Annotated in this window: 69 protein-coding genes (2 of these 69 only partly in view); 39 read left to right on the top strand and 30 right to left on the bottom strand. The window is 34.6% G+C overall.

All coding sequences use genetic code 11. The annotated features are described in order from the left end of the window. Positions 1–503, top strand: partial view of a TIGR00269 family protein gene (locus D1866_RS00670; RefSeq protein WP_152940681.1) — the 3' portion only. 457 nt of this gene lie to the left of the window's left edge; 503 of the gene's 960 nt are visible here — the last part of the coding sequence; its start codon lies beyond the left edge, outside the window; it ends in the stop codon at positions 501–503. On the opposite strand, the gene D1866_RS00665 is transcribed toward D1866_RS00670, so the two are convergent. After that, on the bottom strand, positions 479–1003 hold the full coding sequence (locus D1866_RS00665) for a cob(I)yrinic acid a,c-diamide adenosyltransferase (protein ID WP_013775954.1): 525 nt from the start codon (positions 1001–1003) through the stop codon (positions 479–481). The two genes, D1866_RS00670 and D1866_RS00665, sit on opposite strands and share 25 nt — an antisense overlap. Positions 1004–1075: 72 nt before the next feature. Between D1866_RS00665 and leuS the strand changes: the two genes are divergently transcribed. Beyond that, positions 1076–3901, top strand: coding sequence for a leucine--tRNA ligase (gene leuS / locus D1866_RS00660; RefSeq protein ID WP_152940678.1), 2826 nt, complete (start codon positions 1076–1078; stop codon positions 3899–3901). On the opposite strand, the gene D1866_RS00655 is transcribed toward leuS, so the two are convergent. After that, positions 3891–4478 (bottom strand): hypothetical protein, encoded by a 588-nt coding sequence (locus D1866_RS00655; protein ID WP_152940676.1) that lies wholly within the window; start codon positions 4476–4478, stop codon positions 3891–3893. The two genes, leuS and D1866_RS00655, sit on opposite strands and share 11 nt — an antisense overlap. A gap of 8 nt (positions 4479–4486) precedes the next feature. On the opposite strand from D1866_RS00655, the gene hisC reads away from it, so the two are divergent. The 11 genes from hisC to serS are packed head-to-tail and all read left to right on the top strand — an operon-like array spanning position 4487 to position 12672. Further along, positions 4487–5602 carry a histidinol-phosphate transaminase gene (gene hisC, locus D1866_RS00650; RefSeq protein WP_152940674.1) on the top strand — a complete coding sequence of 372 codons (1116 nt, stop codon included), beginning with the start codon at positions 4487–4489 and terminating at the stop codon, positions 5600–5602. After that, positions 5574–6440 carry an ATP phosphoribosyltransferase gene (gene hisG, locus D1866_RS00645; RefSeq protein ID WP_152940672.1) on the top strand — a complete coding sequence of 289 codons (867 nt, stop codon included), beginning with the start codon at positions 5574–5576 and terminating at the stop codon, positions 6438–6440. The genes hisC and hisG overlap by 29 nt, the downstream gene beginning before the upstream one ends. Continuing rightward, on the top strand, positions 6437–7129 hold the full coding sequence (gene hisA, locus D1866_RS00640; protein WP_196773451.1) for a 1-(5-phosphoribosyl)-5-((5-phosphoribosylamino)methylideneamino)imidazole-4-carboxamide isomerase: 693 nt from the start codon (positions 6437–6439) through the stop codon (positions 7127–7129). The genes hisG and hisA overlap by 4 nt, the downstream gene beginning before the upstream one ends. Beyond that, the gene (gene hisBd, locus D1866_RS00635; protein ID WP_152940670.1) at positions 7122–7703 is read left to right on the top strand and encodes an imidazoleglycerol-phosphate dehydratase; all 582 of its coding nucleotides are present in this window, start codon (positions 7122–7124) and stop codon (positions 7701–7703) included. The genes hisA and hisBd overlap by 8 nt, the downstream gene beginning before the upstream one ends. Beyond that, complete coding sequence (gene hisF / locus D1866_RS00630; protein ID WP_152940668.1) at positions 7700–8455, top strand: imidazole glycerol phosphate synthase subunit HisF; 756 nt, start codon at positions 7700–7702, stop codon at positions 8453–8455. Before hisBd ends, hisF begins: the two co-directional genes overlap by 4 nt. Further along, complete coding sequence (hisD, locus tag D1866_RS00625) at positions 8452–9642, top strand: histidinol dehydrogenase (protein ID WP_152940666.1); 1191 nt, start codon at positions 8452–8454, stop codon at positions 9640–9642. The genes hisF and hisD overlap by 4 nt, the downstream gene beginning before the upstream one ends. After that, the gene (gene hisE, locus D1866_RS00620) at positions 9635–9916 is read left to right on the top strand and encodes a phosphoribosyl-ATP diphosphatase (protein WP_013775945.1); all 282 of its coding nucleotides are present in this window, start codon (positions 9635–9637) and stop codon (positions 9914–9916) included. The genes hisD and hisE overlap by 8 nt, the downstream gene beginning before the upstream one ends. Continuing rightward, entirely contained in the window at positions 9913–10500 is a 588-nt protein-coding gene (gene hisH, locus D1866_RS00615) for an imidazole glycerol phosphate synthase subunit HisH (RefSeq protein ID WP_152940664.1), read from the top strand. Before hisE ends, hisH begins: the two co-directional genes overlap by 4 nt. After that, the gene (gene hisI / locus D1866_RS00610) at positions 10485–10862 is read left to right on the top strand and encodes a phosphoribosyl-AMP cyclohydrolase (protein ID WP_155860970.1); all 378 of its coding nucleotides are present in this window, start codon (positions 10485–10487) and stop codon (positions 10860–10862) included. Before hisH ends, hisI begins: the two co-directional genes overlap by 16 nt. Positions 10863–10893: 31 nt before the next feature. Then, positions 10894–11280: a metal-sulfur cluster assembly factor gene (locus D1866_RS00605; RefSeq protein ID WP_152940662.1), complete on the top strand. Its 387-nt coding sequence runs from the start codon at positions 10894–10896 to the stop codon at positions 11278–11280. Positions 11281–11304: 24 nt separating this feature from the next. Continuing rightward, positions 11305–12672, top strand: coding sequence for a serine--tRNA ligase (serS, locus tag D1866_RS00600; protein WP_152940660.1), 1368 nt, complete (start codon positions 11305–11307; stop codon positions 12670–12672). Between the two features lie 10 nt (positions 12673–12682). Here serS and D1866_RS00595 read toward each other — a convergent pair whose 3' ends face one another. The 12 genes from D1866_RS00595 to pyrB form a co-directional block, all read right to left on the bottom strand. Beyond that, the gene (locus D1866_RS00595) at positions 12683–14194 is read right to left on the bottom strand and encodes a B12-binding domain-containing radical SAM protein (protein ID WP_196773448.1); all 1512 of its coding nucleotides are present in this window, start codon (positions 14192–14194) and stop codon (positions 12683–12685) included. Positions 14195–14202: 8 nt separating this feature from the next. Then, positions 14203–14553: a hypothetical protein gene (locus D1866_RS00590; protein ID WP_152940658.1), complete on the bottom strand. Its 351-nt coding sequence runs from the start codon at positions 14551–14553 to the stop codon at positions 14203–14205. Positions 14554–14645: 92 nt separating this feature from the next. After that, complete coding sequence (locus tag D1866_RS00585) at positions 14646–15005, bottom strand: RPA12/RPB9/RPC11 RNA polymerase family protein (protein ID WP_152940656.1); 360 nt, start codon at positions 15003–15005, stop codon at positions 14646–14648. Between the two features lie 10 nt (positions 15006–15015). Continuing rightward, positions 15016–15486 carry an Lrp/AsnC family transcriptional regulator gene (locus D1866_RS00580; protein ID WP_013775937.1) on the bottom strand — a complete coding sequence of 157 codons (471 nt, stop codon included), beginning with the start codon at positions 15484–15486 and terminating at the stop codon, positions 15016–15018. A 58-nt stretch (positions 15487–15544) separates the two neighbouring features. Further along, on the bottom strand, positions 15545–16153 hold the full coding sequence (locus D1866_RS00575; protein ID WP_420809240.1) for a MarC family protein: 609 nt from the start codon (positions 16151–16153) through the stop codon (positions 15545–15547). Beyond that, entirely contained in the window at positions 16153–16467 is a 315-nt protein-coding gene (locus D1866_RS00570; protein ID WP_152940651.1) for a hypothetical protein, read from the bottom strand. The genes D1866_RS00575 and D1866_RS00570 overlap by 1 nt, the downstream gene beginning before the upstream one ends. Next, a complete protein-coding gene (locus D1866_RS00565) occupies positions 16439–16738 on the bottom strand; it encodes a hypothetical protein (RefSeq protein WP_152940649.1) in 300 nt (99 codons plus the stop codon). The genes D1866_RS00570 and D1866_RS00565 overlap by 29 nt, the downstream gene beginning before the upstream one ends. Continuing rightward, positions 16735–17607: a dihydroorotate dehydrogenase PyrD gene (pyrD, locus tag D1866_RS00560; RefSeq protein WP_152940647.1), complete on the bottom strand. Its 873-nt coding sequence runs from the start codon at positions 17605–17607 to the stop codon at positions 16735–16737. The genes D1866_RS00565 and pyrD overlap by 4 nt, the downstream gene beginning before the upstream one ends. Then, the gene (gene pyrC, locus D1866_RS00555; protein ID WP_152940645.1) at positions 17594–18748 is read right to left on the bottom strand and encodes a dihydroorotase; all 1155 of its coding nucleotides are present in this window, start codon (positions 18746–18748) and stop codon (positions 17594–17596) included. The genes pyrD and pyrC overlap by 14 nt, the downstream gene beginning before the upstream one ends. Next, positions 18738–19322 carry a ferredoxin reductase domain-containing protein gene (locus tag D1866_RS00550; RefSeq protein WP_152940643.1) on the bottom strand — a complete coding sequence of 195 codons (585 nt, stop codon included), beginning with the start codon at positions 19320–19322 and terminating at the stop codon, positions 18738–18740. Before D1866_RS00550 ends, pyrC begins: the two co-directional genes overlap by 11 nt. Then, a complete protein-coding gene (gene pyrI / locus D1866_RS00545; RefSeq protein WP_152940641.1) occupies positions 19319–19786 on the bottom strand; it encodes an aspartate carbamoyltransferase regulatory subunit in 468 nt (155 codons plus the stop codon). Before pyrI ends, D1866_RS00550 begins: the two co-directional genes overlap by 4 nt. Then, on the bottom strand, positions 19786–20685 hold the full coding sequence (pyrB, locus tag D1866_RS00540) for an aspartate carbamoyltransferase (protein ID WP_152940639.1): 900 nt from the start codon (positions 20683–20685) through the stop codon (positions 19786–19788). The genes pyrI and pyrB overlap by 1 nt, the downstream gene beginning before the upstream one ends. A 62-nt stretch (positions 20686–20747) precedes the next feature. Between pyrB and pyrE the strand changes: the two genes are divergently transcribed. Genes pyrE through D1866_RS13170 form a run of 3 tightly spaced genes read left to right on the top strand, consistent with a single transcriptional unit; the run spans position 20748 to position 22618 of the window. After that, entirely contained in the window at positions 20748–21329 is a 582-nt protein-coding gene (gene pyrE, locus D1866_RS00535; protein WP_152940637.1) for an orotate phosphoribosyltransferase, read from the top strand. Beyond that, on the top strand, positions 21316–21975 hold the full coding sequence (locus D1866_RS00530; protein WP_152940635.1) for an orotidine 5'-phosphate decarboxylase / HUMPS family protein: 660 nt from the start codon (positions 21316–21318) through the stop codon (positions 21973–21975). The genes pyrE and D1866_RS00530 overlap by 14 nt, the downstream gene beginning before the upstream one ends. After that, positions 21950–22618 (top strand): hypothetical protein, encoded by a 669-nt coding sequence (locus tag D1866_RS13170; RefSeq protein WP_152940633.1) that lies wholly within the window; start codon positions 21950–21952, stop codon positions 22616–22618. The genes D1866_RS00530 and D1866_RS13170 overlap by 26 nt, the downstream gene beginning before the upstream one ends. Here the strand turns inward: D1866_RS13170 and D1866_RS00520 are convergent. Genes D1866_RS00520 through D1866_RS00500 form a run of 5 tightly spaced genes read right to left on the bottom strand, consistent with a single transcriptional unit; the run spans position 22596 to position 26168 of the window. Further along, positions 22596–23603 carry a phosphate uptake regulator PhoU gene (locus tag D1866_RS00520; protein WP_152940631.1) on the bottom strand — a complete coding sequence of 336 codons (1008 nt, stop codon included), beginning with the start codon at positions 23601–23603 and terminating at the stop codon, positions 22596–22598. The two genes, D1866_RS13170 and D1866_RS00520, sit on opposite strands and share 23 nt — an antisense overlap. 16 nt (positions 23604–23619) lie before the next feature. Continuing rightward, positions 23620–24111 (bottom strand): cell division protein CdvB3, encoded by a 492-nt coding sequence (gene cdvB3 / locus D1866_RS00515; protein ID WP_152940629.1) that lies wholly within the window; start codon positions 24109–24111, stop codon positions 23620–23622. 24 nt (positions 24112–24135) lie between these two features. After that, on the bottom strand, positions 24136–24441 hold the full coding sequence (locus D1866_RS00510) for a winged helix-turn-helix domain-containing protein (protein WP_152940627.1): 306 nt from the start codon (positions 24439–24441) through the stop codon (positions 24136–24138). A 10-nt stretch (positions 24442–24451) separates the two neighbouring features. Then, the gene (locus D1866_RS00505; protein ID WP_152940625.1) at positions 24452–25801 is read right to left on the bottom strand and encodes a dihydrolipoyl dehydrogenase family protein; all 1350 of its coding nucleotides are present in this window, start codon (positions 25799–25801) and stop codon (positions 24452–24454) included. Beyond that, positions 25791–26168 (bottom strand): hypothetical protein, encoded by a 378-nt coding sequence (locus D1866_RS00500; RefSeq protein WP_152940623.1) that lies wholly within the window; start codon positions 26166–26168, stop codon positions 25791–25793. Before D1866_RS00500 ends, D1866_RS00505 begins: the two co-directional genes overlap by 11 nt. A 37-nt stretch (positions 26169–26205) precedes the next feature. Between D1866_RS00500 and D1866_RS00495 the strand changes: the two genes are divergently transcribed. Further along, a complete protein-coding gene (locus tag D1866_RS00495) occupies positions 26206–26802 on the top strand; it encodes a tRNA(Phe) 7-((3-amino-3-carboxypropyl)-4-demethylwyosine(37)-N(4))-methyltransferase (RefSeq protein ID WP_231136346.1) in 597 nt (198 codons plus the stop codon). Here the strand turns inward: D1866_RS00495 and D1866_RS00490 are convergent. Beyond that, positions 26792–27781: an NOG1 family protein gene (locus D1866_RS00490; protein ID WP_152940619.1), complete on the bottom strand. Its 990-nt coding sequence runs from the start codon at positions 27779–27781 to the stop codon at positions 26792–26794. The two genes, D1866_RS00495 and D1866_RS00490, sit on opposite strands and share 11 nt — an antisense overlap. Then, positions 27775–28113, bottom strand: a complete 339-nt coding sequence (gene metG, locus D1866_RS00485) for a methionine--tRNA ligase subunit beta (RefSeq protein ID WP_152940617.1) — start codon at positions 28111–28113, stop codon at positions 27775–27777. Before metG ends, D1866_RS00490 begins: the two co-directional genes overlap by 7 nt. Positions 28114–28230: 117 nt before the next feature. On the opposite strand from metG, the gene D1866_RS00480 reads away from it, so the two are divergent. The 15 genes from D1866_RS00480 (at position 28231) to lysX (ending at position 45365) form a co-directional block, all read left to right on the top strand. Next, complete coding sequence (locus D1866_RS00480; RefSeq protein ID WP_152940615.1) at positions 28231–28938, top strand: phosphoribosylaminoimidazolesuccinocarboxamide synthase; 708 nt, start codon at positions 28231–28233, stop codon at positions 28936–28938. An 18-nt stretch (positions 28939–28956) separates the two neighbouring features. Then, the gene (locus D1866_RS00475) at positions 28957–29205 is read left to right on the top strand and encodes a phosphoribosylformylglycinamidine synthase subunit PurS (RefSeq protein WP_155861205.1); all 249 of its coding nucleotides are present in this window, start codon (positions 28957–28959) and stop codon (positions 29203–29205) included. After that, positions 29186–29857 (top strand): phosphoribosylformylglycinamidine synthase I, encoded by a 672-nt coding sequence (purQ, locus tag D1866_RS00470; RefSeq protein WP_152940613.1) that lies wholly within the window; start codon positions 29186–29188, stop codon positions 29855–29857. Before D1866_RS00475 ends, purQ begins: the two co-directional genes overlap by 20 nt. Then, positions 29854–31965: a phosphoribosylformylglycinamidine synthase subunit PurL gene (gene purL / locus D1866_RS00465; RefSeq protein WP_152940611.1), complete on the top strand. Its 2112-nt coding sequence runs from the start codon at positions 29854–29856 to the stop codon at positions 31963–31965. Before purQ ends, purL begins: the two co-directional genes overlap by 4 nt. Beyond that, positions 31959–33308: an amidophosphoribosyltransferase gene (gene purF / locus D1866_RS00460; RefSeq protein WP_155860968.1), complete on the top strand. Its 1350-nt coding sequence runs from the start codon at positions 31959–31961 to the stop codon at positions 33306–33308. Before purL ends, purF begins: the two co-directional genes overlap by 7 nt. Before the next feature lie 5 nt (positions 33309–33313). Then, complete coding sequence (locus D1866_RS00455; protein ID WP_155860966.1) at positions 33314–34519, top strand: amidophosphoribosyltransferase; 1206 nt, start codon at positions 33314–33316, stop codon at positions 34517–34519. Continuing rightward, complete coding sequence (purD, locus tag D1866_RS00450; protein WP_152940606.1) at positions 34520–35950, top strand: phosphoribosylamine--glycine ligase; 1431 nt, start codon at positions 34520–34522, stop codon at positions 35948–35950. It begins immediately after the preceding gene. After that, positions 35944–36912 carry a phosphoribosylformylglycinamidine cyclo-ligase gene (gene purM, locus D1866_RS00445; RefSeq protein ID WP_152940604.1) on the top strand — a complete coding sequence of 323 codons (969 nt, stop codon included), beginning with the start codon at positions 35944–35946 and terminating at the stop codon, positions 36910–36912. Before purD ends, purM begins: the two co-directional genes overlap by 7 nt. Before the next feature lie 58 nt (positions 36913–36970). Beyond that, positions 36971–37420: a hypothetical protein gene (locus D1866_RS00440; protein ID WP_048054614.1), complete on the top strand. Its 450-nt coding sequence runs from the start codon at positions 36971–36973 to the stop codon at positions 37418–37420. A gap of 91 nt (positions 37421–37511) precedes the next feature. Beyond that, the gene (locus D1866_RS00435; protein ID WP_231136345.1) at positions 37512–37670 is read left to right on the top strand and encodes a ribbon-helix-helix domain-containing protein; all 159 of its coding nucleotides are present in this window, start codon (positions 37512–37514) and stop codon (positions 37668–37670) included. Positions 37671–37793: 123 nt separating this feature from the next. Next, positions 37794–38972 carry an argininosuccinate synthase gene (locus D1866_RS00430; protein ID WP_152940602.1) on the top strand — a complete coding sequence of 393 codons (1179 nt, stop codon included), beginning with the start codon at positions 37794–37796 and terminating at the stop codon, positions 38970–38972. Then, positions 38972–40309: an argininosuccinate lyase gene (argH, locus tag D1866_RS00425; RefSeq protein WP_152940600.1), complete on the top strand. Its 1338-nt coding sequence runs from the start codon at positions 38972–38974 to the stop codon at positions 40307–40309. Before D1866_RS00430 ends, argH begins: the two co-directional genes overlap by 1 nt. Continuing rightward, positions 40287–41399, top strand: coding sequence for a glutamine-hydrolyzing carbamoyl-phosphate synthase small subunit (gene carA, locus D1866_RS00420; protein ID WP_152940598.1), 1113 nt, complete (start codon positions 40287–40289; stop codon positions 41397–41399). Before argH ends, carA begins: the two co-directional genes overlap by 23 nt. Beyond that, positions 41386–44523 carry a carbamoyl-phosphate synthase (glutamine-hydrolyzing) large subunit gene (gene carB / locus D1866_RS00415; protein ID WP_155860965.1) on the top strand — a complete coding sequence of 1046 codons (3138 nt, stop codon included), beginning with the start codon at positions 41386–41388 and terminating at the stop codon, positions 44521–44523. The genes carA and carB overlap by 14 nt, the downstream gene beginning before the upstream one ends. Next, on the top strand, positions 44520–45365 hold the full coding sequence (gene lysX / locus D1866_RS00410; protein WP_152940594.1) for a lysine biosynthesis protein LysX: 846 nt from the start codon (positions 44520–44522) through the stop codon (positions 45363–45365). The genes carB and lysX overlap by 4 nt, the downstream gene beginning before the upstream one ends. Here the strand turns inward: lysX and D1866_RS00405 are convergent. Continuing rightward, the gene (locus D1866_RS00405) at positions 45351–45941 is read right to left on the bottom strand and encodes a translin family protein (RefSeq protein ID WP_152940592.1); all 591 of its coding nucleotides are present in this window, start codon (positions 45939–45941) and stop codon (positions 45351–45353) included. The genes lysX and D1866_RS00405 overlap by 15 nt on opposite strands. 101 nt (positions 45942–46042) lie before the next feature. On the opposite strand from D1866_RS00405, the gene D1866_RS00400 reads away from it, so the two are divergent. After that, positions 46043–47020 (top strand): 3-hydroxyacyl-CoA dehydrogenase family protein, encoded by a 978-nt coding sequence (locus D1866_RS00400; RefSeq protein ID WP_152940590.1) that lies wholly within the window; start codon positions 46043–46045, stop codon positions 47018–47020. An 18-nt stretch (positions 47021–47038) separates the two neighbouring features. Here D1866_RS00400 and D1866_RS00395 read toward each other — a convergent pair whose 3' ends face one another. Beyond that, positions 47039–47584, bottom strand: coding sequence for a cupin domain-containing protein (locus D1866_RS00395; protein ID WP_152940588.1), 546 nt, complete (start codon positions 47582–47584; stop codon positions 47039–47041). 39 nt (positions 47585–47623) lie between these two features. Here D1866_RS00395 and D1866_RS00390 point away from each other — a divergent pair, with 39 nt between their 5' ends. Then, on the top strand, positions 47624–47812 hold the full coding sequence (locus tag D1866_RS00390) for a hypothetical protein (protein WP_152940586.1): 189 nt from the start codon (positions 47624–47626) through the stop codon (positions 47810–47812). Here the strand turns inward: D1866_RS00390 and D1866_RS00385 are convergent. After that, positions 47809–48357 (bottom strand): VIT1/CCC1 transporter family protein, encoded by a 549-nt coding sequence (locus D1866_RS00385; protein WP_152940584.1) that lies wholly within the window; start codon positions 48355–48357, stop codon positions 47809–47811. The genes D1866_RS00390 and D1866_RS00385 overlap by 4 nt on opposite strands. 44 nt (positions 48358–48401) lie before the next feature. On the opposite strand from D1866_RS00385, the gene D1866_RS00380 reads away from it, so the two are divergent. Then, positions 48402–48794: a hypothetical protein gene (locus D1866_RS00380; protein WP_152940582.1), complete on the top strand. Its 393-nt coding sequence runs from the start codon at positions 48402–48404 to the stop codon at positions 48792–48794. Between the two features lie 35 nt (positions 48795–48829). Beyond that, complete coding sequence (locus D1866_RS00375) at positions 48830–49315, top strand: adenosine-specific kinase (protein WP_152940580.1); 486 nt, start codon at positions 48830–48832, stop codon at positions 49313–49315. Here D1866_RS00375 and D1866_RS00370 read toward each other — a convergent pair. Beyond that, the gene (locus tag D1866_RS00370; RefSeq protein WP_152940578.1) at positions 49244–49684 is read right to left on the bottom strand and encodes a DUF309 domain-containing protein; all 441 of its coding nucleotides are present in this window, start codon (positions 49682–49684) and stop codon (positions 49244–49246) included. The genes D1866_RS00375 and D1866_RS00370 overlap by 72 nt on opposite strands. 77 nt (positions 49685–49761) lie before the next feature. On the opposite strand from D1866_RS00370, the gene amrS reads away from it, so the two are divergent. After that, complete coding sequence (amrS, locus tag D1866_RS00365; RefSeq protein ID WP_152940576.1) at positions 49762–50820, top strand: AmmeMemoRadiSam system radical SAM enzyme; 1059 nt, start codon at positions 49762–49764, stop codon at positions 50818–50820. A 6-nt stretch (positions 50821–50826) separates the two neighbouring features. On the opposite strand, the gene D1866_RS00360 is transcribed toward amrS, so the two are convergent. Continuing rightward, entirely contained in the window at positions 50827–51600 is a 774-nt protein-coding gene (locus D1866_RS00360) for an enoyl-CoA hydratase/isomerase family protein (protein WP_152940574.1), read from the bottom strand. A 61-nt stretch (positions 51601–51661) separates the two neighbouring features. On the opposite strand from D1866_RS00360, the gene D1866_RS00355 reads away from it, so the two are divergent. Beyond that, a complete protein-coding gene (locus D1866_RS00355) occupies positions 51662–52225 on the top strand; it encodes a nucleoside/nucleotide kinase family protein (RefSeq protein ID WP_152940572.1) in 564 nt (187 codons plus the stop codon). A gap of 2 nt (positions 52226–52227) precedes the next feature. On the opposite strand, the gene cyoE is transcribed toward D1866_RS00355, so the two are convergent. From cyoE to D1866_RS00335, 4 genes are all read right to left on the bottom strand, one after another. Then, positions 52228–53085: a heme o synthase gene (cyoE, locus tag D1866_RS00350; protein WP_152941409.1), complete on the bottom strand. Its 858-nt coding sequence runs from the start codon at positions 53083–53085 to the stop codon at positions 52228–52230. A gap of 61 nt (positions 53086–53146) precedes the next feature. Next, complete coding sequence (locus D1866_RS00345) at positions 53147–54088, bottom strand: homoserine dehydrogenase (RefSeq protein ID WP_152940570.1); 942 nt, start codon at positions 54086–54088, stop codon at positions 53147–53149. Next, complete coding sequence (locus D1866_RS00340; protein ID WP_152940568.1) at positions 54085–54747, bottom strand: B3/B4 domain-containing protein; 663 nt, start codon at positions 54745–54747, stop codon at positions 54085–54087. Before D1866_RS00340 ends, D1866_RS00345 begins: the two co-directional genes overlap by 4 nt. Then, positions 54744–55139: a CopG family ribbon-helix-helix protein gene (locus D1866_RS00335; protein WP_013775890.1), complete on the bottom strand. Its 396-nt coding sequence runs from the start codon at positions 55137–55139 to the stop codon at positions 54744–54746. The genes D1866_RS00340 and D1866_RS00335 overlap by 4 nt, the downstream gene beginning before the upstream one ends. A 30-nt stretch (positions 55140–55169) precedes the next feature. Between D1866_RS00335 and tldD the strand changes: the two genes are divergently transcribed. Beyond that, a protein-coding gene (gene tldD, locus D1866_RS00330; protein WP_152940566.1) for a zinc metalloprotease TldD crosses the window boundary here: on the top strand, positions 55170–55624 show its start. It continues 883 nt past the right edge of the window; the window shows 455 of its 1338 coding nt (coding positions 1–455); the start codon lies at positions 55170–55172; its stop codon lies beyond the right edge, outside the window.

Genomic DNA, 55624 nt, shown 5'->3' with positions numbered 1-55624 from the left:
GAAGACAAGTTAAGGCAGATTTAGTAGCAACTGGACATAATTTAGATGACGAGGCACAAACTGTTATAGTAAATATACTTAGAGGTGACGTTAAGAGATTAGTAAGATTAGGGGATGTACCTCTAAAGTTAAGTGACAAGTTTGTTTTGAGAGTCAAACCTCTAAGGAAGATTTATGAGTGGGAAACCACAATGTATGCTTTTCTAAAAGGATTTGAATTTCAAGAAGTTGAATGTCCTTACATTTCAGCTAGACCTACATTGAGAGCTAAGGTTAGAGAGCTACTTTATTTAATAGAACAGCAAAAACCTGGTAGTCTACTTAGGATTGTTGAAGAGTTCGATAAAATATCAGAACTAGTAAGACAACATTCTCCTAAAGAAGAATTACCTACTTGTAAGATTTGCGGAGAACCTACAAGTTATGGAAGAGAAATATGTAAAAATTGTGAATTAATGATACAATCTGGGCTTTTACCTCAGAAGTATTTGCGTATATCATAAATTCTTTCTTCAATTCCTTTTCTCTTATTTGCTACAATTGCCATGGAAAATAAAAGTGAAGATAGTCTATTTAGATAAACTATTATCCATTTGTCAAATTCAATCTCTTTAGAATATTTAACTGCGTTCCTTTCTACTCTCCTTACTACGCTTCTGGCTACATGAAGGTAAGAAGCTTCTTCTGAGCCTCCGGGGATTACAAAAAGCTTTACTGGCCCGCTTTCTTTTCTATAGGCTACTGTCCTTTCTTCCAGCCATTTCACGTTCTCTTGAGTTATTTTAATATTTCCAGTACTTAATTCTTCTCCTATTGCAAACAATTCATATTGAATTTTTTCAATGTCTTTCTTCATATCGTCCCAAGGTAATTTAGCTAAGGCTAAGCCCAAGAAAGAATTTACTTCATCTAAGTCACCTAACATATTTACTAAAGGCGAATCTTTACCTACTCTCTTATTTATTACATTTGTGTTTCCGTCGTCTCCAGTTCTTGTGAACATTTAATAAGCTTAAAAAATATCTCAGTAATATAGGTTTTGGTGGGCTGAATTTCTCAGACTTTCAGTGCGTTTCTGGTCAATATATCCCAAAAATGGCAAAAGAAATGGGAAGAAAGCAAAATATTTGAGAGTAATCCAGATAGTAGAAAGAAGTTCTTTACTACAGTAGCTTTTCCTTATCCAAATAGTCCTTTTCATCTAGGTCACGGAAGAACGTATACCACTGCTGATATTTATGCAAGATACATGAGAATGAAAGGCTATAATGTACTATTCCCAATGGGATTTCATTATACAGGAACACCGATAATAACTATGGCAGATGACGTAGCTAAAGGAGAAAAGGAAGTTATAGATATTTTCAAAAATATTTATGAAATACCTCCAGAAGATATTCCGAAATTATCAGATCCGCTGTTCATGGCTAACTACTTTAAGGAAGATATAAAGAAAGCTATGAAAGAACTAGGGTTAAGCATAGACTGGAGAAGAGAATTTACAACAATAGACCCAGAATTTTCTTCATTTATTGTATGGCAATTTAATAAATTACAACAACAAGGCTATATAGTGAAGGACACTCATCCAGTAGGCTGGTGTCCTGTTCATCATTTACCGGTCGGAATGCATGACACTAAAGGCGATGTAGAACCAGATATAGGAGAATACGTGCTAATTTACTTTGAATCAGAGAAGGGTATCTTGCCTGTTGCAACTTTAAGGCCAGAGACTATCTTTGGAGTAGTTGCAGTATGGGTAAACCCCAAAGTAACTTATGCAATAACTGAAATAGATGGAAAAAGAATGATAGTTACAGAAAGGGCAGCTTTTAAGTTAAGTTTCCAGATAGATAATGTTAAGGTTTTAGATAAGATTTCTGGATCGGATTTAATTAAATTAACTGCGATTAATCCAATAACCGGTCAGAGCGTTCCAGTATTGCCTGGTGAATTCGTTGACCCAGATATGGCAACAGGAGTAGTAATGAGCGTTCCGGCTCATGCGCCTTTTGATTATTATTATTTAAAGAAAGTTAGTCCAAACACCCAAATAATTCCAGTAATAAAGGTTGAAGGTTACGGTGAGTCTCCTGCTGCGGAAGTTGTTGAAAAAGAAAAACCTAAGAATGACGCTGATCTTAAGAAATTAACTGAGTTAGTATATAGAACTGAATACAACAAAGGAAAAATGAGGGATGACGTGTTATTAAGAGCTAAGCCAGAGTATAGGGAAGAGTTAAAAGGTATTGTAGGCTTATCGGTACCAGAGGCAAGAAAAATAATTACTGATTTTATAATTAATCACGGTCTAGGTAGGAAAATCTTGGAAATAATGAATAAGCCAGTTTATTGCAGATGCGGAAATGAAGTAGTAGTCAAGATACTAAAGGATCAATGGTTCTTAGATTATGGTAATCCAGAGTGGAAAGCTAAAGCAAAGAGATTACTATCAATGATGAGAATAGTGCCAGAAGAAGTCAGAAAAGATTTTGAATACGCATTAGACTGGCTGCAAAAGAGGGCTTGTGCTAGAACTAGAGGATTAGGTACACCTCTACCTTGGGATAAGAAATGGATAATTGAAAGCTTATCAGACTCTACAATTTATATGGCTTATTACACGATAGCTCACAAGATAAAGAAATACAACTTACATGCTTCTCAGTTAACGATTGAATTTTGGGACTACGTAATGCTAGGTAAAGGTAATGTCGAGGAAGTATCTAAGGCAACTAATATCCCAGTTGAAGTTTTACAAGATTTAAGAAATGAATTCACTTACTGGTATCCATTAGATATGAGACATAGCGGTTCTGATTTAATACCTAATCACTTATCGTTCTTTATATTTAATCATGCAGCAATCTTCCCAGAGAACTTATGGCCTAAAGGTATAGCAGTTAATGGTCTAGTACTTTACGAAGGAAAGAAGATGAGCAAGTCCTTGAGGAATATAATTCCTCTGAGAAAAGCAATTAGAATCTATAGCCCAGACGTTATTAGAATAACCTTAGCCGCAACAGCAGATATGGGATCTGAAACTAACTTTACAGAGACTGTAGCCAAGTCTGTAACTGATAATTTGAAGAAGTTTTATGACATGATAACTACAATTAAAGGGCTTGATAGTAAAGAGTTTGGTATTCCAGAAAAATGGATGTTATCAAGGTTATATTCTACTATAAAAGAAGTTACGCCAATGATGGATGAAATGAGGTTTAGAGAAGCCTTGAACGAGATCTTATTTGGTTTATCATCCGATATTAATGATTACGTGGAGATGACTAAAGCTGAAGGGAGAAACCCTAATGCTGAAGTGCTAAAAGAAGTTCTAGAAACTTGGAGTAAATTAATATCTCCATTTGCGCCCCATATAGCAGAAGAAGTTTGGAATTCATTAGGTCATAACACTTTTGTATCATTAGAAGAATGGCCTAAATTTGATGAAAGTAAGGTTGATATCAAAACAGAAGTTGCTCACGAATATCATAAGCTAATAATCGATGATGTTAAGGCTATATTAAACGTTTATAAGGGTACTCCAAAGTTAGTTAAAATATACGTTGCAGATAAGTCTAAAATGCAGCTATTAATTGATGCATTAAATGTTATTAGTTCTGGAGGAAATATGAAGACTTTCATTAGCTCTCATAAGCCTAAGAATAGTGAGGAAGCAAAAGAATTACAAAAAATATTCCAATATGCTCAAGGCTTAGGAGACGAAATGAAGAAGATAGCATCTTATGGTTTTGATGAAGGAGAGCTAGTTAAAGAAGGCCTAAGCTATATTAAGTACAAGTTAGGATTGGAAGTTAAAGTGGAAAGATTTACAGATGAAATTAAGAAGAAGTATAACAAGGATGCACTACCTTTAAGGCCTGCAATTATTATAGAATGAGTTTTATTTTCTTTCCTTCTATGTCTATTTTATCAATTTCTTTTAAGAATAATATTTTTTCCTTTACTTCATCTCTAGGGATATTTAATCTTTTTGAAGCGATGTTAACTAAATCTTTCATTTCGCATTCTCCTCCCAGCTCTTTTATAATATTAAGTAATTCGGTGTAGTCATTTGCTAATTTTATTTCATTTATCTCGCCTTTCACAATCTTAAATGGAATTATTTCGTCTTCAATTATTGCCTTATAAGTATTATACTCAAATTTTTCTACTCTAACCTTTATTGCATTAACCTTTAGATTCTTATAAGAAGTTGCAAAAATAAACTTTTCCGGTAACTCATTTTCATTTTCAGCTTCAAAAACTAAGAAAGCAGAATTTTCGTCACATTTTATTGGGAAATCTACGTCTTTAGGATAAAATTCCCACTTTATTTTACCGAAGTTTCCGATGCAAATGTTCTTCCCAGTTTTTCTATAATAAAGTGATGCAAAATTCATTAGCAATGTTAAATTTGCTGAGTAATAATAGGAGATTACTAAGCTTTTCTTGTCTAGTAATCTTTCTAAAAACACGTAATAATTTGTACAAAAAATTTTTAAATTTATTTCCACCTTTTTACCAAGGGTTTCGTATTGCACCAACCGAAATACCTAAATGGTTAAAGGAAGCTAAGGAATATGATTATAGTGATATAAAGGAAGGAATAAGACTTCATTTAAATGAATCTCCATATTCTCCACCTAATTTTATAATCCAAGAAGTGGAAAAGTACCTATCTCAAGGTAATAGATATCAACACCCTGATCTAACTTCTAGGTTTAAGGAATTAGCTGCAGAATATAACAAGGTAGAGCCATCCAATATTTTCCCTACGCCTGGAGGAGACGGAGCTTTAAGAGCTATTTTCTATAATTTCCTAAATCCTGGAGACACTGTAACTTACAATTTCCCATCATATAGTATGTATTCTGTTTATTCTACAGTTCGTGGACTAAAGGTAAATAAAGTAAACTTGGTGGAAAACGGAGATTGGTGGAAGGAAGATATAGATAAACTTCTAGATTTCGCTAAAAAGTCAAAATTAGTAGTAATAGATGATCCAAATAATCCTACTGGTTCGCCTATGTTAAAGGCTAATAAAGATTTGATATCCACTCTTGTAGAGAGCATAAATGGGTTCCTAGTTTTAGACGAAGCGTATTACGAGTTCTCAGGCTATACTGCAGCTTCGTTAGTAAATGAATATCCAAACGTTATGATAGTGAGAACCTTAAGTAAAGCGTTCTCTTTAGCTTCTTACAGAGTTGGCTATCTTATTGCAAATAAAGAAGTAGTAGATGCTTTAACAAAAACTTCTACACCTTTTGACGTAGCTTTACCTTCATTAATAGCTGGAATAACTGCATTAGAAAATCCATCTTATGCGAGAAAAATAGTAAATGAGATTACTGAAAATAGAGAATATCTATATTCGTCTCTTAAAAAACTGGGTTTAAAGGTATATAAGTCCGTTACAAATTTCCTCTTTGTTAAGGATAATAGAGATTTATTAAATCCTTTAATGGAAAGAAAAATAGCTATTAGGAAGCCAATTGATGGATTTTATAGAATAACTGTTGGAACTAGAGAACAATGTGAAATTTTGGTTAAAGCTTTGGGTGAGATTCTTGAAAGTGGCGATTCCAAACAAAGGTAGGCTTCAACAACCTACTTTACAATTCTTAACTCAAGTAGGAATTAAGCCGTTAGCTAGCGACGAAAGGGCGTTAATGATACCCACTAGTTGGGATGGAGTACAATTAGTTATGATGAGAACAGAGGATATACCTAATCTAGTCGAAGCAGGAGCTGCAGAAATAGGAATAACTGGTCACGATTACGTTACTGAATCTAAAGCTGACGTTGAGGAATTAATAAAATTGGACTTTGGAAAAGCTAAGATAGTTTTAGCCGTGCCTCAAAACTGGGACGTTGAGAATGTTGAAGATTTAAGGAGAAAGAAGAATGGTATAAGAATTGCCACCAAATATTATAATATAGCTAAAGAATATCTAGATAAAGTTGACATAGATGCAAAAATAGTAAAAATAAGTGGTGCAGCTGAAGTTATGCCGTCGCTGGGTGCAGCAGACGCAATAATTGATGTAGTTAGCACTGGGACTACGTTAAAATTACATGGGCTAAAGTCTATCGACGAGATTCTCCAAACTTACGCTGTAGTTATTGGTAATAAATATTGGATGAAATCCGAGGAAGCAGAGAGAGTAAATCTAGTATTAACTATGATGAAAGGTGTAATTTCCGCTAGAGGAAGGAAGATGATATTCATGAACGTAGACGACAGTAAATTAGAAGATGTTATTTCCTCTTTACCTGCAATGTTATCTCCTGCTATATCTAGGTTAAGCAAAACTAACGCTTGGGAAGTGATAACAGTTGCAGAGGAGAGTCAGTTACCAGAAGTTATAGCTAAAGCTAAGGCTGCAGGAGCTAGGGATATTGTAGTTGTAAACATAGAGAAGGTTGTTAAATGATGCATGTAGTACCTAGTATAGATATAAGTCAAGGAAAAGCTGTAAAAAGAGTGAGAGGAGTTAAGGGGACTGGAATCATAATAGGAGACCCAATAAAAGTTGCTGAGAATATTTACTCTTTAGGCTATGATACAGTTCATATTGTTGATCTTGATGCCGCAGAAAACTTAGGAAACAACGAAGAAATAATAGCTGGTATTGCGAGAATAGGTTTTAAAAGAATTGAAGTAGGTGGAGGTATAAGGAGTATTGAAAAGGCAAACAGAATGTTATCACTAGGTATTACTGAAATTGTTGTTTCATCAATACTTTTCACGAATAAGGAAGAATTTGATAAAATGACTGAATTACTAGGAGATAGACTATTTTTCTCGATAGACTATTGTGAAGGAAAAACCCTAATTAAAGGTTGGAAAGAAGAGGCAAAAAGTGTAGACGAAACAATTTCCTTACTGAAAAATTATGATATTAAAGGAGTAATTTTTACTTATGTATGCAATGAAGGAACTAAGAAAGGAATTGACGAGAATATTTCAATATACTCTAGTAGAGTGAATAAACTTAAGGGATACGCAGGAGGTATAAATAACATTAATGATCTTCTAAAGTTAAAGGAGAGCAAGATAGACTTTGCAATAGTAGGAATGTCTTTTTACTCAGGAAGTTTAAAGGGTGTGAAATATGTCTAGATACGCCGCAGTAAAGAGAGATACTAAAGAGACGGAAATAGAAGTTTACCTAGATATCGATACCCCAGGGAACGTAGAAGTTTCTACTCCCATACCTTTCTTTAATCATATGTTAAATTCAATGCTATTCCACATGAATTCTTCTGCAAAGATTATTGCTAAAGATAAAGAAAATTACGATGACCATCACGTAGTTGAGGATACTGCAATAGTTTTAGGGGAGGCATTTAAGGAAGCTTTAGGTAATAAGAGCGGCATAAGGAGGTTCTTTAGCATATTTACTCCGATGGATGAAGCTCTAGTTTTAGTTGCTGTTGATATTTCTGGCAGGGGCATGGGAATAATAGATCTAGACCTTAAGAGAGAAGAAATAGGTGGCTTATCTATGGAGAACGTTCCCCACTTTTTTAGGACTTTTGCATATAACGCTGGAATAACATTACACATAAGGAAATTTAGTGGAGAGAATGAGCATCATATAGTAGAGGCTGCATTTAAAGGTTTAGGAATTTCGTTGTATGAAGCTTCTAGGATAGTTAATAATAGATTACCTACAACTAAGGGATTATTATGACTACAAAGAGAATTATTTCATGCTTAGATGTAAAAAACGGAAGAGTAGTAAAAGGAGTTAACTTCCTTAATCTTAAGGACAAAGGAGATCCAGTGGAATTAGCAGCTAAGTATGAAGAAGAAGGGGCAGATGAAATAGTTTTCTTAGATATTTCTGCAACAATTGAAGGAAGGAGAACTTTACTTGATGTTGTAAGAAATACTGCGAGCGTTTTGTCAATACCTTTGACAGTAGGAGGAGGAATAAGAAGCTTAGAAGATGTTTCAAGAATATTATCTTCTGGTGCAGACAAGGTTAGTATAAATACCGCTGCTGTAGAAAATAAGCAAATAATTACTCAAGCTTCTGAAGAATTCGGTGCACAAGCAGTAGTTGTAGCGATAGACGCTAAAATTGAGGGAAATTCTTGGATTGTTTACACAAAATCTGGTACTTTCAGGACTGGGTTAGAAGCAATTAGTTGGGCTAAAGAAGTAGAAAGTTTAGGTGCAGGAGAAATACTCTTGACTAGCATTGATAAAGATGGGACAAGGTCAGGATATGATATTAAACTAACTAGAGCTGTAGCAGAGGCAGTAAATATTCCAGTAATAGCCAGCGGTGGAGCAGGAAGACCAGAGCATTTTTTTGAAGTCTTAACAGAAGGAAAAGCAGATGCTGCTTTAGCAGCAGGTGTTTTTCATGACGGAGTTATTAGAATCAAGGATTTAAAGTATTATTTAAAAACAAAGGGAGTTGATGTGAGGATATGATAATAAAAGATCTTCCTAAAAGTAGGCCTATAAGTTTTGATCAAGTCCTGGACAAGGTAAGCGAGATTGTAGAGAAAGTAAAAAGAGAAGGAGACAAAGCCTTAATTGAATTTACTGAAAAATTCGACGGCATAAAGCTTGATAATATAAAAGTTACAAGGGAAGAGATTCACGCTGCGGCTTCATTACTTTCTGAAGACATTAAGAAGGCAATAGATGTAGTCTCAGAGCAAATAAAGGAATTTCACACTTCAATAAAGCCTCCTCAAATAGGCGGTGGAAAAAGTGGAGTTGACTTTGGGATAATTTGGACTCCGTTAGAAAAGGTAGGAATTTATGTGCCAGGTGGTAAAAAGCTTTATCCATCAACACTACTAATGGCAGGAATACCGGCAATAGTTGCTGGAGTTGAGGAAATTTATGCTGCAACACCTACTAAAGGTAAAATTGATCCTGCAATTGCATACATTGCAGAAAAACTTAATGTAAAGGAAATATACAAAATTGGTGGAGCACAAGCTATTGCTGCATTGGCTTACGGAACGGAGAGCGTTAAGAAAGTAGATAAGATAGTGGGACCAGGAAATGTTTACGTTCAAGCAGCAAAATACATTGTAAGTAAAGATGTAGGAATAGATGGAATAGAAGGTCCTACAGAACTAGTTATTGTCGCTGATGATTCAGCTGATTCTGAGCAAATTTACCTTGATTTACTTGCTCAGGGAGAACATGGAAATTCCACGTTATTAGTTTTAATTTCTACTTCTGATAGAATATTAAGAGAAGTAGAGGAAAAAGCTTCTAGTTCCGACCTTACTTTTTATTTAGTTAAAGCAAGAGATCTTGAAGAAGCAATAACTTATGCAAACTCTATAGCTCCAGAACACCTTTCTTTGCAAGTTTCTTCTCCACGAGAAGCCCTAAAAATGGTAAGAAATGCCGGTGCAGTAACTTTGGGTAGAACTCCCCCTGCAATTATTGATTATAGTGCTGGGCCAGATCATATTTTGCCGACTAATAGTTGGGCTAAATTCAAAGGAGGACTGACAGTATACGATTTCCTTAAGCCTATCTCTTTCGCTCAAGCTACTAACCCAGATAAGGAGCTAATTAATGCTGCAATTACTTTAGCAAGGTATGAAGGATTCGAAATTCACTCTAAAAGCATAGGCGAGAGATATGTCTGAAGTTTTGGATAAATTATACGAAATAATACTTCAGAGGTTAGAGAAAATGCCGGAAAATAGTTATACCGCTGAACTTGTTAAAAAAGGAAAAGGATATATAGCAAGAAAGGTTGGAGAAGAGGCCGTAGAAACAATTGTTGCTTCACTATATGAGGGAAGAGATAGGTTCATCTCTGAAGCAGCGGATTTAATGTATCATCTCTGGGTTCTTATGGCAGTTGAAGGAGTTAAACCAGAAGAATTATATGCTGAATTAAAGAGGAGGATGAAATGAAGGCTCTAGTTGTTAATTACGGCGTAGGTAATCTATTTAGTATCTCTTCAGGATTAAAGAGAGCTGGATTCGAAGTTGAAATAAGTAAGGAAATTAAGAATGCAGACCTAATAGTATTCCCTGGAGTTGGAGCATTTTCTGCGGTATCAAAGTTCATTCAGATTAACTCGGATAAAATAAATGATCTTAGGAAATCTGGAGTTCATTTTCTTGGAGTTTGCTTGGGTCTTCAAATAATGTTTGAAAAAGGAACTGAAGGCGGTGAAAGTAAAGGTTTAGGATGGTTTAAAGGTACTGTAGATAAGATCCATGCAAATGTAAAACTTCCGCACATAGGCTGGGATAAAATTTACGTCTCTGGGGATTGTGAGCTAACTGAAGGACTTGACGGAAAGTATGCATATTATGTTCATAGTTATGTTGCTTATACTAACGATCATGTGGTAATGAAGTCCAACTATGGAATAGAATATCCTGCAATGGTTTGTAAGGAAAACGTTGTAGGCACACAATTTCATCCTGAAAAGAGCAGTGAAACTGGGAGAATATTTTTTGAGAACTTAAAGAGGTGGGTGTCACGCTAAAACTTTCAGAAGATGAGGCTAAAAAGATAATTGAGAAACTTAATTTTAGACATGAATATGACACAATAATTGCAATTCTTCAACATTATAAGACTAAAGACGTCCTTATGGTAGGTAATATGAATAAAGAAGCTGTTTTTAAAACTTTAACCACAGGGATGGCTCACTTTTGGTCTTTAAGCAGGAAAAGACTTTGGCTAAAAGGAGAAACCAGCAAACACTTTCAATTAATCGAAGATTTTTACGTTGATTGCGACGAGGACGCAATAGTATTTCTTGTAAATCCATTAGGTCCAACTTGTCATACTGGAAATTATACATGTTTTTATAGAAATTATAGAAGTTTTATAGCTAAGTATTAAATTCTCTGTCTACAAGGTATATCTGGTAAAAATGTCACAAATTAACAAGGAAGAATGGAAGCAAAAAATTATGGAAGCTTTAACGCAAGTTTTTGATCCGGAAATTCCAGTAGATATAGTAAACTTAGGATTGATATATGATGTGCAAATTTCTGATGAAGGAGATGTTTACATAAAGTTAGGCTTAACTGCTCCAGGTTGTCCAGTTGTTGATGATCTAGTATATACTGTAGAACAAGTAATAAAGGAAACTGTTCCAGCTAAGAAAGTAGATGTTGATATAGATTTAGAGACTCCGTGGACTCCATTAAGAATGACGCCAGAAGGTAGAGAAAAATTCAAGAAATTATATGGTTATGATATAGTAGAAATGTGGGTACAAACGTACGGCTTACCGGCTCAAGAACAGAAGTCATAAAATCCCCAAATTTTGTTTTCTATTATGTCTTGGAGTTTACTTGAGCTCATTAGAAATAATCCAGATGAGCTAATAGATTCTCTAAAGAAAAGGAACATGGACGCTTCTTTAGCGTTAAAAGCTGTAGAATTGGATAAAAAATGGAGAAGCATTTTACAAGAAGTCGAGAAGCTTAGACATCAGCATAATGAGATTAATTCTCAGATACCTAAGCTAAAGCCAGAAGAAAGGAAGGCTAAAATAGAAGAGGCAAAAAAACTTTTACAGATACTTGAGGCTAAGGAAAAAGAACTAAAAGAAATTGAAGAGCAAAGGGATGAGATTTTAAGATCATTGCCTAATATAATAAGTCCAGACGTTCCAGTAGGTCCAGACGATACTTATAATGTTCCTATAAAATTCTGGGGCAAATTCAAAGTTTATGAGAAGGATTTAGAGGAGTTTAAGAAGCAACTCAATGGCGCTCAAGTAGAATATGAGATTATAAATTGGAAGCCTGTAGGTCATGCTGATATGTTAGAGAACGTATTGAAACTAGGGAACACTGAGAAAGCATCCCAAGTAGCAGGCTCCAGATTTTATTATTTATTTGACGATTTAGTTTGGTTAGATTTTGCACTTTTACTTTACGCAATAGATACAATGACATCTAAAGGTTATAGGCTAGTTTTACCACCTTATATGCTTAGAGGAGAAGTAATTCATGCAGTAATTGATTTAGACACATTTAAAGATGCAATATATAAAATAGAGAACGACGACTTATACTTAATAGCTACCGCAGAGCATCCGTTAGCTGCCTTATACTATAAGGAAGACATTGAGAAGGAAGAATTGCCAATAAAACTTGTTGGAATTAGTCCTGCTTTCAGGAGAGAGGCAGGTGCTGCTAATAAAGATCTTAAAGGGATATTTAGGGTTCATCAATTTCATAAAGTCGAGCAGTTCATTTTCTCTTTGCCTGAAGATAGTTGGAAATACCATCAAGAATTATTAAGCAATGCAGAAGAAATCTTTCAAGGATTAGGTATTCCTTATAGGATAGTTAACATAGCTTCGGGAGATCTAGGTGCCTGTGCAGCAAAGAAATATGACCTAGAAGCCTGGATGCCGGCTCAAGCAAAATTTAGAGAAATGGTAAGTTGTAGTAATTGTACCGATTGGCAGGCTTTTAGGATGAAAATCAGGTATGTTGATAGGAAGAATAATAAGAAAGGATATGTTCATACTCTCAATAGTACTGCGGTAGCAAGTACTAGGACAATCACGGCTATTCTTGAGAATTTCCAGAACGAAGATGGAACTGTAGAAATACCTAAAGTGCTAAGAAAATACCTAGAGCCTTTTAAGGCTGCACCAAAGGATTATATTTATCCAAGAAAGAAAAAGTGATAGAAGTTTTTCATTGCCTCAATTTAGACTCTAGCATCGCTTCTACTTGTTTCATCTTTCTCTTAGCTATTGCTAAGAATAACTTTAGTGTAAGTTTTACAGGATAGTATAAAGGTCCTTTCATGTAGAACTTGTTTATTATATCCTCAGCCCAGTATACATCGTGCCAGAACACTTTCTTATAAAGTTCTATGTGCGCATCGTTTAGTTTTACTCTGGTGAACCAATCTTTATTCTTAAAATATCCCATTGGCACAAAGAACATTGGGACTAGTATGCTTCTATAAGGTCTTAGATTATCCACAAGCTCTATTGTTCTATACACGTCATCTTCAGTCTCTTCTGGTAAGCCTACAATCATTGTACCTGCGGGTATTATATGATTTTCATGCATTATTTTGAAAGCTTCCTCAACGGTTTCTGGGTAACTTTCTGGCTTATACGGTGCGGATTTTGCAGGCATTATCTCTTTTGCTAATCTAACTGATCCAGTTTCAATTCCTACTTCTACGCCTAAATAATTCTGATTTCCATCTTGATAAACTATTTCCATCAACTTTGAAACAAGGCCATATTTTTCTTCAGAATATCTAATTGCTGCAAGACTGGCATGGCTCCAGGCAATAGTTTTATAATACTTTTTAACTAGCTGATGTAACTTTATTAGTGGTTCTGGTTTTGGTAATATTCCTACTGCTCCGTAAAATAGTACATCGTCACTGTGGATTAAGCCATGTTTTATTCCAGCTTTAACGTTAACTTGCAATTCCCTTTCTATTTTATCTAAAGGATAGTAACGAGTTGGTCTTAATGTTACAGAACAGAATCTACAAGATCTTGGGCATCCTCTCATTATTTCTATTAATCCGTTGACGCTTCCGCCTTTAATATCTGGAATATCTTCGATGGATGGAACATCATCTCCGCTAACATATATGTACTTTGGTAGTTCTTCTCCATCAAGTATCATTTGGGCCAATTTTACAATGACTTTCTCTCCTTCTCCATCAACTAAAGTATCAACCCCAAGCTTTTCTATCATATCTTCTCTCCATAACCACTGCCAAGTAGAAGGACCACCAACGAGTATTTTCATTCCATGTTTTTTTCCTTCAGCAATTTCTGGTCTGTTAATCAGTTCTTGAAAGCTCTTGTAATTTACTGGTTCCTTTTTAGTTATTCCCCACCAGGTTGAAGATGGAGGCCCAAACGCAAAATAATCGTGGTGAGAGAAGAGTAAAGCCTTTGCTGTTGGTGTGTATTTTCCAATGTAATCTGGGTCTATAATTGCTGCATTAAAACCTTCATCTATTAACTTAGCCTCAATTTTCCTCATCCCATAAGGGGCTTCTATAGGCCTTCCATATTCATCAACTTTAACCTTTGGGCAGGCTAACCATTTCCAGACTTTTTCTGGAATTCCTATCGCAGGCCCAGTACCTAAGAAGCCTATGAATTCCTTATGATGATGGTTAGTCATTAAGCAACGGTCTGTGGTAATTATGAAATCGTAATTAGGCATTTAGTCACCTATTGCTGTTGTTGTTTTTGTTCTTCCTTCTTTTTAGTCTCTTCTTCTTGTCTTTTCTCTTCTTTAGTTTCTACTTTCTGCTGTTCTTTCTTTTCAACTACTTTAGGAACTTTCACATAGATGCCTAATTTATTTAAATATTTCGCTACTTCTACTGGAAGTTCTTCTTCTTTTATTTTTTTAGCCTTATCTACGTCTGGAGTCCATTCTTTTTCTTCATTTATGTTATATTTTCTATTTTGATAAATGGAATAAATTTTTTCTCCTTTTTCGGTTTTTAGTTCTTCTATAATAATTTGCATATTTTCTAAATCAAGAAGATATAGGTTAGGAACTTCAGAGATTTTCATACTTTATAAAATGTAGGGGATTTAATTAAAATGTTTACGGTGTTAAAGAAGTTGTCAACGAAATAACAAAAATAAATATGAAATTAATTCAGTTAATCTTCATCGTTTTCTTCAGAGCCCTCAAACTCATCCCTCAATAGTTCTAATCCTATTTCTTTGTAGTACTCTTCTCTTTCTTGCTCCCATTCTTCTTCGTCTCTCTTTCTGCCTTCTTTTTCGCTAACTATTGATGTAGTAAGTACCTTGTTATTCTTTGCAGTTTCTTTAATTTCGTAAGCTTTTTTATCCTTTATACTCATTTCTTTTTCATAGCCACATTTTTTGCACTTTAGCACTTCCTTGCCGTCTTTCTTTACTGGTACCATTACTCCTCCACATTTAGGACAGAACTGCATATTTAAGACACCATATAGATATATGAGGACGTCATATAGTATATAAGGCTTTTGCATATGAAAAAGTCTAAATTTTTACTCTAGGATCTTCTTTAACAACATTCAACACTATACTTGTATAAGTTCTTTCTACTTTGGGATTTTTGAGTAACTGTTTTAAAAATGCATCAAGGTCTTCTACACTCCTAAATTTAGCTATTAATACTACGTCATATTCTCCTACAACATCATAAACTGCCACCACATTGTCAGCATTTGCAACTTCTCTCTCAAATTCAACGAGGTGCTTTCCATCAACTTTTGCCATGATTACTGCAGATAGTGTGTAACCTAGCTTAGAATAATCTATTAATGCAGTGAAACCTTTTATTATACCTTCTTGTACTAATCTGGTTAATCTATTATGTAAAGTTGCAGGTGATACGTTCATCTCTTCTGAAAGTCTTCTCAAACTACTTCTTGCATCCCTTAATAATTCTATTAATAATCTTCTATCAATTGTATCCATATCCACTTTCTTTTTTACACTATCAGACATACACTTCATAAAGCAATCGTAACTCGGATTAAAAAATTTTCATTTTGAATAGGAATCTTCACACCAAGTTAATCTGAGATATACCTTGTAAAATTAGCTGAACTCCAAAGGCTGCAATAATAATTGCGGTAAATCTTCCTGCAGCTACTGTACCGGTTCTTCCAAGAATCTTTACAAGTAAAGGACCAAATCTTAATACTACGTAAGTTATACCTGCTGCTATTAAACTTCCTATTAAGAGGTAATATACTGGAAAAGAAACTGATAAGGTAACAAGTGCTGCCATTGTTCCTGGTCCTACTATTAATGGTGTAGCAATTGGAGTTACTGCTGCTTCTACTATACTTCTGCCTAGGAATTTTAATTGCTGAAAGCCACCCATGGTATCGATACCCAAGTAAACTAAAATTATTCCACCACCTATTTCTAGAGAAGCTGGAGTTAGCCCTAAGAAATCTAAAAAAGCCTTCCCTATTAGTGAAAAAAATACTAGAAGTATGATAACAGCAAGCTCTACTTTATTTATTAAGTAATTCCAGCTAACCTTAGTATCGGAGCTTTGTGAGTATTCTTCAAATATTGCTAAAAGATATGGAATAATTGAAAAAGGATCCATTATTGCAAAAAGTTTTATTGCAATTATTACTGTTTGATATAGTTCCATAATTATTCAAGTGTGCTTAAAATATCTTTGAGATTTTTAATCTTTTCATTTTCATCTTTAGTAGTCAATGCTATTAACATTTTTCCTAAAATTTTATAAATCCTTGAAATTTCTTCCTTGCATGCTTCTGAAGAATCTTCTAACTCTTTTGATTTACTTTCTAAACTCTGCAGTCTAACGTAAAGTTCTCCTAATACTTCTTCAATACTCTGGCCTTCTTCCTCATGATGATGGTGATGATGTTCTGACTCTATTTCTTGTTGAATTTCCTCTAAATCTTCATCAGTTTTAGGAAGTTTGTCTATCCTCAGTTTCATCTTCTCCCTCCGTATCCACATTTCCTACAGACTTTTCATTAGTTATAATATATTTTCCTATTCCCATTCTTAAATAATGCTTTATTACAATAGATATTTTACCTGCTGCTCTTACTGGTATGCATTCCGATTCCACTTCATCTCCGTCAGTAGTTTTTACTACAACCTTAGCTAGAGTTTTTTTATCATCACAAAATTCCACGTTTACTGACTCAACCTTGCCTAAAAACGCTAAACCTTCTAAATCTCTACCTTTCATTACAGCTCTCATTTTTTCACTGCAATAGCAAATATATCTTCAAGTTTTAATCCCTTTTCATTTAGATAGTTCATTAAGCCCTTTCTGATTTCTCCTATTACATCAAAGCCCTTATCCAATATTACACTACCCAAACCAACAAGTTTAGCCCCAACGCTTAACATGCCTAAAACTTCCCTAAATGAAAATACTCCTCCAATTCCTATAATGTCTGGTTCATATTCTCTATATAAATCTCTGATTATTCTTAAGGCAAGAGGATAAATGCATTTACCAGAAATTCCTCCAGTGCCGTAAGATAAAACCGGCTTAAATTCCTCGGTATCAATCATTAACCCTTTTAGTGTATTTATTGCAGTTAGTCCATCTGCACCTGCTTCTAAAGCTTTTCCCGCAATTTCCAAAGCATTATCCCAAGGCCCAATCTTAACGAAAACCGGTTTTTTAACGTGAGACTTTACTTCCTTTACAATTTCATGAACTATTGAAGAAATTGACTCTCCATATCCTTTTCTGTTTGGACTGCTTGCGTTAATCTCGATAATATCTGCTTTATTCTCCGCAATTTCTGCAGAATTTACTATTTGTTTCACATCATTTCCTCCTATACTTACGAATAGCCTACATTTTTTGAGATTAATTTTTTCTACTATTCCTATTCCGGGATTTCCTAAACCTATAGCATTCATATAGCAACCATCATGGAATTTTATTACAGTAGGAGGTTTATGAGGCTCTAAAGGTGTTAAAGTTAAAGTCTTTGTTGTTATTGCACTCGGTTCATAATTTTCGCATATTCTCATCATTACTTCTGGAATGTCAGGAATAATGCCAGAGGCTATAATTAATGGATCTTTAAAATCAAGGTTAGCTATTCTCAAATAAATTCATCCCCCTTATTGGGTAAACTTCATAGCCATCATAAGCTACTTTTCCTTCAACTATGGTCATGTAGATTGACACGTCTAGGGAATACTCATCAAATGGTGTTTCCACAACTTTTGAATATTGAGTATGATACCTCCAATCTTTCTCGAAGTCTATTACTGTAAAGTCTGCCACGTTACCTTCTTTTATTTCTCCAGCGTTAATTCCAAGTATTTTAGCTGGATTCTTAGATACTAAATCTACAGCCCTACTGAGAGATAATACTCCCTTCTTTACTAACGAATAAATAAACGGCGTAGTAAAAGAAACTGCTGCAATTCCTGGAGGGCATAATTCGTAAGGTTGCATTTTCTCTTGTAAAGTATGCGGTGCATGATCGCTGGCCACTGCGTCTGCCTCAAATAATGCTCTTAATAATTTTCTACGTTCTGTAAGATCTCTGATGGGTGGATTAACTTTAGTAAGACAGTCTCCCTTTATTTCTTCAAGAAGCAAGTGGTGAGGAGTGAAGTCTGTTGTAAAACCTAATTCTTTAGCCTTAATTAAGTCTTCATAATTTGTTATGTGAGTTATATGAAATCTTCCTGAGACTAGGCTGATTGATGCAATTTCTTGCCATATTTCTCTTAAATTTCTAAATTGTTTGACAGATAATGGTAATTCTGGATGCAAGATCTTTAGCCTTTTAGATGATAGAACAAACTGTAATTCGGGTTTTTCTAGATCTTCTGGGAAAACCTTATAGCCTGCAATGGGTAATTTATCAACTCTTTCGTCAGATGTTACTCCAGAATAAATTCCATAATCTGTTCTGGAAAAATTGGCAAATTCTCTGAGTCTTTCTTGTACCCTTTCTGCAGTGTTTATGTAAGGAACAGTATTTGGCATATCTACTACAACAGTTACACCGCCGTAGGCAGCTTCTGAGGTTGCAGTTCTTACATCTTCCTTATACGATAGATTCATTCCCCTAACATGAACGTGCATGTCTATCGACCCTGGAAATATTATTTTTCCTTGTGGAATGTCAATGTCCGGTCTGCAATCCTTTCTAATTTCCTTAATTTTTCTATCAAAGTTTACACAACCATCAATTACCTCATTATTGAGGAAAATTTTACCCCTAATCCACAAGGTCTTTCACCTTTATAAATGGTCCTTCAATACAAGGTAAATGCCCGTTAATGCTACAAACTCCGCATACACCCATATTACAGTTCATCTTTACCCATCTGACGTAAACGTAAGCTTCAGGAGGTAAGTATTTTATTTCATTATAATCTACTGAGGCTAAAATCATATCAAAATCCTCATCCCTTGAAGGTTCTTCAAACTCGCTTTCACAATCCTTGCAAAGCACCTTTACTTCTTTTCCTTGCCTCTTTGCCTGCCTTAAAGGGAAGAGTATATCGTAATATAAATTTCCTTCAGCTATGCCCAAGATTCTTCTTCCTAGGTCTATTCTTTTCCCTAAAGGACCTTTTAATATGACGAACTTTTTATTACGAATTTTGTTAACGATTTTTTCGGATTCTATAAAAAGCGTAAGTACGCCGTCGTAATAATCTCCTATGCCTAAAGGTATCTCATTTTCTGATGGGAATACAAGAGAAACGTATTGTCCTGGCAAAGGATTAAAATGCGCCTCTATAGAAACTTCAAAAATTGTCTTTTTTTCCTTTATTTGTAAAATTTTTCCGTAAATCATAGCAAGATTTGCCTCAGCACTTCATCCTCAGTTAATGTGGTTTCACAATAGTCGCATTTTAAAACTAAGGGTGATTTACTAATTACGATAAACCTAGACCTTGCCTCCACGTCATTATTAGTAATGCAGGCAGGATTAGGACATTTTAATATTCCTTCTATTTTTTCTGGTAAGTTCAATTTTCTTTTTTCTGCAACTTCATAATTTCTTATGATGTTAATAGTAGCAGATGGAGCTATTAATGCAATTAATTCAACCTCTCTTTGGTTTAATTCCCTTTCCTCTATCTTTACAATATCTTTTTTACCCATTTTACTACTTTCAACGTTCATTACTAGTGCAACTCTATTTCCTTCATTGCCTTTTATTCCTAGAATATTAAGTACAGCTAGAGCTCTCCCTGCGGGGATATGATCTATTACCGTGCCATTTTTTATTTTACTTACTATTAATCCATTTTTCATTACCATTCACCGCTCAAAATTTTATAAAGTAATGACATCCTTATTGGAACTCCTAAGGAGGCTTGGTAAAAATACTTAGCTTGAGGTTTACTATCAATTCTTCTGTCAATCTCATTTACTCTGGGCAAGGGATGAAGAATTATTGAGTCTTTTTTCATTTGGTTGACTAAATTTTCATCCACAGTGTAGCTTTCCTTAACTTTCTCATATTCCATTTCGTCTGGAAATCTTTCTTTCTGTATTCTTGTTACGTAAAGTACGTCAATTTCTGAGATTACCTCAGAAGGTGAGTCTATTTCCTTGTAAGGGTAATTAAGTTCTGAAAGGATTTCTTTTCTAGCCTTTAAAGGTTCTGGCGAAATTAAGTAAACAAACCTCGGCATAAATCTTGTTAAACCTCTGAGTAAGCTATTAACAGTTCTTGCATATTTTAAATCGCCTAGAATTCCATAAGTCAAATTATCTGGACTGCCAAACGATTTATACACTGTATAAATATCTATAAGCGTTTGAGTGGGATGTTCGTGTTTTCCGTCTCCAGCATTTATTATTGGCTTATTGCTTATTTCTGAAGCAAACTTTGCTGCTCCATCGAATTTGTGTCTTATTATTATACAATCAGAGTAATTTTCAAGCATTCTAATAGTATCTGCAAAATTTTCTCCTTTAGCCTCTGAAATACCTTCTGTTGACGAAAAGCCTATAGTTTTTGCTCCTAGCCTTAGTGCAGCAGTAGTAAAGCTTAAGTGTGTTCTAGTACTTGGCTCGAAAAAGGCCGTTGCGACTACTTTCTCTTCTTGTAATTTTAATCTTTTACCTTTTTCAATTTCATCTGCAAGCGAAAATATTGTAAGAAAATCTTCTTTAGAAAAATCCAAGGATGAAATTATATCCCTCAAATAATGCCCTTAATCTTCATATGCGAAAATTGTATTTAAACTCTTTTTCCATTATACCTAGGATGGATTTCGCGGAAAGTTTGCTACAGAGAAAATTGTTATTAATAGGAAATTTTATCTTAACTTCTGGCAAAACTAGTCCTTACTATTTAGATTTAAGGAGGTTACCTAATTATCCAGAATTTTTTACAGTAGTTGATAAGGCAATTGAGGAATTAAGGAATATAAAATTTGACATGATAATCGGTATTGCAACAGGAGGTATTCCTTTAGCGTCTTTTGTTGCTTGTAAATTAGGTAAACCGATGGGTTACGTAAGGCTTGAAAAGAAAGGCTATGGAACAGATAAATTACTTGAGGCTGATGTTAAAGATAAGGAGATAGTTATAGTTGATGATGTAGCTACTACTGGAGGCTCTATAGAGAGATCTGCTGAGGAAATAATTAGAAATGGTGGTAAAGTATCTCATGCACTTGTTATAGTAGATAGAAAGGAAGGTGCAAAAGAGAGGTTAGAGAAAATGGGTATTACTCTCCATTATTTATATTCTATTCATGATATATTGAAATCCATATTGCCTAAGCTTAACGATAATGAGAGGAAAATGATTGAGGAATACTTGGTGAAGAATGTTGAAGGGTAGAATAATTTTTTCAATGGATGAGGAAATACCTCAGCATGTTTTATTAAAAATAAGTGGCTATTTTCACGGAATAAAAATTGGCTACCCTTTACTATTAAGAAAAGGCATAGAAGGAGTTAAAGAAATATTAAGAAAGCTAGAGGTCGACGAAATAATTATGGATTTAAAATTGGCGGATATAGATAATACGATGATAAATATAGTAAAACAGTTGGATTTTGCAAATTCCTTTATAGCGCATTCCTTTATAGGAATAGATGGTGCGTTGGGAGAACTTAAGAACTTTCTAGATAATGAAGGAAAGAAACTGTATCTGTTAGCATCAATGAGTCATAAAGGTTGGAATGACGAGTTTTACCCTTATATAAAGACAGTAATAAAGAGCTTAAACCCTTACGGCATTGTAGCTCCAGCTACAAAACCCAATGTACTTAGAATTGTAAGAGATGATTTCCCAAATAAAATAATCATTTCCCCTGGAGTTGGTGCTCAGGGCGGTAAGATAGGAGATGCTTTATGTAACGGTGCAGATTATGAAATAATTGGAAGAACAATATATACTTCCTCTGACCCAGAAAATAAGGTAAAAGAGATAATTAAGATTCAAGAGGAGAAAATTAATGAGTGTAAAAAGACAAGTACTTAGTAAAAACGAAATTTCACTAAGAATGTCAAAACTTTATGAATTACTAACAATTGCTGAAGACGCGCATGATATACTTGGCTATCCTCCAACTACTGATTTTAATTTCGTTTATGTTAAGAAAAAGACTGAAGAACTGAGCGAATACGACTTAATTAAAGAAGGAAATGCACCTTACGATTATAGGCAATTATATGAGAAGATTAAGGAGCTGTACATGGAATTTCTGATTAAAGTTATGGCTAATTATGCTGACGTGACAATGAGGACACAAATAGAATATATAAATTTTATTTTGAAATCCGGTGAATATGTCATATTTGAAGGAGATATAGATAAAGTAACGATGCCTATGCCGAGCGGTATTGCATCGGTTCATACTCATCCGGGTATTTGTATATTTTCTGCACCAGATATAGAAACTGCAGATTCCTTATTTGTAAAGGGGTACGTGGTCATAGCAGTAATGAATAATGAGTGCATCTCTTACTTTTTAAGGAAAGGGCATTACACTCCTGAAGATCAGCAAGAGTTAAGAAAACTCCAAAAGAAAGTTAAGAAGGCAAAAACTTTTGAAGAATTGAAAGATGGATACACTTCCTTTAATTCCGAGAATGTGATATTTAGAACCCCGTTGTTTTCTTAGCTATAATGTTAATGGTAGTTTCAGCCAAATCTATAGAATACCTACTTATTCTTCTAAATGAATCTGATACTAAGAGAAGAGCTGATTTATGCTTTATATCGCTATTAAGTATTTCAGAGGAAATTTGCTTGTGTAAGTTAGCGAGCTCAACATCCCTTTCTATTATCTTATTTGCTATATCTCTTCTTTCATTTATAAATGATTCAAAAGCATCTTTAAAAAGCTCTAAAGCTTTTTCCCCTAGTTCTACTGGCTTTGATGCATCAGTGTCTTTAACTTCAGGTATTAAGCTGGCAATTCTGCTTGCATGATCTGCTATCCTTTCTATTGACTTTATTGCAGAATGAATATCGACTAGTTGTGTAATATTGTATCCTTCATCCTCTAAAATTTCAAATGATGAAACGCTCAATGTTAATTGCCTGGAAACGTAAAAATAGAACCTATCTACTTCATCGTCTCTTTCAAGGATTTCTTTAGCTATTTCTTCGTCCTTGTTCTTTAGTGCTTCTATAGAATCTTTGACCATGTTCTGTGCAATCGATGCCGCTCTAGTAATTGCTTTTGATATTGGTAAATCTTTCTCATTAACTAAGAATTGCACCGTAATTGCGTTAGAGTCTTCTTCTATAACTTCAGAACCTAGAAGCCTTTTTCTAATCATGTCCTTTATTATTGTCCTATCTTCTGCCTTAAGCCTACTACAGACGAAGGACACGGTATCGTATCCTGCCATATAATATGCTATAAACTCCCTTACAGCAAATGATGGAGTAGCATTTTCACAGCTTATTGTTGCCTTAGTTACTCTATTCTCTCCTTCTCTAGCCTTAGGGGATAAAATTAGCCTTAAGTTATTATCTTGGAAAATCTCAATTTCGTCTCCAGGATTCAATGAGAGTTGCTTAACCCAACTTTTTGGCAAAGAAATTATATACGTAGATCCACCGGTAAGCTGAATCTTCCTAGTTATACTACTTGGCATATGATAAGTATATAGCTCAAGTATTTATATCTATATTTTTTCCACTCTCTCTATATTTCGCTATAGTTTTTGCCTCGTCTAAAACTTTTTTTGCCTCTTTAGAAGCACTTATTTTTATCTCGCTAGGAACGTTTATAGCACTATAAAAACCATTATATATATCATCAACTAACGCCGAAAGTTCTGGGCTTAAGAACTCTCCATTTTTCTTTAGTTCTCTTAAAGCCTCAAGTACTGCAGGTGCATCGTTAACTATATAGCCTATATAGATTATGGTTTCAACTTTTATCTCTATAAGTTCTAGTATAATATCTAAAGTGTCAAGAAATTCTGAAATCTTTTTAAGTTGTTCTGCTTCTTTTATGTATTCTTTAGTTAGAACAGCGGAGCGAGATAAACTTTCTTGCTGAGTTAGCCTTCCTTCAATCTTTGTTTTCATAATTCTAAGCCTGTTCCTAGCTATTCTAATATCAGTAAGAACATCAGCAATGTCCCTCTTCTTTTTCATAACTGACATATTAAGGAGAAAGATTTAAGAGAGTTTAGCCTCTTTTTCTAACTCTTCAAGTACATCCCTAAATCTGTAATAAAATGAAGTTAAACGATACACAGCTCCATATTTCTCTCCATCCTTTATAATTATTCCGTTTTGAGTCAATACTTCCAAATGATGTATAATTGTTTTATAATCCATTCTTAGAAGAGTAGAAATTTGGTTCGCGTTAAGAGAAGACTCCTCTAAAAGTCTAATAATCCTTAACCTAGTAAGACCTCCTCTGGATGTAAAAAATAGAAATTTGAAAAGCTTCTTTACTTCCTTCCTTTCTCTTTCACTCATCTAGAGAACGTTAATACACTTCTCCATATTTTAGTCTTTGCATTACTTCTGAGATTATCTCTGTCACAGTAGGATGAGAGAACAATACCTTATAAAGATCATCTACAGTAAGTCCTGCCTCAAGTGCTAAGGACAGAGTGTTTATTACTTCAGTAGCTCCTTCACCTACCATATGAGCACCAACAATTTTATTACCAGATACAACGATTTTTAGAAAACCTTCTGTTTCGTTTAAAGTCCACGCTCTTGGAATGTCTTCCATTTTTACTGTAATTTCTTTTCCTTCAACATTATCCTTCTTTAAGTCATCTAAAGTTTTTCCTACACTACCTATTTCTAAATCTGCAAATATGGAAATTGGAGAATATTTAGGCATTGTGGATGAAATTCCTCCTATATTGTCTCCTGCTACTATACCTTGCTTCCATGCTTTAGTTGCTGATAAAGGCATACCTGCAACATCTCCTACAGCATAATATTTAGGATTAGAAGTTTCTGCTCTATCATTAACTATTATGTAACCTCTCTTATCAACATTAATGTGTACAGCTTGTAAATCAAGGCCTTCAGTATTAGGCTTTCTTCCTATAGTAATTACCGCTAAATCTCCAGAGACTTTCTCATTTGATGAAGGTAAAGTAACGTCAAAGACTACCTTATCCTCACTTTCTATAATCTTAGAATTAGCTTGTAAGTAAATTTTTACTCCTCTTTCTTCAAGCCTCTTCTTAGTTTCGTTAGCAATGTCCTTATCAAATCCCGGCAATAGTTGGGGCATTAATTCTAAAATAGTAACATCTTTGCCCATAGCCTTAAATAACGTAGCTAGCTCTACGCCTGCTACTCCTCCTCCTACTATTACTATTTTTTGTGGTAGAGATGGTAAGTTCATTGCTGTCCAAGGATCTAAAACGTTTTTTCCATTAAGTGGAAATGCAGGTAAAGATATTGGAGACGAGCCAGTGGCTATTACTATCTTATCTGCAGTATATATTTTTCCATTGACATCAACTTCTCCTTCTCTCTTTATTTCTCCTTTTCCTTTTATTATTGTTACGGATCTATTTTCTAAGTTTTTGATCATTTTTCCTTTTACGCTTTCTATTATCTTATCTTTAAACTTGGAAAGTTCCTCATAGTCCAAAGTAGCTGAGGCCTTGATCCAGCTTGCCTTCTTTATTTTATTAAGAATTTTTACTGCATCTATTAAAGTCTTGGAAGGTATGCATGCTCTATTTACGCATTCTCCACCTATTTCATCTTTTTCTATTATAGCGACTTTTTTACCTAGTTCTGCTGCTCTTAAAGCTGCTGAATACCCCCCTACTCCTCCGCCTATTACAATTACATCAAAATCCATGCTGTCTATTTTCTCTAGAAAGTATATAGGCTTTGAGTTCTTTAATTGTTGCTAAAACATCTTTATCTTTTACAAAGCTTTCGCAATTAATTGCCAGGTATTCTAATTCCGTGTAAACTCCGTACTTATCGTGAATGTATTCTAATGAATGAGATAAGTCTAAGTAGTCTTTTACAAACTCTTTACTGCAATTTCTATATATTATTGAAAGTATTCCAAGATCTACAATTCTTCTCCTTTTCCCGTTTGTCAAAAGTACTCTAGTACCTATATCAACGTCTATTTCTTCAAATTCTATATTATCTTTTACTTCAATTTCACTTTCTTCACTTAATTTAAACTTAGTTACTATTTCAGAAAGCCTCACAATGCTTTATAAGCTAATGGAGTATATAAAATCTGGAATGGATGACTGGGAATTATGGAAGAAGAAAGCATATGAAAGAATGATTAGAGATAAAGAGATAGGATATTTAGATCCAGATATTTACGATGTACTTGTAGCATTTTTCAAGAGAGAGAAAAGTTTCACATACAGTAGCTGTAGCGGGAGAATAACTATTATTGATTCATATTTACCTTGGATAAGGAAAAATTCTACAATAATATTTAAAAACCACCTTGGGATAACAGAAGACGATGTAAAGGATATTCTAGAAAAACCACAAGTTTACAGGCTTTGGCTTGTATCTCAAGGTCCTATTCTTCACGTTTATACTAAAGATTGGGAAGAAGCTTGGGATATAATAAAAATAGCTAGGAATGCTGGGTTTAAGCATTCTGGAGTATTAACCGTGAACAATAAGGGAATTTTAGTTGAACTAAAAACTGGAATAAAACTTGTTCAATTGCTTAGAGAAAATTCAGAACAACAAGTAAGTGAAGATCAAATTAAAACCTTAGTTAAAATTTCCAACGAAGTATTAAAGAAAGGAAAAGATAAACTATGGGAGTTACAAAAATTAGTTGAAGAATCCTTGAAGACTAAAGTTACTGCTTGATCATTTCAAGAACTCTCTTCTTAATTTCTTCCTTCAGCTCATCTATTCCAATGTTGTTTTCCGCACTAATTTCCATGAAGTTAAGGGAATTTTCCCTTAACATTTTACTTACCTCGACGTACAGTTTTTCATCCTTAGAATCAATCTTGTTTAAAGCAATGATTACGTTCTTGTTAAATTCTAGAATTTCTCTAAGAAGATCGAATTGCTCCTTTGGAGAATATAAGGATTGTTGAGAAATATCAAATAGGAAAACAATAATTCCGTTTAAGTTCTTTATCGCGTTAATAGCCTTTCTTTCTATCTGATTTCTTTCCTTCATAGGTCTATCTAATATTCCAGGAGTGTCAATAACTTGAACCTTGATCTCGTTAATATCAAAATGCCCTACATGAATTTCTTTTGTTGTAAATGGGTAATTAGCTATTTCGGGCTTTGCGGAAGAAATCTTACTGACTAATGTAGATTTGCCAACGTTTGGAGATCCAGCAATTATTACTGTAGGCATTTCTGGATCCATACTTTTCATTTTCTTCATGTTCTTAGTTAAGTCAATGATCCAATCGATACAATCTTTTCTTTTTCTAAGTAAAGAAGATACTCTACCGAATGCTTGTCTCATTAATTTATTAGCGAGAGTTTCATCGGATTTTCTTATTTCATTAATATATCTTTTTAAAATAGAGGAAGCAGTTAGAGAAGTTTTATTGATTATAGATAAGCAAATTTTGATATTATCAATACTTTTTCCTGCAGTTATTTCTAATGCCTCTTTATAGAATGGGTGAAGGTTGTCTATTCTAGGAAAGCTATTTACGAAATTTAAATATCTCTTAACTTGTTCGTCATAATATATAAGTCTCCTAATTTCTCTATCTTTAATAGTATTTCCTGAAATTTTAGGTAATCTTCCTAAAACTATTTTTATTAAATCCTCAACTTTTGGGGGACAATTTAATTTTTCAAAAGGATTTAACATACTCTTGTTCCTGGAGGTACGTCTCCATCTACTGTTAATAATGTAGGCTTAATTCCTTTATCTTCATCTTCTTTACAACCTGCAGCGAGTATCATCCCTTGACTTTCAAATCCTCTTATCATCTTTGGTTTTAAGTTTGCTACAACTATGACTTTTTTGCCTATTAATTGCTCTGGACTGTAATACTCAGCTATTCCAGAAATTATTTGCCTTTCTTCGCTACCAAGGTCAACAATTAACTTAAGTAACCTAGTTCCTTCAATCCTTTCCGCAGATTTGACCACTCCTACTTTCAATTCCACTTTTGAAAAGTCGTCAATTGAAATTTCCATGGGTTCAACTGTTCCATGTGACTTTTAACTTTATTCTTCTATATCATTTACTTGAACAAGTAAATAATAAAGGACAATTAGAGAAGAGTTTTTATACTGGTTGTGTAAATTAGCTGTATGGAGACACTCATAGGAGAAGGTAAGACTAAACAAGTTTTTTCTTATGATTCTGATCACGTTCTCCTTAGATTTAAGGATACCATAACTGCAGGCGATGGAGCAAAAGTCGATATTATGGAAAATAAAGGTGTGATAAATGCTCAGACTTCTGCCTTAATTTTTAGGCTTCTTGAAAGGAACGGAATAAGAACCCATTACGTTGGCATGTACGATGAAAGGACTATGATAGCTAAGAAGTTGAAAATGATTCCTGTAGAAGTAGTTTTAAGGAATATAGCTACTGGAAGTATAGTAAAAAGGCTTCCAATAAAAGAAGGAGAAATATTTGATCCACCAATAATAGAATACTTCCTAAAGGACGACTCTAGACACGATCCCATGCTTAATTACTATCATTTAGAATATTTCAAATTGATGAACAGAAAAGAAGCAGAAGTTGTTGAAAGCGTAATGATGAGAGTTAATGAAGTTTTACGTGATATTATCAGGAAAATGGGATTTGAGCTTTATGATTTTAAACTGGAATTCGGAAGATTAGGGAATGAGCTAATTGTTGGGGATGAAATAACTTTAGACTCAATGAGGGTAAGAGATCCAAAGACTGGAAGGATTCTTGATAAGGATTTATACAGAAAGGGATACGATTTGAAGACGGTTAAAGAAGCTTATGAGGAATTCCTTTCAAAGCTGGAAAAGGTGGTTTGAACGTTTAAGGTAGAATTAATTATAATCAATAAGGAAGGAATAAGGGATCCGGAAGGAGAGACTATAAAGAACTACATAGTAAATAAAGTAACTGATAAGGTTAAGGAAGTAAGGGCTGGAAAATATCTAAGCTTTAGTGTCGATGTAAAAGAAGAGTCTGAGGCAATTGAATTAGTGAAGAAAATAGCATATGAAGATAGGTTATACAATCCTATAGTTCATAAAATTATTGTTAGGGCAGAGAAAATTGAAAACGGCGGTAATTAAATTCCCTGGAACTACTTGTGAAATTGACGTCTTAAAGGCTTTAAAAGAAGCTGGAGTAGAATCCAACATAGTAGGTTATAAGGATTTTGATCCGGATAAGTTTGATGCAGTTGTTATTCCGGGAGGTTTTAGTTTTGGAGATTATCTTAGAGCTGGAAGTATTGCTGCAAATACTGAAACAATGAAGAAAATTAAGGAAATGGCTAATGAGGGAAAAATAGTACTTGGAATATGCAATGGATTCCAAATATTAGTCGAAAGTGGATTACTAAAAGGTGCATTACTCCCTAACCTGAAAATGAGATTCATAAGTAAATGGGTTTACGTTAAGGTTGTAAGGTTTGACACTGCAATTACTAAAGGGCTAAACAAGAAAGTATTAAGAATGCCAATAGCTCATGCTGAAGGAAGATATTATCTAGATAATCCAGAAGAGGCAGAAAAACTTGCAGTATTTAAGTACTCCGATGAAGAAGGGAATGTAAAAGAAGAAGTAAATCCTAATGGTTCAATTTTGAACATTGCTGGTATAGCAAATGAAGAAGGCAACGTTATAGGTTTAATGCCACATCCAGAAAGAGCTTCATTCAAGTTAACTAGCCCAGATTCGCAAACAGATGGTTTATTACTTCTTAGAGGGTTGAGAAAATGACCATATCCCTTTCATCTTATGAACTAGAATTAATTAAAAAGGAATTAAAAAGGGAACCAAAGGAAGAAGAATTAAAAGTAATTGACGCATTATGGTCTGAGCATTGTTCTTATAAATCGTCTAAGGTGTTCCTAAGAAGTTTGCCAAGCGAAGGTCCAAATGTCGTTATGGGAATAGAAGATTGGCAAGATGCAGGTGCAGTGGATATTGGAGATGGCTATGCAATTGTAATGAAGGTTGAAAGTCATAATCATCCTTCGGCAATTGACCCATTTAATGGTGCAGCTACAGGAGTAGGAGGAATAATTAGAGACATAATAAGTAAGGGAGCAAGACCTATAGCGTTATTAGATATGATAAGAGTAGGAAGTTTAAGGCATGAAAGAAATAGATGGTTATTAAAAGGTATAATAAGCGGTATAGGATTTTACGGAAATAGTATAGGAGTACCAGTAGTTGGAGGAGAACTTTCCTTTGATGATTCCTATACTGATAATCCATTAGTTGACGTTGCTTGCGTAGGGATAGTAAGAAAGGATAAAATTATACCTAGCGTTGTTAAAAGGCCAGGCTTAAAGTTAGTTTTGGCTGGTTTGACTGGAATAGACGGCTTAGGTGGAGCTTCCTTTGCTTCCAGAAAGCTAAGTGGAGAGGACGAAATAGGTGCTGTTCAAATAGCTGATCCTTTTGCAGGAAAGATAATCCTAGACGTAACTCTTGAAATAGCGGACAAAGTTGAAGCAATAAAGGACCTTGGAGGAGGAGGATTAGCAGTAGCAGTCACTGAGATGGCTAATGGGCTAGGGGCAATAGTAAACTTAGATAAAGTGCCTCTTAGGGTAAAAGGAATGAAACCTGTAGATATAATAATATCTGAAACTCAAGAAAGAATGCTTTATGCTGTAAAGGATGAAAACGTGAAAGAAGTATGTAAAGCCTTTGAATACTATGAATATCCATGTGCAGTTATAGGTGAAATTATCGAAGAACCTAAGATAAAATTCCTTTATGAAGGGAAAGAGGTAGTTTCGCTTCCTTCGTCATTATTACTCTCTCCACCAATTTATATATGGAATATGAAAGAAAATGGAGAACAAAAAACTGGTGAAAAACCTAACGTAAGAATAGAGGATGCTATAAGGAGTATAGTTACTTCTGAAGATTTAGTAAGTAAGGAATGGGCCTATTCTCAATTCGATTACGAAGTTGGTACTTCTACTGTTATAAAGCCTGGAGAGGCGGATTCTTCATTATTACTCCTCCCTAACGGTAAATTCCTTGCAATAAAAGGTGATGCAAATCCTGACTTATGCGTTGAGGATTCTTACGAATGCGGCAAAGCTATATTTGCAGAAGCTTATAGAAATTTAGCTACTGTTGGAGCTAGAGGAGTAGCTGCCGTAGACCATTTGCAATTTGGAGATCCTAAAAAACCAAAGGTTTATGCAAAATTCGTTGAAGCTATTAGAGGAATTTCTGAGGCAGCTAGATTCTTTAATATTCCAATAGTAGGTGGTAAGGTATCATTTTATAATGAGAATAGTAAAGGTGAACCTATAAAACCAACACCATTGATAGTCATGGCAGGCCTTTCAGATAAACCTTTTAGGCCTTCAATAGAGGAGGGTCTGGATATAGTTCTTATAGGGATTACTAGGGATGAAATGAGAGCTTCACTATTTACTAAGATTTTTGGACAATATGGTAAATTACCTAAAGCTAGACTTTCTGAAGATTTAATTTCGAGTGAAATCGTTATACAAGGAATACATGAAGGAAAGATCACTTATGCAAAAGACATTTCTAAGGGAGGATTAATAGGAGCTTTATGGAGTATAATAACTAAGGGATATTCAGTTTCAATTTCAACAGATGCCATTACTACCGCTGAAGACATCTACTCAAAGTTATTTTCAGAGAATGGAGGAAGGTTTGTAGTACTAACTAATGATTCACAATTCTTTACGAGACTTGCTGAAAAGAAAGGAACTATTGCTAGAGTAGTTGGCAAAGTTACTAAAGGATCTGGAATTTATATTGATTCAGATTATTATGATTTATCCAAGGAAATAGATATTTATAACAATTATTTGGAGGCGAGATTATGAAAATTAAGGAACACTGCGGAATATTTGCCACCATAGGAGAGAATTCTGTAAAATATACCTATGAGGGACTTAAATTGTTACAACATAGAGGCCAAGAATCTGCAGGAATATCTTACGTAGAAGATGGAATTAAGACTATAAAAGGCTTAGGCCTTGTAGAGGAGGCATTAAATGAGAAGGAAGTTTTACAGATTAAATCGAAATTTAGCATAGGACATGTAAGATATTCTACTACCGGTAAAACTACTTTACAGGAGGCACAGCCTCTAAACAATGAGAAACTTTCTATAGCATTTAATGGGACAATTGCAAATTATTTTGAGTTTGGAAATTATTCTACTGACACCGAGTTCATTCTAGATTTCCTATCTAAGGATATTAAAGAAGGTAAGGATATTGTATATGCTGTAAAGCATTTTATGGATATAGCAGATGGTGCATACTCAATGGTTATTTTAGATGATAAAAAAAGGGTTTTAGCAGTTAGAGATCCTAAAGGCTTCAGACCGCTAGTCATGGGCAAAATTGGGGAAAGCATAGTTTTCTCTTCGGAAGATTCCGCAATAAAACAACTAGGAGGAAAAGTGATCAAGGACGTCTTGCCTGGAGAAATAATTCTAGTTAATCCTGACGGTAAAATTTTAAGCGATAAAGTTCCATCTACAAGTTTCCATACTTGTGCATTTGAATATATTTACTTTTCAAGAGCTGATAGTAAAATTGACGGAGTTTCAGTTTATATGTCGAGAATAAGGCTTGGGGAGATTCTAGCTAAAAATCATCCTGCTAAAGCCGATATCGTAGTTCCGGTCCCTGAGTCATCTAGGCCTATTGCTATTGGTTATTCAAGGGAGAGCAAAATTCCGTTAGAAGAGGCCTTAATAAGGACTATAGTGTCTAAAAGGTCATTTATTATGCCTACTAACGATAAGAGGAAATCCGTACTTGAGGAAAAGTTTGGAATTGTAGAAGATGCAGTTAAAGGTAAGAGAATTGTCCTTATAGACGATTCAATAGTTAGGGGTAATACTATGAAGAGAATAATCATGTTATTAAGAAATTCTGGTGCAAAGGAGATTCACGTGAGAGTTGGTTCTCCTATGATAAAATATCCTTGTTATATGGGGATTGATTTCCCGAGTAGGAGTGAGTTGATAGCCTCAAATAAAAATGAAAATGAAATTGCCAAAATTCTAGGAGCTGATAGCATAGAGTACCTAACCGTAGACGAAATGAAGCAGGCAATAGGTAGAGATAGCTTATGTACTGCCTGCTTTACTGGTATATATCCTCTTAAGAGAAACTATTCCTTACAAGTTATGGAAAGTGTATTTAATAGGTGATAAAAGTGGCAGGTATAGTAGGAATTTTGGCATTTGATAAAATTTGGAATATCTCGAAATTTATGAAATACTCCTTAATGGGGTTACAGCATAGAGGCTATTCTAGTTCCGGATATGCTATACTTAATGATAAAATCTCATCTGGTCATTTCTCTTCTCCTCCAGAAGATATAGAAATTAACGAACACGGATGGGCGGGAATAGGTTACACTGGAAGTAAAGAAGGATACCCGATAGTTTTTGACGACGTTGCTTTGGTCATAGATGGAGTAATAAAAGAAGATCCTAAAATAATTGCAGAAAAAGTATTGTCAAGTCCTGAGGATTTAAAAGACGTAAGAGGAGCGTTCTCTTTAATTGCACTAACATCAGAAGGTAAGATAATAGCATACCGCGATGAAAGTGGTCTTAAGCCTTTAGCAATAGGTGGTTTTGGTTTTGATATGGCAATTGTAGCATCTGAAATGACTGCAATGAGCGTTATAGGAGGGGAATTTAGGAGAGAAATAAATCCGGGCGAAATGATAATTCTTGATAAATATAATATAGAAAGTAAGAAATTGAAAGAACCTAAAAAGAGCTACTGTTCAATAGAATATATTTACCAAGCTAGAATTGACAGTTTCGTAAATGAGAAATCGATCTACGAATTAAGGATAAGAATTGGTGAAGAACTTGCAAGAGAGAAGCCAATAGATGCCGATACAGTAATAGGAGTTCCAGACACTGCAATTCCTTTTGCGATAGGCTACTCCAGAGTTACCGGAATACCGTTAGACCTAGGGTTTACAAGAACTGGAAGTCCGATAAGGACAATGCTAGCCTCTAACGATTTTATGAAAATAGTAGGAGTACAGCTAAAACTTAATGTTATAAAATCGGCAGTATTTGGTAAAAGAGTAATATTAATCGATGATTCTATGGTTACAGGAACAACTCTAAAGAACACTATATTTAGCCTAAGAAAGATGGGTGCTAAAGAAGTTCACGTACTTATAGGAAGCCCTAAATTAATTTCCTACTGTCCATATGGTGTAGAAGTTCCTCAATCTTCTGAATTGATAGCTGCAAACCTAAGTGAGGAAGAGATAGCTAAAGTTTTAGGAGCGGATTCGATTTATTGGTTAAGTATAGATGGCCTTTACAAGGTCATAGGAAGTAAACAACTATGCTTAGGTTGCATGTTAAATTCCTATCCTAAGGTGATTTAAATGAATGAGAAGAAAGTACTTCTAATAGGCGATGGCGCTAGAGAGAACGCCTTAGCAGAAGCCTTATCGAATAACAAGGTATTTGCAATTTCATCTTTCATAAATCCTGGAATAAAAAATGTAGTTGAAAGGACAGGAGGGAAGTACTTCGTAGGAAATATTAATTCTAAGGACTTTGTAAAAGAGATAATAAAACAAGTTAACCCAGATTTCGGCGTAATAGGGCCAGAAGATCCGTTATTTCATGGAGTCTCTAATGCATTTTATGAAGAAGGAATTCCAGTTGTAGGTCCAATTGATAAAGATGCTATGGTTGAAAAATCTAAGGTTTGGATGAGGCAGTTAATGTGGAAATATAAAATCCCTGGTAGGTTAAGATTCAAATCTTTCTCAAATCTAGCTGAAGCAGCAAAATTTATTCTAGATTATGGAGGTTCTGTAGCAATAAAGCCTTCAGAGCAAGTAGGAGGAAAGGGAGTAAAGGTAGTAGCAGACATTCAAGCTTACTTATCTAATGAGAAAAGGCAGGCATTGAGCAAGAGTGTTGATGAAATTGGCAAATACGTAGCAGACGATGAGGTTAAAATCATAATTGAGGAAAGAGTAGACGGGCCCGAATACACTCTCCATGTTTTAACTGACGGCAGTTCTTACTTGCCCTTACCTTTGGCTCAAGATTATAAACACGCCTATCAAGATGGGATAGGTCCAGAAACCGGAGGAATGGGCTCAATATCTGGTCCTAAGAATTTACTTCCATTTATAAATGAAGAAGAGTACGAGAGGAGTTTCAACATTGTCAAGATGACTGCAGAAGCAATAGAAAAGGAAACCGGAGAGAAATATAAAGGATTCTTATCTGGACAAATGATGCTGACAGATTTGTGGGGTCCTACAATTATTGAGTATTATTCTAGATTAGGGGATCCAGAGGCTTCAGCAATAATTCCTAGGATAAAGAATTTCGGTGAAATTTTAGAACTAATGGCTGAAGGTAAATTATCTAAGGCAAAAATTGATCTCGTTGAAGAACCCAGTGTAGTTAGAGCTATTGCACCTTATGGATATCCTCTAAATAAATCTTTAGCTAAAGGCCAAAAATTCTATGTAGATTTACAAAAAATAAAGGAAAAAGGATGTATATTATACTTTGGCTCTATTGCTCTTGAAGGAAACGAATTAATAGCTCAAGGTTCTAGAGCCTTAGAACTAGTAGCCTTTGGAGATTTTGATGAGGCAAGTAAAAAGCTTGACGAGTGTATGACGTATATTTCGAGCGATAGGAAAATAATTTACAGAACTGATATAGGCAGAACTATAAACGATATGGTGGAGAAGGCGGAGATAGTTAGATATGCCTATAAGAATAGAGAAAAACACGGAATTTTAGGGGTTTCTGCTGACTGGTCTCCTAATGGTGGGTTATGGTGAGTGAATACAAAAAAGCTGGAGTCGATTTAAATAAAATTAAAGAAATTCATGAATATATTGCTAAGGAGATCTCGTCAACATATAGGAATGTTTTGTTGGGGGCAGGGCACTATTCTGGAGTAATAAATTATAATGGAATAAAATTAGCTTTACACACTGACGGCGTTGGAACTAAGACTCTTTTAGCGCTTAAATCAGGAATATTTGAACCAGTAGGTATTGATTGCGTTGCCATGAACGTTAACGATTTAGTTTCTATAGGAGCGAAGCCATTAGCATTGGTTGATTATCTTGCAATGGAAAAACCAATGGATGATGTAGTAAAGGGAGTAATGAACGGCTTAGTTAAAGGAGCGATAGAGTCTGAAGCAGAAATAGTTGGTGGTGAAACTGCTATAATGAAAGATGTAATAAATGGTTTCGATTTATCATGCACTGCATTAGGAGTTGTAGATGAGATAAAAGATGGCCATGATGTTAAGCCCGGGGATGTAATCTTAGGTTTAAGGAGTAATGGAATTCATTCAAACGGATATTCTTTGGTTAGAAGATTAATAGACGAAGGAAGACTTTCGTTTGAGGATTGGAAAGAAGAGATTATGAAGCCTACTAAAATATACGTTAAACCTATACTTTCAGTTTTACCAATGATAAAGGCTGCTGCTCACATAACTGGTGGTTCATTTTCTAAGCTTAGGAGGATAACTAATTATCATATAGAACTTAAAATGCCAGAACCACAGGGTATATTTAAGGAAATTGAGAAAGCCGGAGTCTCTCACGAGGAAATGTATAAAGTTTTCAACATGGGCATCGGTATGGTTGTTTTCACCTCTCCAGAGTATAAGGACGATGTAATAAAAAATATTCAGAAATTCGTCGAAGTTTATGAAATTGGAAAAGTTTCAGAAGGTAGTGGTATAACAATCTTTACGTATAAGAACGCTGTTCTCTATTTATAGAATTTAATGAATACCTTTTAAACTCTAAATCATAATGCTTTGTCTGGTGACTATACATATGAAACCAATAGATATGAAATCTTTAATAAATTATGTAGCTTTAAAAATATTAGGAGGAAGCGACTACCTATTAAATGCTCTAGAGGAATACTTAGTTAATGGCGAAGGCCCGGCAATAGTCGCACATAGATATAATATATCAAAGCATCAACTTAGAGGCTACGCTCAAAGAATTATTGAAAAGAGTGGTAGCGAATGCAGAGCAAAGAAAATTATTCCGATACTTAAGCAAATTTCAGTTGACGTTAAACCTATTATTACTAGAGATGAAAATGGAGTTTATACATGTACAATATGCAATACAATAGTTGCTAGAGAAGATGCAGAAGAGCACGTAAGAAAGTATCATAAAGACCAACTCACTCTTGCAATTAAGAGTATGATGGAGAAATTAGACGAGATAAGAGCTAAGAAAGCCAAAGCCGTAATACTTACATCAGCAAGTTAAACTGAAGCAATTTTATTTTAAGATCTATTTATTTTGATTCCCCTTTTATCAAACCTAAAGCCTTTTTTATTACCTTGGAATTCTTGATAAAATGATTATAATGAGGAAAGTTATTAGTGTAAGATTAAAAGAAGAGCTAGTAAGGGAAGTTGATAAAAAATATAAAGAATTAGGCTTTGATAACCGAACAGAATTTATAAAAGAAGCACTAAAATTCTATTTAACTAAGAAGCTTGGTAAAATCTCATAAAAGTTTAGTTAAGTCTATATATAGAGATTTTTGAGGCAATCCTTCAACATTACCTCTATAGAGAAATACGTTATTTTCATTATCTTCATAGCTTTTAACTCTAATGTAACCCGTTTTCTTGAAATGAAAATAGTTTTAGCTTACTCGGGAGGGTTAGATACTACAGTATCTATAAGATGGCTTAAGGAAAAGTATCAAGCTGATGTAATAACAGTAAGCGTTGATGTAGGGCAGAAAGAGGATTTTAAAAAATTAGAAGAAAGAGCTTACATTGCTGGTTCATCTAAGCATTATACAATAGATGCTAAAGAAGAATTTGTAGAAAAATTCGTGAAATATGATATCATAATGAATGGACTTTATGAAGATGTTTACCCATTATCAACAGCTTTAGCAAGGCCTTTAATAGCCGAAAAAGTTGTAGAAATAGCTAAAAAAGAAGGAACAGAATATGTAGCGCATGGTTCAACGTCTAAAGGTAACGATCAAGTAAGGTTTGATTTAGCAATTAAGGCGCACATGCCAGACGCGAAAATAATAACACCTGCAAGAAGTTGGGATATGACTAGGGAAACAGAAATCAAATATGCTAAAGAACACGGAATTCCGATAAAAGAAGAGAGCAGTAAATATAGCATAGATGAGAATCTATGGGGCAGAAGCATTGAAGGCGACATAATTGAAGACCCTTCAAAGGAAGTCCCAGAAGACGCATTTGAATTGACAAGAAAAACATCGACAAAAAATAAAGAGAAAATCATCATAACTTTTGAGAAAGGAGTGCCGGTTGCATTAAACGGAGAAAAAATGCCTCTGCTTAACTTAATAGATAACCTAAATAAGATCGCTGGAAGCTTAGGCTTTGGAAGAGTAGATCACTTAGAAAATAGGGTTGTAGGATTTAAATCCAGGGAAGTTTACGAAGCACCAGCAGCTCTTTGTTTAATTTATGCTCATAAGGATTTGGAAAAAACCGTTTACACTCCATTAGAGCTTAGGTTTAAGAAAAGCATAGATTCTCAATGGAGCGACTTAGTTTATCAAGGTTTATGGTACGAACCCTTGAGGGAAACATTACAAAAAGTTGGAGTTGATATGAATAATTGGGTTACTGGAGAAGTGGAAGTGGAGATTGGAGAAAACGGTCTAAGAATATTAGGTAGGAATTCTCCTTATTCTCCTTACTCAGATAAGATTGCATCATATAATAAGGGATGGTATCCTACGGAAGAGATGGCTAAGGGATTCATAGAAATTTGGGGAATGCATTCGCTATTAGCTAGGAAGGTGAGGAGTTCGTAATGCTTTATAGGAAATGGGGCTCTTCAGGAGACGAAGTTATCTCTTTTACTTCCTCCATAGATTCCGATAAAGAGATAATGGAGGAAGTAAAGTTAACGATGAAAGCTCATGTAATAGAACTTTATTTGAATAAGATAATAAGTAAAGAAATAGCTGGAAAAATAATCTCTGCTATAAATGATTTTAAGGAAATTCCAAGCGGTTATGAAGACGTCCACGAGGCATTAGAGGATTATATAATAAAGAAAGTTGGAGAAGAAGGGGGATGGATAGGATTAGGTAGAAGTAGAAACGATCACGTAGCAACTGCATTAAGGTTGAAAGCCAGAGAAGAATTGCTTTCAATACTAGATGAAATAATAAAATTAAGGGAAGTCCTATTAAATAAGGCTGAGCAATTTCTTGACGTTATATTTCCAGCTTTTACCCACTTGCAACCTGCACAACCTACAACTTTTGGGCATTATTTGAGCTATATAGAAGAAGAGCTTTACTCAGCTTGGGAAATAATATTTTCAAACTTGAAGCTAGTAAATAGGTCTCCATTAGGTAGCGGAGCAATTGTTGGAAGTACTGTAAATATAAATAGAGAAAGAGAATCAGAAATGCTAGGTTTTGATGATATAATAACTAACACTATTTCGGCATCATCTTCAAGAATAGACTTAATTTCGTCTGTAAGTAGTATGGTAATCCTAAGTTTAATACTGAGCAGGATTGCGGAAGATATGATAATATTCTCCTCAATGAAATTAGTTAAACTTCCAGACAATCAAGTAAGTACTAGTAGTTTAATGCCACAGAAAAGGAATCCGGTAACTATGGAAATAATGAGAGCCAAGGCAGGAGAATTAATAGGCTTCTTCACATCTTTATCATCAATATATAAGGGATTACCTTCAGGCTATGATTTAGATATACAGGAAATGAACAAATATTATTGGTATTCCTTCGATTATGTAAAGAATTCTCTCTATGTCATGAAATCTCTATTTGAGAACATTGAAGTTTTACCAGGTAGTCTCGATAATTCAATGTTAGCTACTGACGAAGCAGAGAGCATTTCTTTGCAAGGTATTCCTTACAGAAAAGCTTATTTTGAAGTCTCCTCTAAAGTTATGAAGGGCACCTTTACTCCTTCAATAAGTTTCAAAGAATCTATAAATTTAAAGAAAACTGAAGGATCTCCAAATCCTGAAATGCTTAAAAATGATATTAAGAAGGCAAAAGATAGAATTGAGGAAAATAAAATGAGATTAAATGAATTCAAGACAAAAATTTCAAATAAAATATCCCAATTAAAGGCGATTGAAAATGATTTGCAAGAGGGGCTATAAAGGATATATCTACCTTGAAGATGGAACTCTCATTGAAGGCTGCGGATTTGGAGCTAAGGGAATAAGGGCAGGTGAAGTAGTTTTTACTACTTCAATGAATGGTTATCCAGAGAGTTTAACAGACCCATCTTATAGAGGACAAATATTAGTAATTACACATCCGCTAGTAGGCAATTACGGAATTCCTAAACCCATAGTAGAAAACGGAATTTTAAGGAATTTTGAGTCTGAGAGAATACAAGTTGAAGGTTTAGTAGTTGCAGAGGAGACAGATCCATATAAGTGGAATTCGCAAATGTCCCTTCACGACTGGTTAAAATCTGAAGGAGTTCCTGGAGTTTCAGACGTTGATACAAGAATGCTAGTAAAGAAGGTTAGGAATAAGGGCGTAATGATGGGTGTAATATCTTCTGGAATAGAATTAGATGACCCAAAGAAATACCTGGAAAAGAAATATGATGAAATAGACTTTACTCAATTCACTTCGCCTAAATCTCCTATAATTCATCAAGGTAGTGGAAAAGGAATAATAGTTCTTGTAGACTGCGGAATAAAACATGGCATACTCTATCAGCTAAACTCTAGAGGATATACTGTAGTAAGAGTACCATGCAATTTTACTGCAAATCAAATTATGGATTATTCTCCTCAAGGCGTGGTATTTGGTAATGGCCCAGGAAATCCAAAATTACTCCAAGGGCTGATAAAAACTTACAAGGACATTGTAGAATATAAAGTTCCTATAATGGGAATTTGTTTAGGTCACCAAATCACTTCCTTAGCTTTAGGGGGAAATGTTAGGAAAATGAAATATGGCCATAGAGCAATAAATAAGCCCGTCATAGATGTTACTGATAATAAATGTTACATTACAACGCATAATCACGGTTATGGAGTGTTCAAGGAGGATGTTCCAAAGGATATGAAAGTCTGGTTCTATAATCCGGATGATGGAGTAGTTGAAGGAATGATACATAATAAATTGCCTATAATTACTACCCAATTTCACCCAGAGGCTAGACCTGGCCCTTGGGATGTAACTTGGGTATTTGATAAATTTAAAAAGGTGATTGAAAGTGGTAGACCTTAAAAAGGTATTAGTTGTAGGTTCAGGACCAATAAAAGTAGCAGAAGCTGCAGAATTTGATTATAGCGGTAGTCAAGCATTAAAAGCACTTAAGGAAGAGGGAATACAGACGATATTAGTAAACTCTAACGTAGCTACAGTTCAAACTAGTTATAAAATGGCAGATAAGATCTACATGTTACCAGTTACATGGTGGGCAGTAGAGAAGGTCATTGAGCAAGAGAGACCGGACGGCATAATGATAGGCTTTGGAGGACAGACTGCGTTAAATGTAGGTGTAGATTTATATAAAAGAGGTATCCTACAAAAGTACGGAGTAAAGGTATTAGGGACTCCGATCGAAGGAATAGAAAAGGCATTAAGTAGGGAAAAATTCAGGGAAACGATGATTAATGTTAATTTACCAGTACCTCCAAGTTTATCTGCTAAAACTGAGGAAGAGGCTATACAGAAGGCTAGGGAAATAGGATATCCAGTAATGGTTAGAGTAAGTTTCAACTTAGGAGGTAGAGGATCTACAGTAGCTTGGAATGAGGAAATACTTAAAAGGGACATAGGAAGGGCTTTCTCTCAGAGTTATACTCATGAAGTATTAATAGAGAAATACTTGTACCATTGGAAGGAACTTGAATACGAAGTAATGAGAGACAGTAAAGGCAATTCTGCTGTAATAGCTTGTATAGAGAATTTAGATCCTATGGGAGTTCATACTGGAGAATCTACAGTAATTGCGCCATGCCAAACTTTGGATAATCAAGAATACCAGGATATGAGGACTAAGGCCGAACTCGTAGCAAAATCCATTGATTTAGTAGGAGAATGTAATGTGCAGTTTGCTCTAGATCCTAATAGTTATACTCACTATATTATTGAGACAAATCCAAGGATGTCTAGGAGTAGTGCATTAGCCAGCAAAGCTACAGGATATCCTTTGGCATATGTTTCTGCAAAGTTAGCTTTAGGATATTCTCTATATGAAGTTTTGAACAAGGTTTCCGGCTCAACGTGTGCATGCTTCGAACCAAGCTTAGACTATGTAGTAATCAAAATACCAAGATGGGATTTACAGAAGTTTGAAAACGCAGAGATGTCGCTAGGAACAGAAATGAAAAGTATAGGAGAGGTCATGAGCATAGGAAGATCGTTTGAAGAGGCGTTACAAAAGGCTGTAAGGATGTTAGATATTGGAGAGCCCGGAGTTGTTGGAGGAAAGGCCTATAATTCACTTCTAACTAAAAATGAACTTCTAAAATACTTGAAAGAAAGGTATCCATACTGGTTCTTATACGCTGCTAAGGCCTTTAAAGAAGGAGCGACAATAGATGAAGTGTATGAGGCAACGGGTATAGATAAGTTCTTCCTTAATAAAATAAAGAAATTAGTTGAATTTTACGAGAATTTAAAAGAAGTAAACAAAGATACCCTGATTGAAGCTAAAAAGTTAGGATTTAGTGACGAGCAAATTGCAAAGAAAGTAAATAAGAGTGTAGAAGAGATTAGGAAAATAAGAGAGATAGAAGGAATAAAACCAGTAGTTAAGCAAATAGACACTTTAGCTGGAGAATGGCCTGCGGTAACTAATTACCTTTATTTAACATATAATGGCAGCGAAGATGACATAGAATTTTCAACTAACGCAAATAAATTACTAATCCTTGGAGCAGGAGGATTTAGGATAGGAGTTTCTGTAGAATTTGATTGGAGCGTAGTAAGTTTACTTGATGCTGCATTAAAATACTTCGACGAAGTAGCTATACTTAATTATAACCCAGAGACAGTGTCAACTGACTGGGACGTTGCAAAGAAATTATACTTTGATGAATTAACGTTAGAAAGAATACTCGACATTGTAAACAAAGAGAACTTTAGGTATGTAGCAACCTTTACTGGAGGGCAAATAGGAAACAATTTAGCAAAACTGTTAGAAGATTCTGGAATTAGATTATTAGGTACAGCAGGACATAGCGTAGACATAGCAGAAGATAGGGAGAAGTTCTCTAAGCTTCTTGATAAATTAGGCATAAAACAACCGCCGTGGATTTCTGCATCATCTATAGAAGAAGTTAAGAAATTCGTTGGAGAAGTTGGATTCCCATTATTAATTAGGCCAAGTTACGTACTAAGCGGATCTTCTATGAGAATAGTTTACAATGAGGAAGAATTATTTAATTTCATCAATAACTTGAAAATCTCAACTAAATATCCAGTTGTTATATCAAAGTATTTGGATAATGCAATAGAAGCAGAAATAGATGCCGCAAGCGATGGAAAAGGAGTAATAGGGGTAGTCATTGAACATGTTGAGGAGGCAGGCGTTCATAGCGGAGATGCTACTATGAGTATACCAAGTAGAAAATTAGGAGAAGGAGTAGTTAAGCAAATGAAGGAATATGCACTACAAATAGCTAGAGAAATTGAAATTAAGGGACCTTTCAATTTACAATTTGTGGTAAAAGATAATACTCCTTATATCATAGAGCTGAACTTAAGGGCTAGTAGATCTATGCCATTCAGTAGTAAGGCTAAAGGAGTTAATATAATAGAAAAGGCACTTGATGCAATAATAAATGGCTTAAACCTTGACGAGTTTTATGAACCGCCGTCAAAGGCTTGGGCGGTTAAATCCCCACAGTTTTCCTGGACGCAAATAAGGGGAGCATATCCAATGCTAGGGCCAGAAATGAGAAGTACTGGTGAAGCAGCAGCTTTCGGAATTGATTTTTACGATGCGTTAGTTAAGAGTTGGTTATCAGTCACTCCTAATAAATTACCAGAAAAAGGAAAATATGCCTTAGTTTATGGAATAGGAAACGAGGATTACCTAAAGGAGGCTGCAAATAATTTAAGGAAATACGGTATGGAAGTTATAACCTTGAAGGAAGTGCCATTAAAGGGTGAGGAAGAGGTTGATTCAAGGACTGCCGTAGATTTAATTACTACCTCTAAAATAGGCATTATAATCACTAACGGTTACTTAAAGAATATAGATTACCACGTTAGAAGGGAGGCAGTGGATTATAATGTACCGTTGGTACTTAACGGAAGGCTTGGTAAGGAACTTACTCAAGGTTTTCTCAATTCAAGGTTAACGTATTATGAAATGAGGGATTACGGTGGTGGAATATGAGGATAGCTTTAGTAGTAGATATAATAAGACAAGAGGAAAAAATGATAGTAAAAAGTTTAAACGATAAAGGAATTCAGTATGACGTAATAAATGTAGCACAAGAGCCTCTGCCATTCAATAGAGCTTTAGATAGATATGACGTTGCAATAATTAGGGCTATTAGTATGTATAGATCTCTTTATTCTGCTGCAGTATTTGAAAGCGTAGGAGTTCATACAATAAACTCTTCTGAAGTAATTACTGTAGCAGGAGATAAAATACTAACATATTCTAAGCTTTTCAAGGCTGGAGTTCCTATACCAGATTCGGTAATAGCAATGTCTCCAGATGCTACGTTAAAGGCATATGAACAAATAGGATTTCCATTAATAGATAAGCCACCAATAGGAAGCTGGGGTAGAATGGTATCTTTAATAAGGGATATCTTTGAGGGAAAAACGATTATAGAGCATAGGGAAATGTTAGGAAATTCTGCACTAAAAGTTCACATAGTTCAAGAATACATTAAAGAGAAAAATAGGGATATAAGATGTATAGTTATGGGTAAGGAATTATTAGGTTGTTACGCTAGGAATATTCCACCAAATGAATGGAGGGCTAACGTAGCTCTGGGAGGCACCCCTTCGCCAATAACAATCGATGAAAAGTTGAGGGAGACCGCATTAAAGGCTGCTAGCGTAGTAAACGGAGAGTTCATTTCAATAGACATCCTAGAGCATGCGAGTAAAGGTTATGTAATAAATGAGCTTAACGACACACCAGAATTTAAAGGATTTATGCTAGCTACCGGCATAAACGTTGCCGAAAAACTTGTCGATTATATTATTTCAAACTTTTCCTAATTTAGCTAGAAATAAGTCATGTCTAGTTTCTTCTAAAATTCTCCTTAAAGCGTCAATTTTTTGCCTTAAACCAGGAATTAACGACTTTGGGTATTCAAACTTCCATAATTCCTCATAGATTGTTTCCATGTAATTGAAGAATTTATCCGCATTTTCATAATCCCCTTTCCTAAGGAACTCTAGAATTGCCCTTCTCATTTCGCCAACTGCATCTGCTATGCCTAATACATAGTACATGTCTGGAATTCCTAGTTCATCAGCGAGGTAAAGCTTTCCGCCAAAATACATATTAATTACTACACTAGCCTCAGCAAGTTCTTGAAAAGATGTACCGACATCGCCGTAAAGTAATTCTGGATATTGGTTAACTATTTGTTCAATCTCCTTGGCTTTCTGTATTGCCTCCTCATATTTCTTTAATGCTTCTTCCTTCTTTTGTCTATGCGAAAGCGAAATTGTTTCTCCGCAAACTCTTATTAATTCTCTAGACAAGAGGAGAAGTTTTTCCCTATTATCAAATCTTTCTGTGAGTTTTTTCTCTATCCCGTCTAAATAACTCTGTATTTCTTCTATCATGAGGTTAGATAAGTAGTCTAAGTAAAAAGTTAAGCTATAATTCTATACCTAGGAAATAAATAGTAGAAACATACTTATATTACTTATATAGTATAAACCATATGATAAAACGCGTTAGCGTAATAGGTGCAGGTTTAATAGGTTCTGGATGGGCTACACTATTAGCAACTAAAGGCTATGAAGTTTCTCTATATACAGATAAGAAAGAAACCTTGGATAAAGGAATTGCGAAGATAAAATCATACTTAGAAGTTATGAAAAACATGAACTTAGTGGATAAGGAACCGGATTATTACATGAAAAATATTCGCCCTACTCTTAACATGGACGAAGCAATTGAAGGTACCGATTTCGTTATTGAAGCAATAATAGAGGATTATGATGCTAAAAAGAAAGTCTTCTCTTATTTAGATGAAAAATTAGACAAGAACGTGATATTAAGTAGTAGTACTTCCGGGTTGTTAATGACTGAGATACAGAAAGCAATGAAAAGGTATCCAGAAAGAGGTGTAATAGCCCATCCATGGAATCCACCACATTTGTTACCTTTAGTTGAAATAGTTCCCGGAGAAAAAACATCACAAGAAACTCTCAATACAACTAAAGATTTCATGGAGAAGTTGGATAGAGTAGTAGTGGTCCTAAAGAAGGAAATCCCAGGATTTTTAGGCAATAGGTTAGCTTTTGCGTTGTTTAGAGAAGCAGTATACTTAGTAGATGAGGGTGTCGCTACTGTAGAGGACATAGATAAAGTAATGACAGCCGCAATAGGCTTAAGATGGGCTTTCATGGGTCCTTTCCTAACTTACCATTTAGGCGGAGGAGAAGGAGGGTTAGAATATTTCTTTAGCAGAGGTTTTGGTTACGGTGCAAATGAATGGATGCATACTTTAGCTAAATATGATAAGTTTCCTTATACTGGAGTAGTGAAAGCTGTACAGCAAATGAAGGAATATAGTTTCATTAAAGGAAAAAGCTTTCAAGAATTATCAAAGTGGAGGGATGAAAAACTATTCCAAATATATAAAATAGTATGGGAAGATAAGAAACAAAATTCTAATGGAGAAAATAATAAATAAATAAAATTTCCTATTTTCTTAATCTTCTTCCTTAAATTCTAATATTCCTAGGTTCTCTAATAATCCTGAATCAGTTACATCAAATAGTACAACTTCTTCATTTGAGGTATTTACGTGTGAATGAACAGCGTTAGCAGGAACTACAAATATGTCTCCTTCTTCCCAATAGTATTTCTTGCCATCTATTATTGAGTATCCTTTACCTTTAACCACTAAGTAAATGGAGGCCATGTTATGGGAATGTGGTTTTGTAGCTACTCCTGGCTCAATGTATTGAAAACCTGCCATCATCGTTGGAGTTAGTCCTCTTGATCTTTCGGTACTTGGACTGTAAAACATGATTTTTGCAACGCCCTTTTGTATCTTACCTTGCTTTGCTATTAGCCTTAAGAGCTCTAAAGCCTTGTTAAATTTAATTACTTTAGGTTTGATTTCCTTAGGTGGTGAAGTATATTCCATGAAGGTTACTACTTTAAGGTCATCGTTCTCAATTTCTTTAACTATAGATTTTATTTCCTTTGTTAATTCTTCCTGTTTATCTTCTCTCTCTAAAACGTGCCCCATGTGTTTATATAGTTTAAAAAGTTTAAAAAGGTGTCTATTATGAGTGATTGTTATATTAAAGATGGCGATAAAACTTGTGTAGTAATATGCGGAAAACTAATTTGTGATAAAGATACTGTAAATGACTATGGTAGGTTATGTGAAGAATGTAAAAGAGGAGATAGAAAAGCCTGCATTGAAATGCTGGAAAGATACGGATGCTGGAGTGCTTCTGGCTGGTGGCTTTAACTCCCTAATAAGTATGTTAAAAGTGCAGTAAATAATCCAGCTACCAGGATTAATATTCCAGATTCTATTTTATCCTTTATTTCGCCTTCATATGATAAACCGAGCATGAAAAGGACAAAAGATGAGGCAGACAATACCATTACTACGTTTCTAGTTGTAATATACGAATAAAGTACAATTAAACCTAGAAATGGAGATATACCGTGCGCAAAAGCCGAAAGAACTATTGTAGCCTTAGTTCCGTAGTCATATATAGTCCCTTTTAAGCTTTTCATCATTTGTCTCTCAAGCTCCTTATATTCTTCTCTTTTTTCTTTTGCCTCAACAATTAGAGAATTCCACATTGATGATATTGATACAGCAGTTAATCCACTTAATATTGCAATTTCAGTATCTTTTACTTTAATATGCTCAACTATTGCTGACATTATAATTCCTAGTGTAAGTAATAATCCGTCAAATGACCCTAATATTAAATACCTCCTAAGGATTGATCTCTCGTATTTCAGAGCATATTTTAAACCATCTATTATCCCTTCAAACATGTTTTGAATCAATTTAAATACCAGGCTATTATAGTCTTTTTGGCATGAATAAGAAACTATTGCTCGCTTTGGGTATCATCATTTTATTATTAACAGCAGTAGGAGTTTATATGGCTTCAAGCTATAAGACTACCATAAGTATAACTAATTTGCCTTCTTCATCTTCTAATGAGGAAACTCTAGAAGTTAAAGTTCTAATGAATTATGGACCTCTTGGCGGAGTTTCACCTCTTTCAGACGCCTACGTTGAGATTTATAATTCACAAGGATATTACGTTACTGCAAACTTTACAAACTCTCAAGGAGTTGCAACATTCCATTTACCTCCTGGTAATTACAAGGTATTTGTAACCCAGCTACACTGTAGCGTCAATGTTTCCTTAACCTCTTCAAAAGAGGTTACAATAAGTTACGCCTACTTATATGCACCAAAGTGATGTAAATTTTTTACCTTTCTCAAGAACATTATCATATGGTAAATATAGATGTTGTAAGGATAGATATACCAGAAGGTACAAATGTAATAATTGGACAGTCTCACTTTATAAAAACTGTGGAAGACTTATACGAAACCTTAGCTTCTTCATCACCTAGTATAAAATTTGGAATAGCATTTAATGAAGCAAGTGGCAAAAGATTAGTAAGATTTGATGGTAATGACGAAGAGCTAATAAAACTTGCAATAGAGAATGCAAAAAGAATTGGTGCAGGACATACTTTTGTGATTTATATAAAAAATGCGTATCCTATCAATGTACTTAATAGAATAAAGAATGTTGAAGAAGTTGTTAGAATATTTGCGGCAACAGCAAATCCATTGCAAGTATTAGTTGCAGAAACTGACCAAGGAAGAGGAGTAATTGGAGTAGTAGACGGTTATACTCCACTAGGAGTCGAGAGCGATGCTGATATAAAAGAGAGGAAGGAGCTCCTCAGGAAGTTCGGATATAAGAGATAAAGCCTTGTTAAGTAAATCATCAGATACCTTTTCGTGTCCCTTTAAATAATGAATCATTGAAGCACATAAAAGTATTAAAGCTTGAAGGTACTTTTTCCTTTTTTCGTCTATCTCTGTAATCCATATTTTTTCAAGAACCTCGTGAGCCTCCCAAAATCTACAATTGAAAAATAAGTTTGGAAAGCTTTCCTTTTCCTCATTAACATTAATTATTTTTATCGGATTTCCCAAGATCTTAATTACTTTTTGAGGATCATCCATTATGTCTATTTCCGTATATTTACAGCGCCTTATATCTACTATACTTATGTTATGAAGATTCTTAACCTCAATAGTAGACGGATACAATAAAATATGTCTTTTCCCCATTTTATCACTCTTTATGGTTATTCCTACGTCAGAACCTTAATCATTGCTTTTTATTTTATAAAAACAATATAAATGTGATGAGTAAAGAAGCAGTACTATATAGAAAGGAAGGCAATAGAGTAAGATGTCTAGCTTGTGCTAGGAGATGTCTAATAGGAGAAGGACAAATAGGCTTCTGTGGAGTTAGGTCTGTAAGAAACGGAAAGTTGTACTTAGATGTTTACGGTAAGGTTGCTGCAGCTCACGTAGATCCTATAGAGAAGAAACCTTTAGTGCACTTTTACCCTGGATCAAAAGTTTTCTCGTTCTCCACATATGGTTGTAATTGGATGTGCATGTATTGCCAGAATTACGATTTAAGTCAAAGAAGAAGACCAGAAGGATATGAAGTATCTCCAGAGGAATTAGTAGATATGGCAATTGCATATGAGGCAGAGGGAATTACATATACTTACAATGAACCTGCGATATTTGCAGAGTTTGCACATGATACTGGAGTAATAGCTAGAAAAAGAGGATTATTTAATACAATGGTTAGCAACGGATACTGGACTGAGGAACTAGTAGACTACGTGAAAGATTTTCTTGATGCGGTAACAATAGACTTTAAGGGAAACGGCGAGGAAAAATTCATGAAGAGGTATACTGGAGCCTCTGGTCCAGAGCCTATATTGGAAACTATTAGAGAACTTCATAAGAATGGTATCCATGTTGAAATTACGGATTTAGTTATTCCTCAGATAGGAGATGATTTGAAGGCTGCAGAAAATTTACTTAAGAAAATAATGGACATTCTAGGTCCTGACGTCCCTATTCACTTCTTGAGGTTTCATCCAGATTATAAGCTTAATTACCTTCCTTGGACTCCAGTAGAAACCTTAGAAAAACACTACAATCTAGCAAAGTCGTTAGGATTTAATTATGTTTACATCGGAAATGTTCCAGGCCACCCTTATGAAAGTACCTATTGCCCAAAATGCCACAATTTAGTAATAGGTAGAGACGGCTTTAGAATTACAGAGTGGCATCTAACTGAAGATATGAGATGTCAATATTGTGGATATAAACTGCCAATAGTAGGTAAACTGTCTAAACACGCGTTTGAAGAAGATAGATTTGAGCCAGTTTTTATATAAAAATAATTATTTTCCTTTAAAAATTGCTTTCCTTTTTTCAAGGAAAGCGTTAACTCCCTCTTTTTCATCTTCTGTAGAGAATGCTACTCCCCAACCTAAGCTTTCCATATTTAATCCATCTAATAATGGTGAGTCATTACCGTAGAGAATTACATGTTTTAGTATTGCTAGAGCTATGGGAGATTTTTCCATGAGCTTTCCAGCAAATTTAATAGTTTCTTCTTTTAGAGAAGATAAAGAAACCACTTTATTAACTAATCCAATTCTTTCTGCCTCTTTAGCAGGAATTTTATCTCCAGTCATCATGAGCTCCATAGCTTTTGCTTTACCTATAGCTCTCACTAATCTTTGAGTACCTCCGAATCCAGGATAAATTCCTAAATTAATTTCTGGCAAACCAAGAGATGCTTCTTCTGCAGCAATCCTAAAGTCACAGGCTAGAGCTAATTCTAGACCTCCGCCTAATGCATAGCCATTGATCATTGCTATAGTAGGTTTACTAACGCTTTCTATATAATCCATAACTCTTCTACCCTTTTTAGCAAAGTTCCAAGCAGAGATTGAATTTAACTCTTTAAATTGCGATATATCTGCCCCAGCAGAAAAAGCTTTTCCATTACCTGTAAAAATTATTACTTTAACATCGTTATTTTCTTCAAAATTTTTTGTTACTTCTTCCAATTCTTCTAACATTTTTAAATTTATAGCGTTTAGTTTATCAGGCCTATTTAATATAATCCATCCTATTCCATTTTCAATTTTGGTTTCGACAGTTTCCATAGTTATCTCTATGAAAAGATATTAATAAATGCTTTAATTTGAGTTATACGGATATAGAATTATGAACAGATTGGATAAGAATCTACTTATCTATTTGCCAACATCGGTAATACCAATAGCAGGAAGTACTATTTATAGTATTATAAGCATTAATAAAATTAGAGATTTTGTGGAGGCATTACCTTATATCTTTTTAGGGCTTCCTGCAAGTTTGTTAACATCTGCTATACTAACTTTTGAATATTTTAAACAGTTTATCTATGTTGTTCTGTTAATAGTAGTGCTGGCTCCTTTTATTTCATCTTTTGCAATCTCCAGAACTTATGAGAACGTTGAAATCATTCCTAATGAATATTACATTGAAATAACGCTAAAAGTTCCGATTTCTTATTCACAATTTTCCGATCCAAATGCTCTCTTTGAGAAGATATTCAACAAGGCCCTAAAGAAAATGAAAAATCCGTACTATTATTATAAATTAAGATCTCTAGGAAATTGTTCTAATCTTAAAGTAGAAGTTCATGAGGATAGAATAGTATTAAGAAAAAGGTGTGGAGACATAATAGTTGAGATTAATTTATCAAATAAAGACGAAGCCTACATGAAGGTATCTATTTCTTACTGATTTTAAATTATTTTTAATATTATAATAGTTAGTAATATAACTGCAAGATATGGGGCGGATATTTTGAAGGATTTCCAGGCTTCTTCTGCCGTGGGATTCCTAAAGAGTATTATGGAATTGTAAAGCAACAAGGCGGTCATTATTGAAGTTACTATCAAATAAGGTAGACCTACGTAGAGATATAATATTAACGCAAATGGAGCCATTAAGGCATTGGAAATTGCAATATACTTTGCAGAATCCTTTTCTGGTAGAAGGACTGGTAACATAGGAATTCCAGCTTTGCTATAATCTTCCTTATATTTTAGAGCTAGAGACCAAAAATGACCGGGGGTCCACATAAATATTAGTAACCCCAATAATAAGGAAGGAATAGTAAAAGAATCTGTCATTGCAGCATATCCTGCCCAGGCCGCAGCACTTCCTGCAAATCCTCCAATAACAATATTTAATGGTGTTCTAGGTTTTAACCAAATAGTATACACCAGAATATAAATTAATCCTCCTAATAGTATAAAGAAGGAAGTTAATGGATTTGCAATTAATCCTATAGCCGTTCCTAGTGCAAGCATTACTGAACCAACAAGTATCGCTTCTTTCTTGCTCACATAACCCATTACTGTAGGCCTTTTAGAAGTTCTTTTCATTACTTTATCCTTATCAATCTCAATTCCTTCATTAATTATCATTGCTCCACCAGATGCTAAGGTTCCGCCAGCCAATACGGAAATTAATGGGATCAGAAGAAACCTAGAGGACAACGCTGCACCAGCTAACGCTGCAAGATCTAATAACCAAATAATTCTTGGCTTGCTAAGTTTTGCGTAATAAATTAATTTTACAGTTGGTGAAGTTGCCATTATCATCTAAGCTATTTTGGTTTTTAAGGTTAAAAATTTGGTTTATAACAATTCTAATATTTTACAATCCTGGTAAATTCTCTCCTCTCAATAATAAAATCAAGTCTGAAAATGCTCCATAAGCAGCATTTAGTGGTCCTGCTCCTGGACCTACAATAGTTATTTTTTGAATGTCACTTTCTATCTCTAGTGCATTGTTGACCCCATCTACATTGTAAAGAAAATCCTCTTTTGTAATCTCCGCTGGTTTCACATAAGTTTCTTTTTCGTCTGCATATGCTATGAGTTTTATTTTATTACCTCTTTTCAGAGCATCTCCAATTTCTATATTACCTATTCCCTCAAACTTTACATCATTAATTGAGATGTATCTAGAGAAATACACATTAGATAAGATTGTTATTTTTCCTGCGGCGTCAAAACCATTTATATCAAGCGTGGGATCTCTTTCTGCATAACCTAATTCTTGAGCTTCCTTTAATGCTTCATTAAAAGATAACCCTTGACTCATCCTAGTTAAGATATAATTAGTTGTACCGTTTAAAATGCCCCTTATTTTCCTAACTTTCATTGCAGGCAAAATTCTGTAAAGATTTATTGAAGGAGTACCGCTCATTACAGTAGCTTGAAAGAATATCTTAGAACCGTGCGATATTGCAGTATTTATTATTTCCTTATATTTTAACGCTAATGGAGCCTTATTTGTAGTAATAACGTGAATTCCCCTCTTTAATGCGCTCAAATATAATGAAAGCGATGGCTCTCCAGTCTTGTAGTTTGCAGAGGCCATATCTACAACTACATCAGGCTGAACTTCATCTAACGCTTCCAACACGTCAACTTTCTTGTCTGGAACAAACTCTTCTTGATCTTTTAACATTAATCCTCTAGTTGTTACAATTCCAGCAATTTTTACATTTTCTAGCTCTTTCACTTTCTTTTCATGAAGTAATTTTCTAAATGCTTTTCCTACATTTCCATATCCTACGAGCATTAACTTCAACTGAAAACCACCTGGTGTGTTTGTTTACCTCCTAAATACTTAAGCACTAATTCAACTACAATATTCACAGCATTGCCTACTAATTCCTGCGGTACTCCAGGAACGCCTGCACCAACTATTAATATATCCCTTGTAGTATCTGTTACACTAGTTATCTTTGAATCTCTATGAGGATAAATATGCATTACTTTTTCCTTATCTACCATTATAGGTATTCCTTTTTGAAGAATTTCAGGCTTATCTTTTCCTATTGCATAAAATTCTTCTCCTCCCTTACTCAGTACTATTGAAGGCTCTCCAACAATCTTGGAAATATCATATATTCCTATTGGAACTAAAGTTGACGAGCTAGCTATATTGCCTGCATCAACAATATCATTTATCCTCGGAAGCTTACCGCTTCTGTTTATTCTTCTTCTTAATGCCTCTCCTGCTGGCCTTACTTTGGTAGGATCTATGCCTATTTTCCAATAAAAATCTCTGTAGGCTCTTACAATAGGATTGAGCTTTAGTTTTTCTGGATCTTCTTGAGAATACATTTCTTCAACTTTTCTCATGTCTTCCTCTAATTTTCCTTTACTATTATTTACTCCTAGAACTTCAGTGTGGGCAACAAATATTCCAAGGTTTTTACAGTCTTCGCTCACTATTATATTCATTTTTCCTTCACTTCATATGTTAATAATTTAGCCTTTTTAACTCCTTTAATTTGAGATAAGGAAGAAGTTAACTTTACTAAATCGGATTTTTTACCTTTCACAGCTATTGCTTCCATGCATTCTTTCTCGTTAAGATGAATATGAAGAGTGGAAATTATTGAAGAAAGTTTCTCGTGTTGTAATTTAGTAATTTCATCAGTAACTTCATCATCATAGATTATATTTATTATCCCAACTACGTCTACGTCTTCCAGAGAATTTTCATCTAAGAAATTTTTAATTGCTATTTGAAAAATCTTAGACCTATCAAGAGAAGATGAAGTTTTCATGAACTTATCGAGTTGTTCCATTATGTCTTTAGGGATCGAAACACTAATCTTTTCTACATTCATACTTAAAAGTAAGGAGGAGGTTTTTATTAAATGATTGAAGTTTTAAAAAAGGCTGAAAATTTAGGTGCAATCTTTGCCGATGTAAGGCATTATAAGTATGACGAGTTGTCGTTAGTTGTAACGGAGAATAGAAAATATGTAACAACTAACGGAGTAGATGAAGGTTATTCGCTAAGAGTATTATATAATGGAAATTGGGGCTATTCGAATTCAACAAAGCTTGACGATGAAGAAGTAAGGAATGCAATAAATTCTGCTTATGGTGATGAAAAAGTTAATATAACTTTCTTACCACCAAAAAAGGATAAAGTTGTAATAAAACAGGAAAAACCATTGTCAAAAAGTTTAGAAGAAATAATGTCTGATCTGGATAAGATTAAGGGAGAGTTACTCAAGGATGAAAGAGTAAAATCAGTGAACGTTAGATATTTTCATGAAGGAGTAAAGAAAGACTATGCAAGCACAGAAGGAAGAGAAATTTACCA

This window comes from Acidianus ambivalens, from assembly GCF_009729015.1.
Taxonomy (GTDB): Archaea; Thermoproteota; Thermoprotei_A; order Sulfolobales; family Sulfolobaceae; genus Acidianus; species Acidianus ambivalens.
Note: the sequence above shows the minus strand (reverse complement) of the source record. Positions and strands in the feature narration are given on the sequence as shown.

Coding starts and splice junctions, on each gene's coding strand:
- hisD (WP_152940666.1), top strand. CDS start 8,452: ATGATAATAAAAGATCTTCCTAAAAGTAGGCCTATAAGTTTTGATCAA.
- D1866_RS00335 (WP_013775890.1), bottom strand. CDS start 55,139: ATGAATGTAGAAAAGATTAGTGTTTCGATCCCTAAAGACATAATGGAA.
- D1866_RS00580 (WP_013775937.1), bottom strand. CDS start 15,486: ATGTCTGATAGTGTAAAAAAGAAAGTGGATATGGATACAATTGATAGA.
- D1866_RS00375 (WP_152940580.1), top strand. CDS start 48,830: ATGGTAAATATAGATGTTGTAAGGATAGATATACCAGAAGGTACAAAT.
- pyrE (WP_152940637.1), top strand. CDS start 20,748: ATGGATTTCGCGGAAAGTTTGCTACAGAGAAAATTGTTATTAATAGGA.
- pyrI (WP_152940641.1), bottom strand. CDS start 19,786: ATGAAAAATGGATTAATAGTAAGTAAAATAAAAAATGGCACGGTAATA.
- D1866_RS00595 (WP_196773448.1), bottom strand. CDS start 14,194: ATGCCTAATTACGATTTCATAATTACCACAGACCGTTGCTTAATGACT.
- D1866_RS00390 (WP_152940586.1), top strand. CDS start 47,624: ATGAGTGATTGTTATATTAAAGATGGCGATAAAACTTGTGTAGTAATA.
- hisA (WP_196773451.1), top strand. CDS start 6,437: ATGATGCATGTAGTACCTAGTATAGATATAAGTCAAGGAAAAGCTGTA.
- purM (WP_152940604.1), top strand. CDS start 35,944: ATGGTGAGTGAATACAAAAAAGCTGGAGTCGATTTAAATAAAATTAAA.
- cyoE (WP_152941409.1), bottom strand. CDS start 53,085: ATGGCAACTTCACCAACTGTAAAATTAATTTATTACGCAAAACTTAGC.
- lysX (WP_152940594.1), top strand. CDS start 44,520: ATGAGGATAGCTTTAGTAGTAGATATAATAAGACAAGAGGAAAAAATG.
- amrS (WP_152940576.1), top strand. CDS start 49,762: ATGAGTAAAGAAGCAGTACTATATAGAAAGGAAGGCAATAGAGTAAGA.
- D1866_RS00605 (WP_152940662.1), top strand. CDS start 10,894: ATGTCACAAATTAACAAGGAAGAATGGAAGCAAAAAATTATGGAAGCT.
- D1866_RS00340 (WP_152940568.1), bottom strand. CDS start 54,747: ATGAATATAATAGTGAGCGAAGACTGTAAAAACCTTGGAATATTTGTT.
- D1866_RS00385 (WP_152940584.1), bottom strand. CDS start 48,357: ATGTTTGAAGGGATAATAGATGGTTTAAAATATGCTCTGAAATACGAG.
- hisE (WP_013775945.1), top strand. CDS start 9,635: ATGTCTGAAGTTTTGGATAAATTATACGAAATAATACTTCAGAGGTTA.
- D1866_RS00480 (WP_152940615.1), top strand. CDS start 28,231: ATGGAGACACTCATAGGAGAAGGTAAGACTAAACAAGTTTTTTCTTAT.
- D1866_RS00565 (WP_152940649.1), bottom strand. CDS start 16,738: ATGAGAGCTGTAATGAAAGGTAGAGATTTAGAAGGTTTAGCGTTTTTA.
- D1866_RS00550 (WP_152940643.1), bottom strand. CDS start 19,322: ATGATTTACGGAAAAATTTTACAAATAAAGGAAAAAAAGACAATTTTT.
- hisF (WP_152940668.1), top strand. CDS start 7,700: ATGACTACAAAGAGAATTATTTCATGCTTAGATGTAAAAAACGGAAGA.
- argH (WP_152940600.1), top strand. CDS start 38,972: ATGCTTTATAGGAAATGGGGCTCTTCAGGAGACGAAGTTATCTCTTTT.
- purL (WP_152940611.1), top strand. CDS start 29,854: ATGACCATATCCCTTTCATCTTATGAACTAGAATTAATTAAAAAGGAA.
- D1866_RS00400 (WP_152940590.1), top strand. CDS start 46,043: ATGATAAAACGCGTTAGCGTAATAGGTGCAGGTTTAATAGGTTCTGGA.
- D1866_RS00520 (WP_152940631.1), bottom strand. CDS start 23,603: ATGCCAAGTAGTATAACTAGGAAGATTCAGCTTACCGGTGGATCTACG.
- D1866_RS00505 (WP_152940625.1), bottom strand. CDS start 25,801: ATGGATTTTGATGTAATTGTAATAGGCGGAGGAGTAGGGGGGTATTCA.
- D1866_RS00495 (WP_231136346.1), top strand. CDS start 26,206: ATGGATGACTGGGAATTATGGAAGAAGAAAGCATATGAAAGAATGATT.
- D1866_RS13170 (WP_152940633.1), top strand. CDS start 21,950: ATGAGTGTAAAAAGACAAGTACTTAGTAAAAACGAAATTTCACTAAGA.
- hisH (WP_152940664.1), top strand. CDS start 9,913: ATGAAGGCTCTAGTTGTTAATTACGGCGTAGGTAATCTATTTAGTATC.
- D1866_RS00405 (WP_152940592.1), bottom strand. CDS start 45,941: ATGATAGAAGAAATACAGAGTTATTTAGACGGGATAGAGAAAAAACTC.
- cdvB3 (WP_152940629.1), bottom strand. CDS start 24,111: ATGAAAAAGAAGAGGGACATTGCTGATGTTCTTACTGATATTAGAATA.
- D1866_RS00380 (WP_152940582.1), top strand. CDS start 48,402: ATGAATAAGAAACTATTGCTCGCTTTGGGTATCATCATTTTATTATTA.
- metG (WP_152940617.1), bottom strand. CDS start 28,113: ATGGAAATTTCAATTGACGACTTTTCAAAAGTGGAATTGAAAGTAGGA.
- D1866_RS00440 (WP_048054614.1), top strand. CDS start 36,971: ATGAAACCAATAGATATGAAATCTTTAATAAATTATGTAGCTTTAAAA.
- hisBd (WP_152940670.1), top strand. CDS start 7,122: ATGTCTAGATACGCCGCAGTAAAGAGAGATACTAAAGAGACGGAAATA.
- D1866_RS00510 (WP_152940627.1), bottom strand. CDS start 24,441: ATGAGTGAAAGAGAAAGGAAGGAAGTAAAGAAGCTTTTCAAATTTCTA.
- D1866_RS00395 (WP_152940588.1), bottom strand. CDS start 47,584: ATGGGGCACGTTTTAGAGAGAGAAGATAAACAGGAAGAATTAACAAAG.
- D1866_RS00490 (WP_152940619.1), bottom strand. CDS start 27,781: ATGTTAAATCCTTTTGAAAAATTAAATTGTCCCCCAAAAGTTGAGGAT.
- carA (WP_152940598.1), top strand. CDS start 40,287: ATGATTTGCAAGAGGGGCTATAAAGGATATATCTACCTTGAAGATGGA.
- D1866_RS00435 (WP_231136345.1), top strand. CDS start 37,512: ATGATTATAATGAGGAAAGTTATTAGTGTAAGATTAAAAGAAGAGCTA.
- D1866_RS00530 (WP_152940635.1), top strand. CDS start 21,316: ATGTTGAAGGGTAGAATAATTTTTTCAATGGATGAGGAAATACCTCAG.
- D1866_RS00360 (WP_152940574.1), bottom strand. CDS start 51,600: ATGGAAACTGTCGAAACCAAAATTGAAAATGGAATAGGATGGATTATA.
- D1866_RS00355 (WP_152940572.1), top strand. CDS start 51,662: ATGAACAGATTGGATAAGAATCTACTTATCTATTTGCCAACATCGGTA.
- D1866_RS00665 (WP_013775954.1), bottom strand. CDS start 1,003: ATGTTCACAAGAACTGGAGACGACGGAAACACAAATGTAATAAATAAG.
- D1866_RS00585 (WP_152940656.1), bottom strand. CDS start 15,005: ATGCAAAAGCCTTATATACTATATGACGTCCTCATATATCTATATGGT.
- D1866_RS00370 (WP_152940578.1), bottom strand. CDS start 49,684: ATGGGGAAAAGACATATTTTATTGTATCCGTCTACTATTGAGGTTAAG.
- D1866_RS00430 (WP_152940602.1), top strand. CDS start 37,794: ATGAAAATAGTTTTAGCTTACTCGGGAGGGTTAGATACTACAGTATCT.
- D1866_RS00570 (WP_152940651.1), bottom strand. CDS start 16,467: ATGAAACTGAGGATAGACAAACTTCCTAAAACTGATGAAGATTTAGAG.
- serS (WP_152940660.1), top strand. CDS start 11,305: ATGTCTTGGAGTTTACTTGAGCTCATTAGAAATAATCCAGATGAGCTA.
- purD (WP_152940606.1), top strand. CDS start 34,520: ATGAATGAGAAGAAAGTACTTCTAATAGGCGATGGCGCTAGAGAGAAC.
- D1866_RS00590 (WP_152940658.1), bottom strand. CDS start 14,553: ATGAAAATCTCTGAAGTTCCTAACCTATATCTTCTTGATTTAGAAAAT.